Origin of the sequence: Hanstruepera flava (assembly GCF_023634025.1) — a bacterium.
Taxonomy (GTDB): Bacteria; Bacteroidota; Bacteroidia; order Flavobacteriales; family Flavobacteriaceae; genus Hanstruepera; species Hanstruepera flava.
In genome coordinates, this window is the sequence record NZ_JALJCW010000003.1 from 1 (window position 1) to 57,671 (window position 57,671).

General features: G+C 36.0%; 51 protein-coding genes (1 of these 51 running past the window's edge). 16 read left to right on the forward strand and 35 right to left on the reverse strand.

The window, feature by feature from the left end:
- Positions 1-106: 106 nt before the first annotated feature.
- The 5 genes from MTX13_RS10110 to MTX13_RS10130 all read left to right on the forward strand — a co-directional run bounded on the left by MTX13_RS10110 (position 107) and on the right by MTX13_RS10130 (position 3,477).
- Positions 107-664, forward strand: a complete 558-nt coding sequence (locus tag MTX13_RS10110) for a DUF1572 family protein (protein ID WP_250434558.1) — start codon at positions 107-109, stop codon at positions 662-664.
- Between the two features lie 57 nt (positions 665-721).
- A complete protein-coding gene (locus tag MTX13_RS10115) occupies positions 722-1,141 on the forward strand; it encodes a DUF3995 domain-containing protein (protein ID WP_250434560.1) in 420 nt (139 codons plus the stop codon).
- Between the two features lie 28 nt (positions 1,142-1,169).
- Positions 1,170-1,721, forward strand: coding sequence for a DinB family protein (locus MTX13_RS10120; protein WP_250434563.1), 552 nt, complete (start codon positions 1,170-1,172; stop codon positions 1,719-1,721).
- 31 nt (positions 1,722-1,752) lie between these two features.
- Positions 1,753-2,148: a hypothetical protein gene (locus tag MTX13_RS10125; RefSeq protein ID WP_250434564.1), complete on the forward strand. Its 396-nt coding sequence runs from the start codon at positions 1,753-1,755 to the stop codon at positions 2,146-2,148.
- A gap of 90 nt (positions 2,149-2,238) precedes the next feature.
- Positions 2,239-3,477, forward strand: a complete 1,239-nt coding sequence (locus tag MTX13_RS10130) for a fibronectin type III domain-containing protein (RefSeq protein WP_250434566.1) — start codon at positions 2,239-2,241, stop codon at positions 3,475-3,477.
- A 79-nt stretch (positions 3,478-3,556) separates the two neighbouring features.
- Here MTX13_RS10130 and MTX13_RS10135 read toward each other — a convergent pair whose 3' ends face one another.
- The 6 genes from MTX13_RS10135 to MTX13_RS10160 all read right to left on the reverse strand — a co-directional run bounded on the left by MTX13_RS10135 (position 3,557) and on the right by MTX13_RS10160 (position 7,044).
- Positions 3,557-3,970 (reverse strand): hypothetical protein, encoded by a 414-nt coding sequence (locus tag MTX13_RS10135; RefSeq protein WP_250434568.1) that lies wholly within the window; start codon positions 3,968-3,970, stop codon positions 3,557-3,559.
- Between the two features lie 140 nt (positions 3,971-4,110).
- On the reverse strand, positions 4,111-4,935 hold the full coding sequence (locus MTX13_RS10140; RefSeq protein ID WP_250434569.1) for an alpha/beta hydrolase: 825 nt from the start codon (positions 4,933-4,935) through the stop codon (positions 4,111-4,113).
- Positions 4,901-5,773: an alpha/beta hydrolase gene (locus MTX13_RS10145; protein ID WP_250434571.1), complete on the reverse strand. Its 873-nt coding sequence runs from the start codon at positions 5,771-5,773 to the stop codon at positions 4,901-4,903. The genes MTX13_RS10140 and MTX13_RS10145 overlap by 35 nt, the downstream gene beginning before the upstream one ends.
- Positions 5,774-5,903: 130 nt before the next feature.
- Entirely contained in the window at positions 5,904-6,386 is a 483-nt protein-coding gene (locus tag MTX13_RS10150; protein WP_250434572.1) for a hypothetical protein, read from the reverse strand.
- A gap of 32 nt (positions 6,387-6,418) precedes the next feature.
- Positions 6,419-6,865 (reverse strand): hypothetical protein, encoded by a 447-nt coding sequence (locus MTX13_RS10155; RefSeq protein ID WP_250434574.1) that lies wholly within the window; start codon positions 6,863-6,865, stop codon positions 6,419-6,421.
- A gap of 20 nt (positions 6,866-6,885) precedes the next feature.
- The gene (locus MTX13_RS10160) at positions 6,886-7,044 is read right to left on the reverse strand and encodes a hypothetical protein (protein WP_223033711.1); all 159 of its coding nucleotides are present in this window, start codon (positions 7,042-7,044) and stop codon (positions 6,886-6,888) included.
- A 155-nt stretch (positions 7,045-7,199) separates the two neighbouring features.
- On the opposite strand from MTX13_RS10160, the gene MTX13_RS10165 reads away from it, so the two are divergent.
- Both MTX13_RS10165 and MTX13_RS10170 read left to right on the forward strand, forming a co-directional pair.
- The gene (locus MTX13_RS10165; protein ID WP_250434576.1) at positions 7,200-8,693 is read left to right on the forward strand and encodes a hypothetical protein; all 1,494 of its coding nucleotides are present in this window, start codon (positions 7,200-7,202) and stop codon (positions 8,691-8,693) included.
- Positions 8,694-8,784: 91 nt separating this feature from the next.
- A complete protein-coding gene (locus MTX13_RS10170) occupies positions 8,785-9,246 on the forward strand; it encodes a hypothetical protein (protein WP_250434577.1) in 462 nt (153 codons plus the stop codon).
- A 67-nt stretch (positions 9,247-9,313) separates the two neighbouring features.
- On the opposite strand, the gene hemL is transcribed toward MTX13_RS10170, so the two are convergent.
- Genes hemL through MTX13_RS10185 form a run of 3 tightly spaced genes read right to left on the reverse strand, consistent with a single transcriptional unit; the run spans position 9,314 to position 12,327 of the window.
- Positions 9,314-10,600, reverse strand: a complete 1,287-nt coding sequence (hemL, locus tag MTX13_RS10175; protein ID WP_250434587.1) for a glutamate-1-semialdehyde 2,1-aminomutase — start codon at positions 10,598-10,600, stop codon at positions 9,314-9,316.
- An 18-nt stretch (positions 10,601-10,618) separates the two neighbouring features.
- Positions 10,619-11,434 carry a glucosaminidase domain-containing protein gene (locus MTX13_RS10180; protein ID WP_250434593.1) on the reverse strand — a complete coding sequence of 272 codons (816 nt, stop codon included), beginning with the start codon at positions 11,432-11,434 and terminating at the stop codon, positions 10,619-10,621.
- A gap of 2 nt (positions 11,435-11,436) precedes the next feature.
- Positions 11,437-12,327 (reverse strand): 1-aminocyclopropane-1-carboxylate deaminase/D-cysteine desulfhydrase, encoded by an 891-nt coding sequence (locus MTX13_RS10185; protein WP_250434595.1) that lies wholly within the window; start codon positions 12,325-12,327, stop codon positions 11,437-11,439.
- A 137-nt stretch (positions 12,328-12,464) separates the two neighbouring features.
- Between MTX13_RS10185 and MTX13_RS10190 the strand changes: the two genes are divergently transcribed.
- The 3 genes from MTX13_RS10190 to MTX13_RS14400 all read left to right on the forward strand — a co-directional run bounded on the left by MTX13_RS10190 (position 12,465) and on the right by MTX13_RS14400 (position 26,819).
- Positions 12,465-16,865, forward strand: coding sequence for a T9SS type A sorting domain-containing protein (locus tag MTX13_RS10190; RefSeq protein WP_250434597.1), 4,401 nt, complete (start codon positions 12,465-12,467; stop codon positions 16,863-16,865).
- A gap of 259 nt (positions 16,866-17,124) precedes the next feature.
- Complete coding sequence (locus MTX13_RS10195; protein ID WP_250434601.1) at positions 17,125-20,997, forward strand: T9SS type A sorting domain-containing protein; 3,873 nt, start codon at positions 17,125-17,127, stop codon at positions 20,995-20,997.
- 485 nt (positions 20,998-21,482) lie between these two features.
- The gene (locus MTX13_RS14400) at positions 21,483-26,819 is read left to right on the forward strand and encodes a fibronectin type III domain-containing protein (RefSeq protein ID WP_262920474.1); all 5,337 of its coding nucleotides are present in this window, start codon (positions 21,483-21,485) and stop codon (positions 26,817-26,819) included.
- On the opposite strand, the gene MTX13_RS10205 is transcribed toward MTX13_RS14400, so the two are convergent.
- A complete protein-coding gene (locus MTX13_RS10205) occupies positions 26,820-27,143 on the reverse strand; it encodes a hypothetical protein (RefSeq protein WP_250434609.1) in 324 nt (107 codons plus the stop codon).
- Between the two features lie 107 nt (positions 27,144-27,250).
- Here MTX13_RS10205 and MTX13_RS10210 point away from each other — a divergent pair, with 107 nt between their 5' ends.
- The 3 genes from MTX13_RS10210 to MTX13_RS10220 all read left to right on the forward strand — a co-directional run bounded on the left by MTX13_RS10210 (position 27,251) and on the right by MTX13_RS10220 (position 30,101).
- Positions 27,251-27,412 (forward strand): DUF5522 domain-containing protein, encoded by a 162-nt coding sequence (locus MTX13_RS10210; RefSeq protein ID WP_250434612.1) that lies wholly within the window; start codon positions 27,251-27,253, stop codon positions 27,410-27,412.
- A 135-nt stretch (positions 27,413-27,547) separates the two neighbouring features.
- Entirely contained in the window at positions 27,548-29,542 is a 1,995-nt protein-coding gene (locus MTX13_RS10215) for a urocanate hydratase (protein WP_250434615.1), read from the forward strand.
- Positions 29,543-29,558: 16 nt separating this feature from the next.
- Positions 29,559-30,101: a DUF4136 domain-containing protein gene (locus MTX13_RS10220; RefSeq protein WP_250434616.1), complete on the forward strand. Its 543-nt coding sequence runs from the start codon at positions 29,559-29,561 to the stop codon at positions 30,099-30,101.
- Positions 30,102-30,146: 45 nt separating this feature from the next.
- Here the strand turns inward: MTX13_RS10220 and MTX13_RS10225 are convergent, their stop codons facing one another.
- The 18 genes from MTX13_RS10225 to MTX13_RS10310 all read right to left on the reverse strand — a co-directional run bounded on the left by MTX13_RS10225 (position 30,147) and on the right by MTX13_RS10310 (position 48,085).
- Positions 30,147-30,497, reverse strand: coding sequence for a hypothetical protein (locus tag MTX13_RS10225; protein WP_250434618.1), 351 nt, complete (start codon positions 30,495-30,497; stop codon positions 30,147-30,149).
- Between the two features lie 121 nt (positions 30,498-30,618).
- Positions 30,619-31,722 carry a bestrophin family protein gene (locus MTX13_RS10230; protein WP_250434620.1) on the reverse strand — a complete coding sequence of 368 codons (1,104 nt, stop codon included), beginning with the start codon at positions 31,720-31,722 and terminating at the stop codon, positions 30,619-30,621.
- 32 nt (positions 31,723-31,754) lie between these two features.
- On the reverse strand, positions 31,755-33,857 hold the full coding sequence (locus MTX13_RS10235) for an alpha-ketoacid dehydrogenase subunit alpha/beta (RefSeq protein WP_250434621.1): 2,103 nt from the start codon (positions 33,855-33,857) through the stop codon (positions 31,755-31,757).
- A gap of 84 nt (positions 33,858-33,941) precedes the next feature.
- The gene (locus MTX13_RS10240) at positions 33,942-35,270 is read right to left on the reverse strand and encodes a dihydrolipoamide acetyltransferase family protein (protein WP_250434622.1); all 1,329 of its coding nucleotides are present in this window, start codon (positions 35,268-35,270) and stop codon (positions 33,942-33,944) included.
- A gap of 47 nt (positions 35,271-35,317) precedes the next feature.
- On the reverse strand, positions 35,318-35,917 hold the full coding sequence (locus tag MTX13_RS10245; RefSeq protein WP_250434623.1) for an acyltransferase: 600 nt from the start codon (positions 35,915-35,917) through the stop codon (positions 35,318-35,320).
- Positions 35,917-36,669: an enoyl-CoA hydratase/isomerase family protein gene (locus tag MTX13_RS10250; RefSeq protein ID WP_250434624.1), complete on the reverse strand. Its 753-nt coding sequence runs from the start codon at positions 36,667-36,669 to the stop codon at positions 35,917-35,919. Before MTX13_RS10250 ends, MTX13_RS10245 begins: the two co-directional genes overlap by 1 nt.
- A 60-nt stretch (positions 36,670-36,729) precedes the next feature.
- The gene (gene paaZ, locus MTX13_RS10255) at positions 36,730-39,267 is read right to left on the reverse strand and encodes a phenylacetic acid degradation bifunctional protein PaaZ (RefSeq protein WP_250434625.1); all 2,538 of its coding nucleotides are present in this window, start codon (positions 39,265-39,267) and stop codon (positions 36,730-36,732) included.
- Between the two features lie 29 nt (positions 39,268-39,296).
- The gene (locus MTX13_RS10260; protein ID WP_317238877.1) at positions 39,297-39,617 is read right to left on the reverse strand and encodes a GIY-YIG nuclease family protein; all 321 of its coding nucleotides are present in this window, start codon (positions 39,615-39,617) and stop codon (positions 39,297-39,299) included.
- 35 nt (positions 39,618-39,652) lie between these two features.
- Positions 39,653-40,858, reverse strand: a complete 1,206-nt coding sequence (gene pcaF / locus MTX13_RS10265; RefSeq protein ID WP_250434626.1) for a 3-oxoadipyl-CoA thiolase — start codon at positions 40,856-40,858, stop codon at positions 39,653-39,655.
- Positions 40,859-41,007: 149 nt separating this feature from the next.
- Positions 41,008-41,415 carry a PaaI family thioesterase gene (locus tag MTX13_RS10270; RefSeq protein WP_250434628.1) on the reverse strand — a complete coding sequence of 136 codons (408 nt, stop codon included), beginning with the start codon at positions 41,413-41,415 and terminating at the stop codon, positions 41,008-41,010.
- Between the two features lie 80 nt (positions 41,416-41,495).
- Positions 41,496-42,650 (reverse strand): 3-hydroxyacyl-CoA dehydrogenase NAD-binding domain-containing protein, encoded by a 1,155-nt coding sequence (locus MTX13_RS10275; protein ID WP_250434630.1) that lies wholly within the window; start codon positions 42,648-42,650, stop codon positions 41,496-41,498.
- A gap of 100 nt (positions 42,651-42,750) precedes the next feature.
- Positions 42,751-43,536, reverse strand: a complete 786-nt coding sequence (locus tag MTX13_RS10280; protein WP_250434631.1) for an enoyl-CoA hydratase-related protein — start codon at positions 43,534-43,536, stop codon at positions 42,751-42,753.
- Between the two features lie 94 nt (positions 43,537-43,630).
- Positions 43,631-44,131, reverse strand: coding sequence for a 1,2-phenylacetyl-CoA epoxidase subunit PaaD (gene paaD, locus MTX13_RS10285; RefSeq protein WP_250434633.1), 501 nt, complete (start codon positions 44,129-44,131; stop codon positions 43,631-43,633).
- Between the two features lie 51 nt (positions 44,132-44,182).
- The gene (paaC, locus tag MTX13_RS10290) at positions 44,183-44,935 is read right to left on the reverse strand and encodes a 1,2-phenylacetyl-CoA epoxidase subunit PaaC (RefSeq protein WP_250434635.1); all 753 of its coding nucleotides are present in this window, start codon (positions 44,933-44,935) and stop codon (positions 44,183-44,185) included.
- A gap of 68 nt (positions 44,936-45,003) precedes the next feature.
- A complete protein-coding gene (gene paaB / locus MTX13_RS10295) occupies positions 45,004-45,291 on the reverse strand; it encodes a 1,2-phenylacetyl-CoA epoxidase subunit PaaB (protein ID WP_223033682.1) in 288 nt (95 codons plus the stop codon).
- A gap of 65 nt (positions 45,292-45,356) precedes the next feature.
- Positions 45,357-46,313, reverse strand: a complete 957-nt coding sequence (paaA, locus tag MTX13_RS10300) for a 1,2-phenylacetyl-CoA epoxidase subunit PaaA (RefSeq protein ID WP_250434638.1) — start codon at positions 46,311-46,313, stop codon at positions 45,357-45,359.
- A gap of 62 nt (positions 46,314-46,375) precedes the next feature.
- Entirely contained in the window at positions 46,376-47,449 is a 1,074-nt protein-coding gene (locus tag MTX13_RS10305; protein WP_250434640.1) for a 2Fe-2S iron-sulfur cluster-binding protein, read from the reverse strand.
- A 66-nt stretch (positions 47,450-47,515) separates the two neighbouring features.
- Entirely contained in the window at positions 47,516-48,085 is a 570-nt protein-coding gene (locus MTX13_RS10310) for a TetR/AcrR family transcriptional regulator (protein WP_250434641.1), read from the reverse strand.
- A gap of 91 nt (positions 48,086-48,176) precedes the next feature.
- On the opposite strand from MTX13_RS10310, the gene MTX13_RS10315 reads away from it, so the two are divergent.
- Entirely contained in the window at positions 48,177-48,482 is a 306-nt protein-coding gene (locus MTX13_RS10315) for a rhodanese-like domain-containing protein (protein ID WP_250434642.1), read from the forward strand.
- On the opposite strand, the gene MTX13_RS10320 is transcribed toward MTX13_RS10315, so the two are convergent.
- From MTX13_RS10320 to alaS, 7 genes are all read right to left on the reverse strand, one after another.
- The gene (locus MTX13_RS10320) at positions 48,477-49,091 is read right to left on the reverse strand and encodes a DUF4230 domain-containing protein (RefSeq protein ID WP_250434646.1); all 615 of its coding nucleotides are present in this window, start codon (positions 49,089-49,091) and stop codon (positions 48,477-48,479) included. The two genes, MTX13_RS10315 and MTX13_RS10320, sit on opposite strands and share 6 nt — an antisense overlap.
- A 142-nt stretch (positions 49,092-49,233) precedes the next feature.
- A complete protein-coding gene (locus MTX13_RS10325) occupies positions 49,234-49,884 on the reverse strand; it encodes a response regulator (RefSeq protein WP_250434647.1) in 651 nt (216 codons plus the stop codon).
- Positions 49,885-49,914: 30 nt separating this feature from the next.
- The gene (locus MTX13_RS10330) at positions 49,915-51,684 is read right to left on the reverse strand and encodes a tetratricopeptide repeat-containing sensor histidine kinase (protein WP_250434648.1); all 1,770 of its coding nucleotides are present in this window, start codon (positions 51,682-51,684) and stop codon (positions 49,915-49,917) included.
- Positions 51,685-51,738: 54 nt separating this feature from the next.
- Positions 51,739-52,005 (reverse strand): hypothetical protein, encoded by a 267-nt coding sequence (locus MTX13_RS10335; RefSeq protein ID WP_250434649.1) that lies wholly within the window; start codon positions 52,003-52,005, stop codon positions 51,739-51,741.
- A 258-nt stretch (positions 52,006-52,263) separates the two neighbouring features.
- Positions 52,264-52,791, reverse strand: a complete 528-nt coding sequence (locus MTX13_RS10340) for a DUF6252 family protein (protein WP_250434651.1) — start codon at positions 52,789-52,791, stop codon at positions 52,264-52,266.
- An 80-nt stretch (positions 52,792-52,871) separates the two neighbouring features.
- On the reverse strand, positions 52,872-53,822 hold the full coding sequence (locus MTX13_RS10345; protein ID WP_250434655.1) for a GSCFA domain-containing protein: 951 nt from the start codon (positions 53,820-53,822) through the stop codon (positions 52,872-52,874).
- A 30-nt stretch (positions 53,823-53,852) separates the two neighbouring features.
- On the reverse strand, positions 53,853-56,468 hold the full coding sequence (gene alaS, locus MTX13_RS10350) for an alanine--tRNA ligase (RefSeq protein ID WP_250434656.1): 2,616 nt from the start codon (positions 56,466-56,468) through the stop codon (positions 53,853-53,855).
- Positions 56,469-56,678: 210 nt separating this feature from the next.
- On the opposite strand from alaS, the gene MTX13_RS10355 reads away from it, so the two are divergent.
- Together MTX13_RS10355 and MTX13_RS10360 are read left to right on the forward strand one after the other, a co-directional pair.
- Positions 56,679-57,650, forward strand: a complete 972-nt coding sequence (locus MTX13_RS10355; RefSeq protein ID WP_250434658.1) for a M23 family metallopeptidase — start codon at positions 56,679-56,681, stop codon at positions 57,648-57,650.
- Positions 57,650-57,671, forward strand: the start of a protein-coding gene (locus MTX13_RS10360) for a MerR family transcriptional regulator (RefSeq protein ID WP_223033670.1). The gene runs 308 nt beyond the window's last position; the window shows 22 of its 330 coding nt (coding positions 1-22); the start codon lies at positions 57,650-57,652; the stop codon falls past the right edge of the window. Before MTX13_RS10355 ends, MTX13_RS10360 begins: the two co-directional genes overlap by 1 nt.

The following is a 57,671-nucleotide window of genomic DNA, read 5'->3' on the forward strand; positions in this document are numbered from 1 at the left end:
CTACTTCTGAAAATCCTCGCGGATTTTCAGTTTGGTGTGTACTTGCTAAGTTAAGTGCTAACACACGCAACTACCCATAGCCGAGACCGTTAGCCCATTATAAAAAATGAAAGACGAGTATTTAAAAAGTATTACAAAACAATTTGAATATTATAAATCTGTTGGAGAGAAAACTTTTGACCAACTTAATGAAAAGGACTTTTTTTGGCAGTATAACGAAGCATCCAATTCCATTGCTATAATCGTGAATCATCTATGGGGAAATATGAAATCGCGATGGACAGATTTTTTGACTTCAGATGGCGAAAAGGAATGGCGCAATAGAGATATGGAGTTTGAACCGGTTATAAAAACCAAAGCAGAACTCGTTGAGAAATGGAATGACGGCTGGACATGCTTGTTTGATGCGCTAGATACCATTAATACAGAAAACTTCGCGACTAAAGTTTATATTAGAAATCAAGAACACTCCATAATTGAAGCAATAAACAGACAGCTAGCACACTACGCTTACCATATTGGACAAATTGTATATATAGGCAGAATGATTAAAGACCAAGAATGGAATAGCTTGACAATACCGAAGGGAAAATCAACTGAATTTAACAATAAGAAGTTTTTAAAAGGGAAACATAAAGGCCATTTTTCTGATGATTTAAAATAGCTAAACCGCTACTTTTAATAATGATTATTATAAAGATTTGTACTTATTTTTAATGTTATGATTCTATCTGTTTTATTAAGCGTTATATTAATTGGACTCGGGCTTATTCATTTTAATTGGGTAATTGGTGGCAAATTTGGGTTTTCAGAATCTTTACCCACAAAATTAAATGGAGAGAAATTGTTAAATCCGAAAAAGAAGGATAGTGCAGTAGTTGGTATTGGGTTAACAGCTTTTGGTTTTTTTTATCTCATTAAGTCTGGACTTATAAACATTAACCTCCCTTTATGGATAATGACTTATGGCAGTTGGATAATTCCAATTATATTCTTGCTACGCGCCATTGGCGATTTTAAATATGTTGGTTTTTTTAAGCAAATAAAAGAAACAGAATTCGGCAAATGGGACACTAAACTATTCTCGCCTTTGTGCTTGATAATAGCCCTATTTGGCACTATAATTCAACTCACACTATAAAAAATAAACCATTACAATATTAACGAACATGAATACAATTAAGCACCAAACAACCCTAATTTTTATAACGCTATTTACTTTATTTACAGCGCCACTTTTAGCACAAGAAAACGACTTTACTAAAGAGTATTTGGAGCGATTGGAAAACTCGAAAACGTATTTAATTCTTGTAGCCGAAACCATGCCAGAGGATAAGTATACCTTTAAAGCCACTCCAGAATCCATGAGCTTTGCAGAACACCTTATGCATATTGGCTGGGCTATGGACTGGCATAGCCAATCCCTTATGGGTGGACGCAAAGCCAGAGATTGGAATACTGATACCGAGCTTAAGGTTGACAACAAATCTAAAACCGAAATGATTGCCACAATTGCCAAAACATTTGATAACACCATAGCATTCATTTCTAATTTCGACACCAATAAACTTAAAGAACGATTGGATTATTTTGGACTGGACAGAACCAAAAGACAGATTTTATTATTACTAGCAGACCATATAACGCACCATAGAGCACAAATGCTTGTTTATATGCGACTAAATGGGCTAAAGCCACCAAGATATGTACTATACCAATAGTTTAAGTTGCCAACACCTTAAAAAATGAACCATGAAACCATTCCCTTTTAAATTAACACTTCTATTACTAGTCATTTGTTTTTCCTGTAGCGGAGATGATGATAATAATACACCAACCCAAGAAGAGGAGGCTCAAATTTTAAACGCTATGTTTTCTGAAATTGAAAGCATGGCTACTAGCTTGCGATGTGAAGACCCTTCTGATTGGTCGTTTACCAGTTTTGGAAGCAAGCCTTGTGGTGGTCCTATTGGTTATATTGCTTACCCTCTAAGCATAGATACACAACTTTTTTTAGATAAAGTTGAAGCACATAAACTGGAGCAAGAAGCCTTTAACCAAAGATGGGGATTAATAAGTGACTGTTCTGTACAACCACAGCCCATTGGTATTTCCTGTGAAAACGGAAATGCCATTCTTGAATTTTAGCAATACCTCTTGTTAATCAGTTTTTTACCCGTTTATTTATCTAATTTTTAAAAAAATTCTTATTTTCACGGCAGCTTAATCAAATCTCAAATGAAAAATCTATTTTTTATCGCTTTAGCTGCGCTATTTGTGTTTTCTTGTTCGAACGATGACGATGTTATTGTAGCGCAATGTGGCAAACCTCAAAACGTATTGGCAAATAACATTACCTTTAATAGTGCCACTATAGATTGGGATAACAACAATGCCTCGTCTTACACTATTGAATATGGCGTTTCTGGATTTACATTAGGAACTGGAACATCTGCTGATGTTAGTAATAATTCAGCTGATTTATCGGGTTTAGATGCCAACACAACTTACGATGTTTATGTAAGAACCAACTGCTCTGCAACCAATACCAGCATGTATACAGATGTTGAACGTTTTACAACTGCAGCACCGCTTGTAGTGCCACAATTTACGACCAACTTATCTGACATGTATATTTATCAAGGTAATATGAACGATTTAAATCCTAGTCCTTATGTATTTGAATACGATTTAAACACACCTCTTTTTACCGACTATGCCCATAAACAGCGTTTAATAGCCTTACCTCCAGGAACCACTATGGATTATGTAGATGATGGTTTTCCTGATTTTCCAGATAATACCGTTATTACCAAGTCGTTCTATTATTTAAATGACGAGCGTGATGCCTCTCAAGGTAAATATATTATTGAAACGCGAGTATTAATTAAAATTGAAGGAAATTGGCAATTGGGTAATTACAAATGGAACAACGACCAAACCGATGCGGTTTTAGACGATACCTCAAGCCACGTTTTAGTAGATTATATTGATGCCAATGGCACAACACAACAAGTAGATTATGTAATTCCTAGTGCGCAACAGTGTTTTGATTGCCATAGTAACGCCGGTGAAGAAACACCTATTGGTCCAAAATTACGCACCATGAATTTTAATAACCAACTACAAGATTTTATTAATGCTGGGCATTTAGGAAACCTAACAGATCCTTCCACTGTAGCTACCTTGCCAGACTGGTCTGATGATGTAAATTACACTTTGGAAGAACGCGCTCGTGCGTATTTTGATATTAATTGCGCACACTGTCATCAAGATGGTGGCTTTTGTGAATTCCAATCGCAATTACGTTTAACTTACGAAACACCTTTTGCAGAATCTTATATTCAAGAAAGAAGTTCTAGTATTGATAACCGCATGCGAAATTATAATGAAGGGTTTAGCATGCCACTTATAGGAACAACTATGGTACATAATGAAGGCTATGCTTTAATTTATGAATATTTAAACTCTCTTTAAACGATACTATTTTAAACACCAAAGCCAGTGATTTTTTTTAGTCACTGGCTTTTTAATTTTCAATAGTCATAATAACAAATTATTTACTGCATACCGTTTTAGTTTTAACGCATGCATAAGGGTTAAAATGTTTAGGCAAATAGTCTTTAACATTAAAATTAAAAGTTAAATCTTCATCCAATTCTATAAGCTCAATTTTACTCCAATCTAAATCATGCTTTCCTTTAAGCGGATTAAAATTTTCCGGTAAATAATCTTGAGTGTTAAAATTAAACGTCAACTCTTCTTCTAACTCCATTACCTTAATAGCATCAATGGCTATTGGTTTAACATCTGGATTGTGAAATAAAAGGCTTTCAAGGCGAGCCTCTTCTTCAGCTGTTACAGTCAATAAATTACCTGATGTTCTATCATCTGGTTCTTCAATTACGTTGTCCGACACAGTCATACTTGCTGCAAGTATCATACTGCTTACTAAAGTTACTAGTTTCATTTGGTAAAGATTTAATTGTTTATTGAAGTGACTCATTTTTTAGCATATAGTTACACTTCTTTTGAAATCTTTAACATTAAAAATCAATACTTTATATTTTATTTAAGAGTAATATGCCCAAACGTTAAGAATTTTAATATCTAATGCAAAAAACTTTTAATGGCTTGGTGGTATTCTGGGAAGTCAATTAAATTATGGTGACTGGCACCTTTGACTTTAATAAAAATAGTATTCTTAACATTTGAGGCCTTATAGAGTTTTTCTGCAGAAGACATGGGTACCACCCGATCTTCTGTACCATGGACAATTAAAACTGGGCACTTTAAACCACTTATAAAACTATAGGATGGAAAGGTGTACGATAGTAATGGTTTTACCGGAAAAATTGGAAAGCGCTTTTTGGCCACATCTGCCAAACTGTAATAAGGTGTTTCCAAAATTAGTCTTTTAGGATTATTTTTTGAAGCCATGTAAGTTGCAATACCTGTTCCTAAAGACCTACCATACAGAACGATATCAGATTCTCCATACTGTTTTTTTAAATAATTATAACAAAACTGTGCATCCTGATAAAGCGCCTCTTCGTTTAAAGTCCCTGTACTCTTTCCATACGTTCTATAATCCATAACAAAAACATCGTAGTTATAATCTGTAAAATATTGTGCGATATTTCCCCATCGACTTAAATTCCCCGCATTACCATGAAAATACAAAATAACTCCCTGTGGCTGTTCTACTTTAAAATGTATACCATTAATAACCGCATCGTTACCAGTATTTAAAAACACTTCTTCAAAATCATGATGGAACCGATACTGATAATCTTGGTTTAAAACTGTTGGCAAGAAAATCAATCGTTCTTGAAACAGATATAGGGCAAAACCCATTACAAGATACAATCCTAACAATAACAATAGGATTTTTTTAAGGCTAGTGCCTTGCTTTTTTCGAGGTATGGATGACATGAATACTGGTCGTTTCTAAATCTATTTCTTTGGGTTTGGAATTGAGAATATCGTCCAACATAAAATGGTAGGACTCAAAATTATTTAGGTTTTTGTGTCCGCCACCTATAACCGTATGAAGCTTGGTTAGGGTAGGGTTAATTTTTGACAACCTAACGCCTGTTTTGTATGGAATTAACTTATCGTTTGTGCCATGAATAATATGAATTGGGCATTGCACATATTTTAACCACTTGTAAGTTGGCAAAGGATATTTCATTAACAACGACAGTGGCATAAACGGTGCATATCGTGCTGTTACCTTGTTCAAGCTATAATAGGGCGCATCGAGAATAAGCATTCGGGGATGGTTCATGGACGCCAATTTGGTTGCAAAACCCGATCCTAATGAGCGACCATAAAGGATAATATACTTTTCTGGCACCAGCTCTTTTAATTTATTATAAATAACTTGCAAATCGCGTTTAATAGCTTTTTGGGATCGTCTTCCTGTACTCTTTCCAAAACCTCGGTAATCTACCATAAACACATTAAAGCCATGCCTAGTAAAGTCTACGGCAAACTTGCCCCAACCCTTTATACTTTTGGAATTTCCTTTTAGGTATAGAACAACGCCTCGCGGATTTTGCTTGGTTTTAAATAATACTCCGTTAAGTTGTGCACCATCTCGAGTCTCCATATTAAACTCCTCGGTATCCTGGTTTTCGTAGTAAAACTGAAAATCCTTGGGTAATTTTTCGGGCTTAAAAAGCATATAGTCCTGTAAAAAATACAAAGCCACACTTATAGCTATATAAGCTATAACTACTATTATTATAACAGACCACCAATATGCCATTTTAAAGGAAATATATCTTTACAAGATATAAAAAAAGGTTGAGTTCAAATGGATTATGATTTTTTGAAGGCTTTCCATTTAAAACCTCGTAATGTTACCATTACGAGGTTTTGGGTTAATTAACCAATCATCAAAACAAGAAAATCATGTATACGATGATACCTTCTGCAATACCCGTAACTATACTCATACCCAGAATATCTTTAATCTTGCTTTTTAAAAAGAAAATAGCACATAGAATAGCCATAATAGCGGCCAACAAAATTTCTAAAGCATCAATTTTTGAAAGCAAAAACGTTATTCCAGTAAAAGCGGCTGTAATGACCAATGTAATAATACTGAACTTAATGATCTCGTGTTTACTATAGTTACCTTCAACAAACCCTTTTCTTAAATCCCTTAAAATAGAGAGCACAAAAAGCAATGGAACCACAGATAAAAAGGGTGCAAAAATGATTTTAATTCCTTTTACTATAGACAGATCGTTATAGGCAAAAAAAGCGATAGCCGTAAAGGCTAATAACCCTGTTACGATAATGGATTGGAATGTAAACAGTAATTCACGTTTTCCTGAATTACTTCTAACTGTTGTATGACTAAACATTGATTTCATAATTATTAATTTTTGATGATTAAACTTTGTTTTTAAATTGACAAAAAGAAGACGTGTATGGCAAGGGCCAACAATACACCACTCAAAATTCCATTTGCCTTTAAATTGTTATATAAAATAAAATTGAGTACATAACCACTAATCGCGGTTGAATTGATAAGATGGGCGAAAATCAAATTATCCTCTAACTGATTTCCGGTAGTCCATTCTAAAAACTGCATAATAATAACACCAACTACTACAGTTATAATTAATAGAAATGTTGCTGGCTTTTGGTTTTCGGCTTTATAGGCATCTGTATTTTGGGGCATAAAATGCTCGATTACTATAAATCGCACAAAAAACAATAGGGGAATTGGAAATAAAATGGATGCCATAATTTTAATAACATCCTTAAACGTTTTTATCTCATCGTAACCTATAAAAACCAGATATACAAAAACAACAACAGAAACTGCCGTTGTAATTATAAAAGCCATATTTAACTTTTTAAGCAGCATTAATAACCAAGAATAAGGTTACTGTCCATTGTGTTATTGGCCAAATAGTCTATACTATTGCCATAGGCTTTTACTAAATGGCTATAAATGGTTTCGAGTTGAGTGATCAACACAAAACAAAATAGAATAAGCAATGTGGTTTTAATAACTCGTTTCATAATAGTTTGCTTTGATGATTATATCACAAAATTGCCAACGATTATAAAAAGATGAAAAACAAATAACCACAATTAATGACGATATATTTTTTCTATTTTATATATTTTATATTAATTTTAATGAATATTATAACATTTATAATGACGATATATTTATGAATATAAAAGCAATTATTTCCACATTATCTTTTGAAGAAAGACAGCAATTTGTATTGTATCTAGAAAAAAAGAACAAGCGTAGCGATGCCAAAAACATACAGTTGTTTAAGCTTTTATGCCGTAAAGAATTGTCCTCAAAAGACATCTGCCTAAAACTTTACAAAACCGACAAATGCAATGCTTATCACGCCCTCCGAAAGCGTCTTTTTCAATCTCTAATAGACTTTATTGCAAACAAGAATTTAGAAGAGGAAAATACTGTTGAGATGCAGATTATTAAATACATTTTGGCTTCGCGAACGTTCTTACTTCACAATAAACCCAAAACAGCTTACAAAGTTCTGAATAAAGCCGAGGCATTAGCTAAAGAGCAACACCTCTACAACATACTAAATGAAATATATCACACCAAAATACAATACGCTTATACTAACCCATCAATTAATTTAGAAACACTAATAAAGACTTTTAAGGAAAATCAGAAAAACCAGTACATAGAAGAAGAGCTCAACATGGTTTACGCCAGGATTAGGCAAACCTTAAACAAAATAACTTACAAAGGCGAAATACTGGACTTTCAAACCCTATTAAACAACACCTTAAAAGAGCATAATATTAAATTAAGCGACTCCCTCTCTTTTAAATCGCTTTACCAACTCATGAGTATTGTTAGCATTTCGGCATTTGTAACCAATGACTATTTTAAAATTGAGTCTTTTCTAATAAAAACCTACAACAGCATTACCAGTCAAAAAATACAAAGCAAACAATTATTTTACCATATTGAAGTGCTATACATGATAGCAAACACCTTATTTAGAAACAAAAAATTTGAACTGTCAATACACTATCTAGACCAGATGCTCACCCAAATGCTTTCGAACAAAAAGAAACACTACAGTACCTTTAAATTAAAATACAATCTGCTTTTAGCCTTAAATTACAACTACTCCAATCAACAAGACAAAGCTATACAGCAATTAATCCCTTTCACCAAAGTAAAGCATGTAGACATTGAATCACTGCTGGATATTCACTTAAGCCTCATTATGTTTTATATCCAAAAAAATGAATTCAAAAAAGCACATACGGTCTTTTCAAAATTTTATCACACCAATAACTATTATACAGAAAAAGCAGGAATAGAATGGGTACTAAAAAAGAACCTTGCCGAAATAATCTTACATATTGAGCTCCAAAATATAGATTTGGTGGATTCACGAATATTAAGCTTTAAACGCCAGCACTATCCTTATTTAAAACAAATTAACCAACATCGCGCCATCACCTTTTTAAACCTGGTTGAGTATTATTACAAAAACCCCGAAAAGGTAACCTCTAAAAACTTTCACAATACTGTTGAAGCATCCTTTAAATGGATTGCAGCAGAACGCGAGGATATTTTTGTTATGAGCTTTTTTGCTTGGCTAAAAAGTAAAATGGAAAATAGCGACTTGTACAAAACTACCATTGAGCTAATTAATCAATAGCAAATGTTAATCTCTAGTTAAAATTAAATTGAGCGTTAAACCTTTTAAAATCAACCGAGTCCAAGCAACAAACAAAATACATAAATACATTATGAAAAAACTAGTTTTAATTGCACTAGCCCTAATCACCCTTCAAGCTACTGCACAAGAAAGAAAAGATCGCCAGAAAATGGACAAAAAGGAACGTGCAGAACGCATGAGTCAATATACGCCAGAGGAAATTGCTGAAATTCAAACCAAGCAAATGACTTTACAGTTAGATTTATCGGAAGCCCAGCAAAAACAAATAATGGTCATAAATGTTGAAAATGCCAAATCCAGAAAAGCTATGATGGAAAAACGTCAGAAAGCTATGGAGGATAAAGAAAAAATGGAGCTCACCAAAGAGGATAAGTTAAAAATTAAGAATGACATGCTCGATCGGCAAATTGCCATGAAAAAGCAAATGAAAGACATTTTAAATAAGGAGCAATACGAAAAGTGGGAAGCTATGGCAAAAGAAAAAATGAAAAAAGGGCGTCATCAAAAAAAGCAGATGATGCATAAAAAATAATTTTTGAGTTAGTTAAGTTGGTTAGTTTAAAACGGGCAGTCATCTATATTATGCTGCCCGTTTTATTTTATAAACTTTTACTCACCGTATTACAGGCCTCGATGGTTTTATCTAAATCCTCATAAGTTAGGGCATCGGTAATAAACCAGGTTTCAAAAGCACTTGGCGCAATGTAAACGCCTTCATTGAGCATACCATGAAAGAACTTTTTAAAGGTGTCATTATTGCCTTTAGCTGCGGTTTCAAAATCTATTACCTTTTCATTTGAAAAATGAACCGATATCATTGAGCCCACCCTGTTAATGGTATGCGTAACCTTATTTTCATTCAAAACTTTCGACAACCCTTTATGAAGGTATTCCGTTTTAGAATTTAGTCTATCATAAATTTCTGTATCATTCTTCAGCTCTTGAAGCATAGCCAAACCTGCAGCCATGGCCAATGGATTCCCACTTAATGTACCTGCTTGATAAACAGGTCCAATTGGTGCTAGGTAATTCATAATGTCGCTACGTGCTGCAAATGCACCAACCGGCAAACCACCACCAATGACTTTACCAAAACACACTATATCGGCATTAATTCCATAAAGTTCTTGAGCACCCCCTTTTGCCAGTCGAAATCCCGTCATGACCTCATCAAAAATCAAAAGCATATTATGAGCATCACATAAGGCTCTTAACTGCTTTAGGAAATCTTGTTTTGGTGGAATACAGCCCATATTTCCAGCTACAGGCTCTAATATAATACAGGCTATATCACCTGAATTGGCCTTTATGATGGTTTCAACATTTTCAATATCATTATATGTTGCCAATAAGGTATCCTTTGCGGTTCCTTGTGTTACACCTGGACTATTGGGCGACCCAAACGTTACGGCACCACTTCCAGCTTGAATTAAAAAACTATCGCTATGGCCATGATAGCAACCAGCAAACTTTATAATTTTTTCCTTTCCTGTAAATCCTCGCGCCAAACGCACAGCACTCATACAAGCTTCGGTTCCCGAATTAACAAAGCGTATTTTATCTATATTAGGCACCATTGAAACAGCCAGTTCTGCTATTTGAGTTTCTATTTCGGTTGGTGTTCCAAAAGACGTACCCAGTTTAGCTTTCCTTACCACCGCATCGACAACTGGCTTATGGGCATGGCCTAAAATCATGGGACCCCATGAATTAATATAATCGATATAGGTATTACCATCAACATCGTATAGATAACCCCCTTCAGCTTTTTCTATAAAAATTGGTGTGCCACCAACTGCGTTGAAGGCTCGTACAGGCGAATTAACACCTCCAGGTATAACCGTTTGAGCTTGTGCAAAAAGCGCACTGCTTCTTTGATATAACATATTTACTTTTTGATTTTTTTAATTGGATTTAACGACTAAAACCTCACCAATCTTCAAATTATTTGAAGACAAGCTGTTTAGTCTTTTAAGTTCATCTACTGTTGTATTGTAGCGTTTAGACAAGGAATATAAGGTATCGCCTTTTACAACTTTATGTGTCATTTCATTTGAAACTACAACTACCATATTGTTTTTGCTTCCCGTTACAGCCTCATCATATTTATAAAGCTCATAGCGTTCAATCAAACTGATAAGTTTATCCGGATATTTTCTATCTGTGGCATAACCAGCCGCCTTGAGTTCTTTAGCCCAGCGCTTGTAATCTGTAATATCCAAATTAAAGAGTTTATAGTAACGTTTTCTTTCGGTTAAAAACAAGGAATGGTCCCTAAATGAATATTTGGCATCCTTATACTTCCTAAAACACTCTTGCGAAGCATCATCATCGTGATAAATTTTTGCTCCTATCCAACCATGGCACTTAATCCCAAAATGGTTATTAGCTTCAACAGCCAAACGCCCTTTACCAGAAGCCGATTCTAAAATACCTTGAGCCAATGTAATACTGGCAGGAATTTTATAGAGACGCATTTCTTCTTGGGCAATGGCATAATAGGCCTCAATATAATCAACAGTTATATTACCACTGGATTTTTTGGGTTCCGGTTGAGGGGTTTTAACATCAACTTTTGGCGTATTAACTTTAGGTTCTGTATGCCTTACAACGCGTTCTGTTTTCGTTTTATTTCTACTAGATTTTGAAGCGGCTCGTTTCTTTGAGCCACAACCACATACTAAACTTGACAACAAAATAAATACTACAATCTTTTTCATCTTCAATTAATTAAGGGCATTTGCTTTTTCTTCAACAGCTTATTCATGCCATCTATGCCTTGTAGCCCGCCTGTATGGATAGCTAAAATTTTGGCATCTTTAGAAAAATAACCTTTTTTCATTAAATCAAAAACACCAAATAACATTTTCCCCGTGTAAATAGGATCGAGCGGCATATTATTTTGGCTTTTAAAAGCATTAATAAAACTGATTAGTTCTGTATTTATTTTAGCATAACCGTCAAAATGGTAATCTGTGATAAGCTCCCAATTTGATTTATTCGCAAATTTACGAATATCTTTTTGTAAAAAATCACCTTTTAGTGCTGGAAACCCCAAAATTTTCTGATGTACTCCAGACGCATTAATTAGTCCGGATATAGTACCACCAGTCCCTACAGGGCAGCAAATAAAATCGAAGGCTTTATCCTCTTCTGTTAATATTTCCTCACACCCCTTTACGGCGAGCTCATTGGTGCCCCCTTCTGGGATTAGATAAAAATCACCAAAATCCTGTTTTAGTTGATTAATAAAATCTGACGTAGTTTTATTTCTATAGTCCGTTCTAGACACAAACTTAAACCGCATACCCATTTTAGACGCAAACTGTAATGTTGGGTTATTTTGGATACTGTTTTGCAATTCCTCTCCTCGAATTACACCAATAGTTTTAAACCCCTTAACGTATCCTGCCTTAGCCACTGCAGCTATATGGTTTGAATAAGCACCTCCGAAAGTTAATACCGTAGAAAACCCACGATTTTCAGCATCCATTACATTATATTTCAACTTTCGGTACTTATTACCTGAAACAAAGGCATCAATCTTATATTCTGGTTTTATAAATAAACTCGAGGTGAGTTGAATATTGAGTTGGTCTATATTTTTAATCATTTTAACGAATTTAAAAACAGATACTTACATTTCATACAAATTTGTAATATTTTAAGCCGTTCATATTCGATTTGGGGGCACATTTTCACAAAGATACTTTTATATAAAACTTTGCTTCCATTTTTTAAATGAAAAAAATGGCACATACCAATCTTAAAACTCATGACCTAGCTTCAAGTTCTTTCTTAAGAACTTTAAAAGCTATCTGCCTCTTCATTGGTTTTGTTTTTTTTAGTGCAACTGTTAGCAGTCAAACCATTTTATTGGACCCCAACGGTGATGGCGGATTTGAGAACAGTAATGATTTCAATGATATGGGCTGGGAAGTCACTAACAGCAGTAGGCCCACTGATAATCAATGGGTAAGCGCTTCAGGTGCCAATCCTGGATTTTCAGGTCGCGGAGCAGCTTATGTATCAAACAATGCTGGTTTTTCAATTCCACCACACAAGTATTCGGGGAGCCCAGCAAGAGCCACACATATATATAGAGATATTACTGTTCCTGTTAATGAGACGGATATTTCTGTTGATTTTATTTGGATTGCCCAAGGTCAAGTAAGAAGTGATGTTATGCGTATTTGGGTATTACCAACATCTTACACCCCAACTTATGGGGTTGCCATTTTAGAATCTGTAGACAACATTCAAATTGGCGATGATTTTTACAATAGTAGCACTTGGAATGCCACCCCAACCTTAACAATTCCCGAAAGCTATGCTGGTACATCTTTTAGATTTGTTGTGGAGTGGATTAATGATGATAGTGGTTGGGTTGACCCACCAGCGGGCATTGACGACATATCTATTATCTCCCAAATGCCCCCACCTCCTGCTAATGACGAACCCTGTAATGCCATTGAACTTTTCCCAAATGCAAGCTGCAACTATCAAACCTTCACTAATAGTGATGCCACTGACACGGTAACGGTTCCCTATCCTGGGTGCGCAAATTACAGAGATGCTGATGTATGGTTTAGATTTACAGTTCCTGCGTCAGGAGGGTTCACTATTGACTCTGAAGATATTGACATCACCAATAGCGGTATGGCTATTTATTCCGGGGCTTGCGGGTCACTTAATCTAATAGAATGCGATGATAATGACAGTAGCAATGGATTAATGTCCTCAATAATTAGAACCGATTTAACCCCAGGTGACACTATATTTATTCGGTTTTGGTCATATGACAATATAAATAATGGACTATTTAATATTTGCATAAGCCCGCCTCCTCCACGCCCCAGTAATGATGAGTGTGCTGACGCCATAGGATTAACTGTCAACCCTACCTTAACCTGCAATACAGTGACTCAAGGTTCAACTGCAAATGCCACAGCTTCACCACAACCAGATGATGTAGTAGGCACTCCAGACAATGATGTTTGGTTTTCATTTGTAGCAACAAATACTACCCATCAAATATCTTTATTAGATATTATTCCAGTTTCAGGCACAAATGTGAATTTAGCAGTAGGCGTGTATCATAGCAGTTCTGGAAATTGCACTACTTTAACCAGAATTGCAAGTAGAAACCCTAATGTTTTTAGTATTAATGGTCTAGTTATTGGGGAGACCTACTACTTACGAGTCTATGGCTATGAGTCTGGTTCAAACTCCGCGCAAGTTGTTTTTAATATTTGTGTTGGTACACCAGTTGACCCTCCAGCAAATAATGACTGTGCTAATGCTATAAGATTACCTGTTTTACCCGTATGTGATTACGAGACCTATACAAATGCAGGAGCTACGGCTTCTTCCGGCATTCCTAATCCGGGCTGTGGTAATTATGCTGGTGGTGATGTTTGGTTCTATATTATTGTTGATAATACAGGAGAGATAACTATAGACACACAAGATTTAGATATGACTGATGGTGCTATGGCTTTATATAGAGGTTCGGACTGCAATAATTTAACTCTTTTGGATTGTGATGATAATAGTAGCGCTAACGGCTCTATGCCCTCGATAACCAGTATTGGATTAACACCAGGAGAACGCATTTACATTCGTTTATGGGAGCGAGGCAATAACAATAATGGCACATTTGGTATTTGCGCCACTTCACCAACCCTTGAACTGACTGTAAACGCATCAATACCTTGTCCTGGAGAAAACAGTGAGGACTTATTTGCCACCTTCTCCTGTACTGGAACAACCAGTTTAGGGAATACACTATCTGGAACACTTGTAAATACTGATCCGAGAGCCTTACAGCCACTTATTTTTATCTCTAGTGATGACCCTTGCGCCTTTGACCCAGTAAATACATCCAATTATTCTGTAATAGATTTTACTGTTACCACTACTGGAGCGTATATATTCAACATGGCCACTCCATCACCTTATTTTGATGCTATGGGCTATATAGTTGTCAATGACGGAAACTTTGTACCAGGGTCCTGTGCTACTGGCACATGGATAGCAGGCGACGATGATGATGGTCCAGCTTTAAATCCGCAAATTCGAGCTGATTTAATAGCAGGTGTTCCATACCGACTTATTACAACAAAATTTGCCTTTTCGGACACGGGACATGTTGGGCCCTATCAATGGGACGTTATTGGACCTCCAGCGGATGTTGAATGGTATGCTAATGAAACTGGTGGCTCTCCAATAGGTACTGGGTTTTCATTTGATCCTGTAGGCGTAAGTGGTTCTGGCATGGTTGACACCAATACACCAGGCATCTACACCTTTTGGGTGAACTGTCCTGGCAGTACCTTACCAAGAATAAAAGCCGAGTTTATAATTGGCAAGATTTGGAAAGGTGAAGTTGATTCTGATTGGAACAATTCAGACAACTGGAAACCATCTGGAAAGCCAAGTCCTAATGACTGTGTTTATATTGAACCTTCTGCCAACCAGGCTGTATTAACTTATCCTGGCGCACCAATACCACCTACTCCAGCGTATGCTAAAACTTTAAGTATTGGCAATAACGCCTTATTGGAATTAACTTCAGGTACATCCCTGACAGTTACAGATGACATTCAAGTAGCCAATTCAGGTACCTTTTTAATTCGAGACAATGTGAATTTAATTCAGATTACCGATGTAACAAGCAATAACAATAGCGGTAATATAACCGTTCAACGCCGTGTTCCAGGCACGGTCTCAAACTTAGATTATATTTACTGGTCTTCTCCAGTAGAAAACTTTAATGTTACCAATATTTCACCTGGTTCAAACCCCAACCTTATCTATAAATGGATTCCGACAATTAACGGAAATGGTATTGGAAATTATGGTAATTGGCAACAAACCAATGAAATTATGGAAGTGGGTAAAGGTTATATTGTTAGAGGTTTATCTGGAACCACACCAACACCTCCTACATTAGGCTTTACAACAGAGTTTAATGGAAGGCCAAGTAATGGTCAAATAAACATACCCATTCAACGTGGCACATACTCTGGAGCTGATTATCCAGGCTATGGATCAAATATGGCAACCGAACATGATGATAATTGGAATTTAATTGGCAACCCTTACCCATCATCTATTTCTGCACAACGGTTTATTTTAGTTAATGCTGCTGCACTTTTTGACGATACAAACCCAGCTATTACGGGCACTATTTACTTATGGCGTCATTTAACAGCACCAAGTGATGCTTACAACGATCCGTTTTATTATGATTTTGGTTATAACTATAATGCCAATGATTATATAAAATACAATTTAACAGGATCGTCTCCAGCTGGTTTTTCTGGATACATAGCTTCTGGACAGTCCTTTTTTGTTCTTATGGATCATAATACATCTGGAACAACGGGTACTCTAAAATTTGATAACCTCATGCGAAATGAGACCTATAGAAACGACCAATTTTACAGAACAGATTCAGAGCTGGAACGCCACCGCATTTGGTTAGACTTAATTTCAGAAAACAACTACGCCTCCTCTATTTTAGTTGGTTATGTTGAAGGCGCTACAAATCAAACAGATAGACTTTATGATGGCATAGAGTTAAATGAAACCAATATGCGTTTTTACTCCTTAATCCATAATACTAAAATGTCTATTCAAGGTAGAGCCTTACCGTTTTTAGATACGGACACTGTACCTTTGGGGATAGAAATTACCCAAAGTGGAACTTACACTATTGCCATCAATACACTGGATGGACTTTTTGAGGCTAGCGAGCAGTCCATTTATTTGGAAGATACCTTTAACGGTATTATACATGATTTAAGACTATTGCCCTATGTGTTTACTTCTGAAGCTGGCGAATTTAACAACCGTTTTATTTTACGCTATACGGATGTGTCTTTAAGTATAGAGGAAGAATCTTTGAACAATCAGCTAACGATTACCGCTCCTAATGGAAAATACATTATAGTAGAATCTCAAAATGATCCTATAGATAGCATCGAACTTTACGATGTATTGGGACGGGTAATAATTAAACATCATAATGTTAATCAGCTAAATTACAGTCTACAAAACCTTTCGACTTGTGATGGTGTGCATCTTATTAAAGTTACACTACAAAGCGGTAAGCAAAAAACACAAAAGCTCATTTTAAAACCTTAAATGCAGTTAGGTCTTTTGCGCAACAACCTTTGTTAAATAGATTTAGAAACATTAAATTATAATTGTAATCGTCATTAATTCAGCAAAAAACATGCAGTTTATCGATTTTTTTATAAAATATTTAACAGTTTTATAAAATATATCTATATTGGCAGATACTACCCAACTATCTTCTTGTAAACAACATCCTACTTCCTAACGTTTCGGTGTCCCCTTTTCTAAAATTAACCTCAATTATTAACTATTAATTAATTAATTTATGAAAAAAATCGACACATTTTTAAGAGGGATAATGTTTATATGTTGTCTTTCCTCAATGACAATGTTTGCCCAGACCTATAATGGTACTGGCGGAGTGGTTGCCGATGATGGTAATTGCAACGCTTCAAATGAATTTATTCTTAACGTTCCCGCTGTAGATGCTGGAAATGTTTTAGCAACTGTAACAGTAGACATTACGCACACTTGGAATGATGATTTAGACATCTCCCTTATTGCACCTGATGGAACCACATCAATAATTCTGTCAAGTGATAATGGAGGTTCTGGTGATAATTATGTCAATGTAATTTTTGATGATAATGCAGCAACTCCAATATCAAGTTTAGATTTTGTAACTGGCACTATTTCTGGAACTTATAGCCCAGAAGAACCATTATCCGATCTTAGTGCTTTTGGAGTTGGAAATTGGACACTAGTTGTCTGTGACGATTTTGATGACTCTAGCGCTCCTAATGGTTCATTAAACTCATGGTCTCTTACCTTTGCAGAAGTTGAAGAACCTGAGCCTGTTGATGGCGAATCGTGTGAAAATCCTATAACTATCGCTTGTGGGACATCAGACCCAGGCAGTACAAGTGGTTTTGCACCAAATGCACCAATGAGTTCTTGTGGGACCACTATTAATACCGCTCCAGGTGTATATTACAAATTAGAAGGCTATGGTAATGGCGATTTAGTTACTGCTAGTCTTTGTGGATCATCTTACGACACCAAAATTGCTGTCTTTTCCGGAGATTGTAGTGGCTTAACTTGTGTAACTGGTAATGATGATGAATGCGGAGTTCAATCTGAAGTAACATTTGGAGTAAGCGCTGGTACTGACTATTATATTTATGTAACAGGATATCAAAGCAATAGTGGCTCTTATACCCTGAACGTGACCTGCGAGGAACCTCTTCCTGGTCAAACCTGTGAAACCGCAGAATTTATGGAATGTGGTGATACGGTTAATGATTCTACTGCTGATTATAATAGTTCTTCATTAAGCTCTTGTGATACAACATTAGATTCAGCACCAGGTAGATTTTACTTTTTTGAAGGTGATGGCAACTTTGTGACAGCAAGCCTTTGTGGTTCATCTTATGACACCAAAATAGGTGTTTTTGAAGGGGCATGTGGTTCTTTAGTTTGTGTTGCAGGTAATGATGATGCATGTAGCACACAATCTGAAGTTACTTTCCCAACAGCTAATGGAACTCTTTATTATGTATATGTAACAGGGTTTGGTAGTGCCAATGGTGCTTTTACTTTGAATTTAACCTGTATTCCACCACCGGAAAACGATGTGTGTACTGGAGCCATAGCTCTAGAATGTGGTGAAATAGCTACAGGAAATACAACTTTTGCAACAAGTGAAGCTTTAGCAGATTGTGATGGTTTAGCAATTGATACCGCGCCAGGCTTATGGCATTCTGTTGTTGGAACTGGAGGCGATATTGAAATAGACCTTTCAGGTTCAGATTATGATACAAAATTAGCGATTTTCTCTGGAGATTGCGGTACATTAACCTGTGTAGCTTCTGACGATGATGGCGGTGATGGTGTAGATTCTAAATTAACCTTTGCCTCCAATGCCGGAGAAACCTATTATGTGTATGTAACTGGCTTTGGCACAAATAGTGGTATTTATACCCTTTCTGTAGATTGCATATGCGATGTCTATATTGAAGAAGGTGAGTGTGTTAAAGTATTTTCAGGTTATGGCCCAACATCAAGTGTAGAATTGAATGCGGTTGGTTTATACGGTTCTGGAATATACGACTACGAATGGAGTGACGGCCAAACAGGCGCAACTGTTACTGTTACACCAACAGAACAGACTACCTATACCGTTACATTAACAGATTCTGAAGGTTGTACCTCTACGGCATCTACTACCGTTTTATTTGAGAATGTAGTTTGTAATGATAATCCAAACAATGTAAAAGTAAACGTATGCCATAACGGTGATCAAATTTGTGTGTCGCCTAATGCCGTTCAGGCACATTTAAATCATGGTGATACTTTAGGTGCTTGTGATGTTGTGGTAGATTGTGATACTGCACCAGTTTGTGATTCACGCTTAAAAAGACCAGGCCCAGATGCTACAGATGTAGCTACCGCACTTGAGATTTCTTGGGGTGCTGCAACTGGTTTAGTAGATGGCTACATTTTAAGTGTTGGTACAACACCAGGAGGTATAGATATTATAGACAGTGAAGATGTAGGAAACTCCTTGACTTATGATTTATCTGGGTTAAACTTTTTAACCACATATTATGTAACCATAGTACCTTATAATGGCAACGGTCAAGCAACAGGTTGTGAGTCTTCTGTATTTACAACAGGAGAAGGGCCTTGGTGTAGTGCTGAAACGATAGCTTGTGATGGTACCGCAATAGGCAACACCATAACTGATGGCGTAATTAGTGATTATTTAGATACTTGCTTTACCACTTTCTTAGGTGCAGAAATTAGTAGTTTCCCTGGAGTTTTCTATCAATTTGAAGGAACCGGTGATAACATTACAGCTTCACTTTGTGGCACAAATACAGATAGCGATTTAACTGATACGATAATAGGTGTTTACACAGGAGATTGTCTGGGATTAACTTGTCTAACAGGAAACGACGATTCGTGCTCTTTATTGTCTGAAGTTGAATTTGCTTCAGAAGTAGGGACAACATATTATATTTACGTTGCTGAATTTTCAACTTATTCAGATGGAGGAGAATTTGAATTAAGCTTAACATGTACCCCTCCACCACCACCTTTAGATGCTTGTGTTAATGCAGAATTTATTGAGTGCGCTTCAGGCACAGTTAATGGTGATACAACTGGATTAGCTGCCAATGATATAGATTCTTGTGGTGGATCTGCCAATTCAGGTGCAGGTAAATTCTATGTATTGGAAGGTACCGGTGATATTATTACTGTTGACACTAATGGCACTAGTTACGACACACAATTAGCTGTATTTACCGGAGATTGTGGTAATGGCGGTGCGAACCTGGTTTGTATTGATGGCGATGACGATGGTGGAGATGGTTTACAATCTGAAGTTACTTTTCCAACTTTAGAAAATAACCTGTACTATATTTATGTTACTGGATTTGGAACCGGTAATTTTGGTCCTTTTACTTTAAATATAGAATGCGAAGAGGCTCCAGAACCTCTTGCTAATGAAACATGTAGCACTGCAATTACTTTAGACTGTGGTGTTGCTGTAGATGCTACTACTATTGGGGCAACAGGAACAGATACAGAAACTGGTATTGGAAGTTGCGATTCTGGTTTTGACTCTGCTCCAAGTGCTTATGGAGCCTGGTTTACATTTGTTGGTGATGGAACACTTACTACTGTTACCGCAGATGCTTTAGGTAGTTTCGATCATGAAATGGTTATTTCTACTGGAAGTTGTGGTAGTTTAACAAATGTAGATTGTTCAGACAGTGGTTTTGGCGGCGGTATTGAAGCCATTACTTTCCAGTCAACTTCTGGCCAAGCATATTATGTTTACGTTGCTCATTGGTCAGCTACAAGTTCCACAACAGGAGACTTCACTATTGAAGTATCTTCTTGTCAAAGTAGGGAAGCACCAACTACTGTATCAACACCAACATGGAATCTATATCCAAACCCATCCACAACTGGTGAGGTACAAGTAGATTTAAGTAATTACTTAAACCAAGATGTTAGCATCCAAATGACAGATTTCCACGGTAAAATATTATCTACCAACAATCTGTCTAATGTGCAAAACCCTAGATACCGTTTAAGTACCCAAGGTATGTCTCATGGCATTTACTTTGTTCGTGTAGCTACGGAATCTGGAGTAAGTACTAAAAAGCTTATTATAGCGAATAGATAAATTATTGATTTGATTAGTCAAAATAGTTTAAAGCTATTTTGATTGAGATAAAAGCTGAACAATGCATGCATTGTTCAGCTTTTTATTTTAGTATTAATTACTATTTTTTGTGATTTTAAATAATTTATGCAAATCAGCCAAACAAGTCATTCAATTGATTGTCAAGTTTTAAAGACCAGCATTTTAACCGCTATAAAAGACATCTTATCGATTTATAGTTTCCAAAACTCATATTCTAAATAAACAATGTTATTTTTATGTTAATAATTTTGTAAAAGTCAAGCTCAATATTCTTTTATAATTTGAATTGAAATCATTATTTTTCAACCAGTTATAAAAATTTATTCTGAACAGCATTTACCCCCAAAATCTGCAAAGCTTTATCCTATGTTATTACAATGCACCAAAGTGTGCATTTTGGTATTGATTAATAGCAATATTTAAACGACACCTATTTGTCGTTTTAATTAATAACATAACTAATAATGATACATAATTACCTGTTTTTTAAAAATCTTAAAAATCTAATCTCCCTAAAGATTTTTAGTTTAAGTTTCCTTTTTATTTTAATTTCTTATAGTGGGTTCGGGCAAACCTACACAGACAATACTCCAACGGGTGGCATAGAAACTTGGACCGTTCCTGCTGGGGTAACCTCTATTACTGTCGAATGCTGGGGTGCTGGTGGTGCTGGTGGTGGTGAAAGTAGAAATAATTTAGCTTTTGATGGTTCCGGTGGTGGTTCTGGCGGAACATATGCCAGCTCTATAATTACTGTAACACCTGGCCAGATTATTAACTATAGAGTTGGTGTTGGCGGTGTTGGAGACACAAATGATGGTCAAAACGGAGGAAATACCTGGTGCGTTAGCAATACTACTGTACTTGCAAATGGAGGTATAGGAGGCACTAGAGCAGATAGTGGTGGTGCCGGAGGAACAGCTGTTACAACTGGTAGTTTCGGTACTACTATAATAGTAGGTGCAGATGGTGTTGATGGTACAGCTACAGCGGGGGGAAATGGTGGAAATGGAGCCAATGGCGGTGGCACAGGAGGGGCTGGCGGTAATAATGGAGATGGTTCGAACGGACTTACACCTGGTGGTGGTGGTGGTGGTGCTGACACTAATACTAATACAGACGAAAGCGGTGGAAATGGTGGAGATGGTCAGGTTAGAATAACCTATACTACTTGTGTCAATCCTGCTTCAGTCAATGCAACAACTTCCATTACTACAACCACAGCTACCATAAATTGGTCTGCAGCATCTCCTGCTCCAGCAGGAGGTTATGATTATATTGTATCTACCGACAACTCTACGGCTACCCCAGGAGACGACACAACAGGTAATACAGCCGCAACTACAGCAAATATTACTGGTTTAACACCAAATACTACGTATTATGTATTTGTTAAAAGTAACTGTAGTTCTACATGGGTAGGTCCTGAAACATTTATGACCTCCAATGTTTCCATAACTAATGATGAATGTACTGGGGCCATTGGTTTAACAGTAAATACCGATTTAAACTGTGGCGTTGTAACTGCTGGCACTAATGTTGGCGCCACAGCTTCGCCGCAAGCCGATGATGTTACTGGAGTCCCAAATGATGATGTTTGGTTTAGTTTTGTGGCTACAAGTACAGAGCACCAGGTTTCTTTAGAAAATGTTGTTGTTATTTCAGGTTTAGGAGGCATGGGCGTTGCGGTTTACGATGGTGGTACAGCTCCAGTGAATTGTAATGCTTTAGTTTTAGAAGATAGCCAAAATGCGGCTTCACCATTATTGGTAAGCGGATTAACCATAGGAAACACCTATTTAGTTAGAGTATATGGATTAGTAAGTGGTTCTACACAGTCCTCTACTTTTGATGTTTGTGTGGGTACCACACCACCGTGTTCAGCTCCTAATACACCGGCTGGACCTATTACTTTTGGTACGGTCACAGATGACACCATTAATGCCACATTTACAGGGTCTACACCTGCACCAGACGGTGGTTATTTAATTTTAATGAATACTACAGGAGTAGCTCCTACTGATCCAACAGATGGCACATCGTATACTATTGGTGACACATCACTAGGTGCTACTGTTATTGATAATGATAATGATACTAGTTTTTCAGCGACGGGGTTAACGCAAACAACAACCTACTATTTCTTTATTTTTGCATTTAATGAAAATAATTGTAATGGTGGACCAGCATATAGTAGTACATCTTTGGATGGAAATGAAACAACAGTTGTTCCAACATATTGTATACCATCCTCATCAAGTAGTTCTAATTATATTGATGATTTTTCTACAACAAATGGACAAACAAATATAACTAACAATAATACTGGTTATTCAGCAGGGGGATATGGAGATTACACCTCTTTGGTAGCTTCTCAACTTCCAGGAGGCAACATTACCTTTAACGCTGATTTCATATATGGATTTGGTGGTATGGGAGTAGGAATTTGGGTAGATTGGAATAATGATTTAGATTTTGATGATGCTGGTGAACAAATTTATAATTCTGCTGGTTATATTACCAATTTGAATTATACTTACACTATTCCTGGAATTCCAGCTGGAACCTATAGACTTAGAATAGTTGCTGATTATTGGGCTACTTCTCCAGACCCATGTTCATTTAGTGCAACTGGGCCTTCTGGTGAGGCTGAAGATTATTCACTAACAATAGTGCCTTTAACCTGTACAGACGATCCTATAACTGTAACCGCTAATTCTACAACGCCTACAACAGCGACAATTAGCTGGACACATCCCGCTCCACAACCAGCTAATGGTTACGAATATATTATTTCTACTGACAACACTACCGGTACACCAGGTGATGATACAACTGGAACTACAGCTTTAAACAGTATCAACTTAACTGGTTTAACAGCAGGTACAACCTATTATGTCTTTGTGAGGGGTGATTGTGGTGGTGGTGACCAAGGTATTTGGGTTTCCACTACGTTTACAACAGCTTGTTCCGATACTGTAAATACATCAACTATTTGCGGTATTATAGTTGACGAATCGGGTAATGATCCATTTAACGCAGACCCTTTTGTTACAGACCCTACGGCTCAATTAGATTGTGACAACGGTGATGTTACCTTACAAGCCTTTTCCAATTTAAGAGAGACTACCAGTTATTTAGTTGAAAAAATAACATACCCAAGTCCTGCTCCTGATTATGACTTTCCTACTTTAGGTAACGGTGATAACCAAGTTATTAGTACAGATGATGTTTGGGCAAGCTCAAGAACCGATTTAGATTTTACATTTTGTTTTTACGGAAATACCTACACCCAAACTTTAGTGGGTTCTAACGGGTTAATAACTTTTGACTCAAGTATTAACCCTGGTGATTTTTGTAATTGGAATATTGATTTTGATATTCCCGACACCAACGATTTGTATGAACAGACTATTTATGGTGTCATGCATGATATTGACCCTTTTGGGCTTCCTGCAGGTGCCATAAAAAGTAGAACAATAGGAACCGCACCATGTAGACAATTTCAAGTCTCATGGCATGATATTCCTATGTTTAGTGATGCAACTCGTTTGTATACAGGAATGATTGTATTACATGAAACCTCCAATATTATAGAGGTGTTTATTGAAGAAAAACGTATTGAAAACGGCAATGTAAGTCCTTGGAATGATGGTAACGCTGTTGTTGGTATTCAAGGTGACATTACACCTTTAGCACCAAATAATGAATATGCAGTTGCTCCATGTAGAAATGTATTAGACGACAATTGGGAAGTTACAAACGAAGCATGGCGATTCACGCCTAATGGTGCCGTAATTTCTCCAACAAGTGTTACGTGGTATTCTGCCAGTAATGGTGGAACTGGCGGGACTTCTGTTGGTTCTGGTTCTACATTAAATGTATCTCAAGCTGATACATACACTGCTGTTTCACAATATAATCTTTGTAATGGTTCTGTTACCCTTGAAGATGATATCGTGGTAACTGATTCCAGAAAAGTATGGAATGGTTCTGTTGATGATGAATGGAATAGAGCAGCAAACTGGACACCTAATGGTATTCCTACAGCCATTGATTGTATTGTGGTTCCGGATGTAACAACAACCTCAAACAATTCGCCTACATTATCCAGTGGTTCACCTCCTATTCCTCCTGCACCCGGTTTAGGTAGGTCTTTACGTATAGAATCTAATGGTCTTGTTGAAGTACAGCAATATTCAGATTTAGTGATTAGAGACGAAATTTATATTGAGAATGTTAGTGTACCAAATGGCAAACTGATTTTGCGAAGTGGTTCTAATTTAATTCAAATAACCAATACGGGAATAACCAATACAGGTAACATACAAATGCAACGAAGTGTTAGTGGTTTAACACCTCAAGACTATGTCTATTGGTCTTCACCTGTAGATGGATTTGATGTCAATGATGTATCACCTGGCTCGTCTTACATATACAAATGGATTCCAACAATTGGTGGAAATGGAGCTGGAAATTACGGAAACTGGCAAGCTACTGGCGAGACCATGCAAGACGGTGTGGGTTATATTATTCGCGGTGTTTCGGGAACGAGCCCTGAAGGCGTTGCTGCCGCTAATACTGTGGAATTTATGGGAACACCTAAAAATGGAGCGATTACGGTTCCTATTTCTAGAGGCAGTTATAATGGTGGACCCTATGCTGGAGCTGGAGGCACACAAGCAACAGCTTTAGATGATAATTGGAATTTAATTGGAAACCCATACCCTTCGGCCATTTTAGCCAGTGAATTTATTTCTCAAAATGCTGCTTTGGATGGATCAACACCTGACCCTAATACACCTGCTATTGTTGGAACTGTATATCTATGGAGACATCAATCAGCTCCAAGTGCCATAGGAGATCCATTCTATGGTGATTTTGTTTACAATTATAATCCTAACGATTATATAGCTCATAACGGAACAGGGTCCAACCCATCTGGGTTTAGTGGCAACATTGGTTCTGGTCAAGCTTTCTTTGTACTCATGGACCATAATGCATCAACACCTTCCAATGTGGTATTCAATAATGACATGCGTTTAAATGGTGGTACCCCTAATGACAATAATGATTTTTACCGCTCAGGCCATTCAAACTCTAATAGAACGGAAATAGAGCGCCATAGAATTTGGTTGGATTTAATTACACCGAACAATACAGCCAACTCTATATTGGTTGGTTATGTGGAAAATGCCACTAATGATTTCGATAGGATTTTTGATGGGTATGAGTTAAGTGAAACTACAACCCGTTTTTATTCTATTCTCAACGATACCGATTTAGCCATACAAGGTAGGGCTCTACCATTTGACGTTACCGATATGGTTCCGCTAGGTATAGAGATCCCAACAGCAGGTAACTATTCCATTGCCATCAATTCATTGGATGGTTTATTTGAAAATGAAGAACAGAACATTTATTTAGAAGATACCTATAATAACTTTATTCACGATTTGAGGTTATCTCCGTATAGCTTTACTGCTGAAACCGGAGTGTTCAACGATCGTTTTATCTTAAGATATACCAATAACTCGTTGGGTGTTGATGAGTTTAGCTCTGAAACGGCAATCACGATTACTGCTCCTGGTAATCATTACATAAAGGTTAAGGCAAGCAATAGCCCTATACAATCCATTATTGTTTATGATGTTTTAGGCAGACAACTGTATAACAACAATGCTGTTAACCAACTCGAGTTTAGAATTGATAACTTAAGCCAAAGTGATGGGGTATTGTTTGTAAAAGCTAAATTAGAAAATGGCATGCAAAATATTCAAAAGGTTATTTTGAAACATTAACTATAAGTATTTAATAAAATTCCAAAAAGGCCTTGATTGTATATAGTCAAGGTCTTTTTCTTTACCATAAGCTTCGCGTTCGAAAGCAATATTTCTATATGCTTGACGCCTATTTTTATATATCGCTAATCGCACTAAAAATTCAAATCCATACCAAACATAAAACAAAACAATACATAATTCCAATTGTTGTCGTAAATGAATGCGTTCATGGTTAATAAAAATCACATCATGTTTTAATTCCTTGTTCTTAACTAGCACAAAGGGATAAATAGTAATTCCCGAAAACCCTTTAGGCACCAAATGTTTTACCACTACAATCATAAATGGAGTTTATCAAAAATCAGTCCAATTAGTATTGTCATTATCTCCATATTCAAAATCAACAATCCGCATACCAAATGGCAAAGCATTTATATTATCTTTGTAACATGAAAAAGATAATCCCCATTGAAGAAGGTGATTTTTATTGGACGCCTGAAGGGTATCGTTGCTTCACTGAGCAATACCATTTGAAACGTGGCTATTGTTGTGAAAGTGGTTGCAGGCATTGCCCATATGGATTTAACACAAAAACGCATTCTCAAAAATAAACACGCCATTGGATTTACTTTTAATGACATACCGTATAAAAGTGGCCAACACTCACCATCGTGTTGACATTCGTTATCCATAGTATAAATCTAAAAACATTACCCTTTTTAGATTAAACATAAAACTATAATAACATGACATTTCGAGAACATATTTTACAAGGCATACCAGAAATACTACCTAAACCTAAAGCGTTTGAATCTGATATAAATCATGCACCAAAGCGCAAGGACATACTTACAGAAGAAGAAAAAAAGTTAGCTCTAAAAAACGCGTTACGCTACTTTGACAAAAAACATCATGCTGAATTACTTCCCGAGTTTAAAAGTGAATTAGAAAACTACGGAAGAATTTACATGTACCGTTTGCGTCCGGATTATAAAATGTACGCCAGACCACTAGAAGATTATCCGGCAAAATCTAAACAAGCTGCAGCCATTATGCTCATGATACAAAATAATTTAGATTATGCTGTTGCCCAACATCCTCATGAATTAATTACCTATGGTGGGAATGGTGCCGTATTTTCTAATTGGGCACAGTATTTATTGACTATGCAGTATTTAGCCAATATGACTGATGAACAAACGTTGGTGATGTATTCAGGTCATCCCATGGGATTGTTCCCATCACATAAGGATGCACCAAGAGTAGTTGTTACAAATGGCATGATGATTTCTAATTATTCGCAGTCTGATGACTGGGAAAAATTTAATGCCCTAGGTGTTACACAATATGGGCAAATGACAGCTGGGAGCTATATGTATATTGGCCCACAAGGTATTGTTCATGGAACCACAATTACAGTATTAAACGGTTTTAGAAAAATAAAGAAAACACCTAAAGGTAACTTGTTTGTTACTTCAGGATTGGGTGGTATGTCTGGTGCGCAACCTAAAGCTGGTAACATTGCTGGGTGTATTACAGTCTGCGCAGAAGTCAATCCTAAAATCACGCAAGTGAGACTAGACCAAAAATGGATAGATGAAAAGATTACTGATTTAGATGAATTGGTTAATCGCGTAAAAATAGCCAAAAGCAATAAAGAAACCGTTTCCATTGCCTATTTAGGTAATGTGGTTGATGTTTGGGAAACATTTGACAAGGAAAATATACATATTGATTTAGGAAGTGATCAAACATCACTTCATAACCCTTGGTCTGGTGGTTATTACCCAGTTGGACTGTCTTTTGAAGACGCCAACGAGATGATGGCCAACCAACCAGAATTATTTAAAACGAAAGTTCAAGAAAGCTTAAGGCGACAAGCTGCCGCCATTAACAAACATACAGCCAAAGGCACTTATTTCTTTGATTATGGTAATGCCTTTTTATTAGAAGCGTCCAGAGCAGGTGCTGATGTCATGGCCAAAAATCCTACAATAGGTCGCGAATTTAAATACCCTAGTTATGTTCAGGATATTATGGGACCTATGTGTTTTGATTATGGGTTTGGTCCGTTTCGTTGGGTTTGTACTTCTGGAAAACCTGAAGATTTAGCCAAAACCGATGCTATTGCGTGTGCCGTATTAGAGGGTATTATGCAAGACTCACCCAAAGAAATTCAGCAGCAAATGGCTGATAATATACAGTGGATAAAAGGTGCTCAAGAAAACAAATTGGTGGTAGGCTCTCAAGCCAGAATATTATACGCTGATGCTGAAGGACGTATGAAGATTGCAAAAGCCTTTAACGATGCTATTGCCAAGGGCGAAATAGGCTATGTCGTTCTAGGTCGTGATCATCATGATGTTTCTGGAACCGATTCTCCTTATCGTGAAACCAGTAATATTTATGATGGTTCACGATATACAGCCGATATGGCCATACAAAATGTTATTGGCGATAGTTTTAGAGGCGCTACTTGGGTTAGTATTCACAATGGTGGTGGCGTTGGCTGGGGAGAAGTTATAAACGGTGGATTCGGCATGGTTCTTGATGGTAGTAATGATGCGGAAAGACGTTTAAAATCAATGCTTTTCTGGGATGTAAATAATGGAATTGCTCGTAGAAGTTGGGCCAGAAATGATGAAGCTATATTTGCTATAAAACGTGCTATGGAGGCAGAACCCAATTTAAAAGTTACGCTTCCTAATTGTGTAGATGAAGAATTACTAGACTCGTTATAACTTAAACCCTATTGTTATGAAAAAACTATTTGTTAAACTACTATTTGTCTTAAGCTTATCTTTATTGTTTACCTCTTGTGCTTCGGTTCGAGTTATAGCCGATTACGATAAGCAAGTTAATTTTAATGAATTCAAAACCTTTGCGTTTTATAAGCCTGGTATTGATAAAGCAGAAATTAGCGATTTAGATAAACGAAGAATTTTAAAAGCTATTGAAAGTGAATTAGTTGCTAAAGGTTACACCAAATCAGAAAACCCCGATTTACTCGTAAGCATAATTGCTTCTGCTAGGGAGAAAATTGATGTCTATAACAATTATTATGGAGGCGCTGGCTGGGGCTGGGGCTGGAACCCCTATTTTTACGGGAACTATAATACCGTATCAACGTCTACTGAAGGTGTTTTATATATTGATTTAATAGACGCTAAAAAGAAAGAACTGGTCTGGCAAGGGCAAGGTGTTGGCTATCTTAACTTCAATAATGTTGATAAAAAAGAAGCCAGAATAAAAGAATTTGTTTCACAAATATTAGAAAAATACCCACCAGAACTACAATAAAAAAAAGCGACTATAACTAGTCGCTTTTTTTAGTTTTTATAAATACTACTTTTTTTCTTTTTCTAATGATTCTTGATAAATCTTATACTGTTCAGGAGTTAAAATAGCTTTTAATCTTTTATTGGTGTTCTCTAAAACAGCAAGTTTAGCCTCCTGTGCTGTAGCTATACTTTTGGTGTTTTCCTCTATTCCAGATAAGCTAGTTTGTTGCTCAACCAAAACTTTAAAAACCTCACCCTGTTGGTCACCAGTTAGGGTCACCAATTTATGGATATCATAAGTTTGTTGTTTAGCAATAGCTTCTGGTCTCTGTCTTTGTGCATCTTGAGCTACTGAAGATTGTAATCCCATAAAAAACAATGCAACAATGCTAAATAGTGTAATGTATTTTTTCATAATAACAATTAATTAGTTGTCTTTAATAATATAAGGGTTCAATATACAAAATATATCAAATATATTAAACAATTAATATTATTAGACCTTATGTTTTCTGAAAATAAATCCGATAATCATTCTACATCACAATATCGTTCTTCCATTCGTAAGGATTAGGAATATTCGTATCATCTATTAATTGCCTTATGTCTATTTCAATACTTCTTGAAAGGTCTGTTATGGGTACATCATTAGGGCTACCTTCGAACGGATTTTCCGAAACCTCTCCAATGGCTTCCATTGTATGAAACACCCACGAAATTAGTGCACTAAACAGCACAGAAAACCATACAAAGTGTCGCGCTATCGTTTCTTGTATTTGATATCGTATAGTATGCTTCAACTCCGTTTTGTCTAGCAGAACTAATATTTTATCTCCAAAAGACTCAAACTCCTCCATAATCCCAAATGGGATTAGAATTATAAATGCCCAAACAAAAATGTAATTTAATGTTGCAAACTGTCTAGGATATGGGAAATTCTTAATGCGTTCGCATTTTCCCTGAAGCGTGTATAATTCCACCAAAGCATTAGACATTTCCATATGCCTAAAATTATCAATCAAACCATCTTCTTTTAATTGCTTTAATCGTTTTGATTGAATACCCAATAATTGTGAGGCTTGATTAGACTTTGCAAAAACACTTTTGAATTCCTCTTCAGATATATAATCTCTTATAACATCTTCAATTGGAATCTCATCTTCAAAAACTGGGTATTTGGAATTTCTAATATCCATTGCAGAATGTCTAGCCCTTAAATGCAATTCCCAAGGTTTATCTTTTCGTAATTGGTACCTTAGGGCAGTTAACCAAGCTACATGCCGATGTACCAGCTCACGCTTAATTAGAAACAATTCTTCATCAGATTTTGATAAATTGGAGTGGTCGTTAGTAATAAAATCCTTTACCATAATGGTCCAAGATCGTGAAGTGTTTACAATACCTCCCCAAATTTTCCGAGCTTCCCAAAGCCTGTCGTATGCGGCATTATTCTTAAAACCTGTAATAAAAGCCACAGCTGTACCTAATACTCCTAGTGGAAGCCATGGTACATGCAACCATTTTAAGCCTACTACCTCAAAGAGAAAGACAGGTATAATTCCTAGAATAAGAAATAAAAATATGTACCGCTTGGACCAAACAAATACGGCTTTAAGAGGAAATATTCTTTTTATAAACATACTAGAAAATTAGCACAGTAAGATACAAAATGTCAATAATCTAACAAGTCTATTATTTTTGTTTTCACTTTCTCCGTTGAAGGAATCATGGTTTGTTCTAGCGTTGCATTTAATGGAATAGCCGGCATGTTTTCACTACCAATGGTCATTACTGGTGCATCTAAATATTTAAAACACTCTTCCTGTATTTTTCCTGATAAGGCTCTTGCAAAACTATTATTACTAGGCTCCTCTGTTACGACTAAACATTTCCCAGTTTTCTTGACCGATTTCATTATGGTATCCTCATCCAATGGATACAATGTTCTCAAATCAATAATCTCAATTTGATCCCGCATATTTAATTCTCCCGAAGCATTATACGCCCAGTGCACACCCATACCGTATGTAACAATGGTACAGGTTTCTATATCCTCTTGTTTCCAGATTTCCTGTAACAACCAAGCTTTACCAAAAGGCAACACATAATCTTCTGCTGGTTCTATAGAAGTAGCCCCTTGTGTTCCGGGCACCTTCGACCAATAGAGTCCTTTGTGTTCAAAAATCACAACAGGATTAGGATCGTGATATGCAGCCTTCATTAGTCCTTTTAAATCGGCACCATTACTTGGATAGGCAATTTTAATACCTCTAATATTTGTTACAACACTTTCAACTGAAGAGGAATGATAAGGACCTCCACTACCATAAGCACCAATAGGCACACGTAAAATCATACTTACTGGCCATTTACCATTGCTTAAAAAACAGCTGCGACTTACTTCAGTAAATAATTGATTCAACCCAGGCCAAATGTAATCAGCAAACTGAACCTCAACAATAGGTTTTAATCCAACTGCACTCATTCCAACAGTAGAACCTACGATAAAGGCTTCCTGGATGGGTGTGTTGAACACACGATCGTCACCAAACTTTTGTGCCAATGTTGCCGCTTCCCTAAAGACACCTCCTAGTCTCCCTCCTACATCTTGACCATAGAGCAAACATTCGGGATGATTACGCATTAATTCTTCAACAGCAAATAAAGCACAGTCAACCATCACAACCTTATCAGCTTCTTTTGGTGAACGTTCACCTGTTTCTTCTAGAATAGGTGTTGGTGCAAAATCGTGGGTAAATAAATCTTCTGGTTTAGGATCTTCGGCTTTTAAGGCTTTTTGAAAATCATTTTCAACTAACGCTTTTACATCAGTTTCAATCCTATCTATATCTTTTTGGGTGAAACCATTGTCTAACAATTGCTGCTTTAAAACAGGATATGGATCACGTGATTTAGCCTCTTCTAAATCATCACGATACCATTCCATTCGCACACCAGACGTATGGTGGTTTAATAAAGGTACTTTAGCATGTACCAAAAATGGTCGACGCTCTTCACGAATTGTTTTTATAACTTTTTCTAATGCTTCATAACTTTCCATAAAGTTAGCGCCATCAATAGATACGGCTTCCAATCCATGAAACCCTTGAGCATATTCTGCTGCATTTTGCGCTCTGGTTTCAGCTTCATTTGCCGAAATATCCCAACCATTATCCTGTACTAAATATAAAATGGGCATTTGCTTTAATGCGGCCATTTGAAAAGCCTCAGAAATTTCCCCTTCAGTTACTGAAGCGTCGCCTAATGAACAAACTGTTATTGGCTTGAGATCTCTCGACTCCGCTCGAGATGACATTAGAGATTCTTCGCTATCATTCTGAATGACATTAGGATTAATTAATCCTTGTTTTTCTAAATATTGCATACCCATGGCAACACCTGTTGCGGGAATGGCTTGCATACCTGTAGCCGAAGATTGATGTGGAATTTTAGGTTTATCAATATCTTTTAAACTGGGGTGTGAGTAATAGGTTCGACCACCAGAAAACGGATCGTCTTTTTTAGCTAATACTTGGAGCATTAAATCATATGGACGCATACCAAAAGCCAGAAGCATGGCATCATCTCGATAATAAGGAAAAGCGTAATCCTGTGGCAGTAATTGCATCCCTAATGCTGTTTGAATAGCCTCATGACCACGAGACGTAGCATGCACATATTTAGATACAACCTTAAAATTATCTTCATATAATTCCGCCATGGTCTTGGCAGTAACCAAATTTGTAAATCCTTGTTTTAATATGTCTTTTTTCATTTTTATTTTATTTGTCATTCAGTGCAAAGCGAAGAACCTCTTGATGAGATTGCCACGTCCTACGTCCTCGCAATGACATATCTACTATATTTTTCTATTCACATCAAATTGTTCAAAATAATCAGCTACTCGTCGCACGAAACTCCCTCCAAGGAAGCCATCAACCACACGATGATCAAAAGACAAGGATAGATACATCATACTACGAATAGCAATTTCATCGCCTTTTTCGGTTTCAATGACTTCTGGGCGTTTTTTTATAATGCCCAAAGCCAAAATGGCTACTTCTGGTTGATTAATAATAGGTGTACCCATAACACTTCCAAACGTTCCCACGTTGGAAATAGTAAATGTGCTACCCTGAATATCGTCTGCTTTCAGATTATTGTTTCGTGCTTTTTCAGCCAAATCATTGACATTAGTAGCTAATTCCTTGAGATTTTTGGAATCCGCATTCCTAACCACAGGCACAATAAGATTTCCGCTTGGCAAGGCAGTTGCCATACCAATATTGATACTATCTTTAACAATGATATTTTTACCATCCACAGAAGCATTGATATTTGGAAAATCTGTAATGGCTTTGGCAACAGCCTCAACAAATAACGGTGTAAATGTTAATCGCTCCCCATACTTTTCTTGAAATGCTTTTTTATGTTTGTTTCGCCAGTTGACCATGTTCGTCAAATCGGCTTCCACATAAGCCGTAACATGTGGAGACGTATGCTTGGAGTAAACCATGTGATCTGCAATCATTTGACGCATTCTGTCCATCTCGACAATTTTACCTTTGCCTTTATCAAAATTTAACCGCGGAATACGATATGCCGTAGGGTCTTGAAGCATTGGTTGGGCAAATTGATACGGACGACCATCTTCTATATAATTGAATACGTCACTTTTTCGTAAACGTCCTTCCTTTCCAGTTGCTGGAATTCGAGCTAATTCCTCGAAGCTTATATGGTGTTGCCTCGCGATTGAAATAACTAATGGTGAAAAGAATGTATTGGAATTCGAAGTCGAAAATGAAGTTGAAGCTGAATAGGATTCTTCGCTTACGCTCTGAATGACAGGTCGTTTCTTTTTGGTCTGTTGCTTCTTTTGAGACGTCTCGACTTCGCTAGACGTGACAGTAGATTTATTTGATGGCTTTTTTGAAGTTGACACTTTGCCATCAGTTTTAATAATGGCTATGGTCTCTCCTATTTTAATTATATCGTTAGCTTTGAATAGGATTTCTTCCACAACTCCAGATACTGTTGATGGTACTTCTGAATCCACTTTATCAGTAGCAACCTCCAAAAGCATTTCATCCTGTTCAATGGTATCACCAACATTCTTAAACCATGTTATTATGGCTGCTTCGGTTATACTTTCACCCAATTTGGGCATTTTAAATTCGAATTTTGACATTCTTTAAATTGTTCAAAATGGATTCCGCATCAAGTGCGGAATGACATTTATTTTCTATTAAATGTTTCTCTCAATGTCTTATAGACATCTTCTTGTATCTTTCTTTCTTTTGGAACTTCCCGCAATGGTTCTACTTCCCTTAATGTATCATGGCACTCTTTTGGAAGTTGTTGATATAACTGCGTCCCTTTTGTTTTCCATAAAATCATATCATCACTAACTTCCTTAACAACTTTGGCTGGATTTCCTACTGCTAAACTTCTTGAGGGTATTTTGGTTTCAGCCTTTACAAATGCCATGGCACCTACAATACTTTCGTCACCTATTTCAGCATCGTCCATAATAACGGAATTCATACCAATCAAGCAATTCTTTCCCAGATTGGCGCCATGAATAATGGCTCCATGACCAACATGAGCACTCTCTTTTAATGTGATAGATTTTCCCGGAAACATATGCACCGTGCAATTCTCCTGTACGTTTACACCATCTTCTAAAATTATCTGTCCCCAATCTCCACGAATGGCAGCTCCCGGTCCAACATAACAGTTTTTACCAATAATCACATTCCCGGTAACTGCTGCTAGCGGATGCACAAAACTGCTTTTGTGAACAACGGGTATGTAGCCTTGGAATTCGTAAATCACTACTTAAATCGTTTTAAAGTATCTTTTGTAAATTCACTTAACACCAAACGACCACTTATGGCAGCACGTTCCGCTAATAAGTTGTCCCAATCTTCAGTGCCTTTCCAAAAAATGGTTTTCATCTCTTGCATGGCTTCAGGATTGTAAGTACATAAATGTTCTGCAGTGGCCTTAACGACATCGTCCAAGGCTTCGGTACTTTCAAAAACTTGTGTAAATAAGCCTTTATCTTTTGCCCATTCGGCAGGGTAAAAGGTATTCGCATCAATCGCTATTTGAGACATAGCGCTTAATCCCATTTTACGTTCAATAGCAGGACCAACAACAAATGGTCCAATACCAATATTCAATTCACTTAATTTAATGGCTGCAAACTTCGTTGCCATACAATAATCGGTTGAAGCAGCCAATCCTACTCCGCCTCCAACGGTTTTGCCTTGAATACGTCCAATAATAAATTTGGGACATTTTCGCATCGCATTAATCACATTAGCGAAACCAGAGAAAAACACTTTACCTGTGGCATCGTCATTAATGTTAATTAATTCTTTAAAACTGGCTCCAGCACAAAATGTTCTGTCTCCTCCACTTTTTAATACGATGACTTTTATAGCATCATTGGTTCCTGCCTCGGTAATGGTTTGGGCTAATTCTGCCAAAACATCACCAGGTAAGGAATTATGTGCAGGATGAAAAAATTCTATGTATCCTACTTCGTTCTCTATTTCTAACTTAACGTAAGGGTCGCTCATATTGTTTTTTATCTTTTTGTGAGACCTCTCGACTGTGCTCGAGGTGACATTAGTTTTAAATTATATTAATCCAAATTGTTCAAAATGGTGATTAAGGTGCTTACGCTCCAATAAATACCACTCATATCGATTCATGTTGCCAAAAACTGCATTCTTTAAAACAGCATCTGGGTTTTCTTTAAAAAATTCAAGATAATCATTGCGTGCTTCAAGCATTTTGGCTTTAGCTTCATCCAAACTACTATGTACGGTTTCTTCTATTTTAGATTCTTCTGCCAACGGAAACATAAACTCTTGCGGCATTTTTTCATAATTATACAAAGTAGCATGCACTTTTTCCAAAATCTTTTCAGGTGTCTTTATTTCAAAATCCTGTATTTCACCTGACGCAATTCTATATGTGTATTCCAAATGCTCAACCATGTGTTGAGGCGACATGGTTCCCCATTTTGGCTTGGCATTTTCTTTAAGTTTAGAAAGACATTCTTGTATTTTCTTTTCAGTCATTTCAACAAATGTCTCTTGTTTTTTCTGAACCATTGTTAAGATGGTTGCCACTGCAACTAACGGACTATCTTTGTCTGTTTTTTGGCTTTCTGGTCGGTTTTCAAAATTAGCATCGAATACCTCAACATGCCATTTTACTATACCACTTGGATGCTCTGTTGATGCCACATCACGATCCACTTTTTCTTTACAAGTCAATCGTACATAGATAGTATCGTTGTGATATAAGGGTCTTAAAAATCGGATGGAATCCAAACCATAATTTGCTGCCACAGGGCCTTTATTCGGATATACAAACAATCCCGCTGCAGCCGATATAATGAAATAACCATGAGCAGTACGTTTTTCAAAAATACTTCCATCTAGAGATGTAATATCCGTATGTGCATAGAAATGATCCCAAGTTAAATTGGCAAAATTTTGAATATCAGAATCTGTTAGTGTACGTTTATGGGTTTTGAGCGACATACCTGGTTGGATGTCTTCCCAATGGTACTTAAACGGATGCTCTTCGGCTTCTTTATATTTAGCGTTTTGCTGATAAATGCCTGTAATTTCTGTTAGTGTGGTTGGTGTACCTTGAATGGCTGTACGTTGCAAATAGTGTTTTATACCACGCATTCCACCCATTTCTTCACCTCCTCCAGCACGTCCAGGACCACCATGTACCAATGTTGGCAAGGGTGAGCCATGGCCTGTACTTTCTCTTGCCATTTCGCGATTAATGACTAAAATACGACCGTGATGACTCGCTGCATTAACAACATATTCTGATGCTATTTTATCATCGAATGTGGCAATGGATGACACTAAAGATCCTTTGCCCATTTGTGCCAACTGAACAGCCTCATCTATTGTTTTATAAGGCATAATAGTACTCACAGGTCCAAAGGCTTCACGCTCATGAACAATTGTATTTTGTAATGGATTATAAGTTCTAAATACCACAGGACTAATAAAAGCACCTTTATTGGCGTCTGCACCTATAGTTTCTAATTTATCTAAATTGCCATATACTATTTCGGCTTCTTTTGCAATATCCGAAATCGAATTTCTAACAGCTTCTACCTGTTGTTTACTAACCAAAGACCCCATGCGAACCTCTTTTAATCGCGGGTCACCAATAGTTACTTTATCCAATTCTTTCCCTAAAGCAATCTGAACATCTTCAACCAAATTTTCTGGAACTATAATTCTTCGAATGGCTGTACACTTCTGACCAGCTTTTACAGTCATTTCTTTTCTAACCTCCTTAACAAAAAGATCAAATTCAGGCGTTCCAGGAACAGCATCTTCACCCAAAATGGATGCATTTAGCGAATCGGCTTCCATAGTAAATGGTACAGATTCTTGTATTAATCTAGGATGTGCCTTTAATAATCTTCCTGTTGAAGCTGAACCTGTAAAGGTCACAACATCTTGAGATTCTACTGTATCTAGAATAGATGTTACAGTACCATTAATAATTTGTAGAGCACCTTCAGGTAAAATGCCCGAATTTATGATTTCACGTGCAACAGCTTCAGCTAAATAAGACGATGAAGGAGCAGGTAAAACAACAGCTGGTACTCCAGCCATCCAATTGACTGCACACTTTTCTAACATACCCCAAACAGGGAAATTAAACGCATTAATATGTACAGCAACCCCTTTTTTAGGTACCATGATATGATGTGCCATAAAACGTCCGCCACGAGACAAATCTATTGGATCGCCTTCAACATGAAAGGGTTGATTGGGAAACAATTTCCTTAAGGATGCATTAGCAAACAAATTACCAAAACCACCTTCTATATCAATCCAACTATCAATTTTAGTAGCGCCCGTTCGATAACTTAACTCGTAAAAGGCATCTTTCTTTTTAACCAAATAAAACGCCAATTTTTTCAGCATATTTCCACGCTCCTGAAAGGTCATTTTACGAAGCACTTCACCTCCTTTGGTTCGTCCATAATTAAGAACTTCTGGAATATCCAATCCTTCTACAGCCCAATTGGTAAAATGTTCACCCGTTATAGCATCGTAAATAGGAGTACCTTCTTCTTTACCTGTAGTCCATTGCCCTTGGACATAATGTTGTATTTTGTTCATACTCATTGCCTGCAAAAGCAGGTATCTTATTAATTATTTGATCTAAATCTTTTTTCATCCAAATTCCAATTTAAACTTAAATCAGACCAATTTGGATTCATATTTTCTATTAAGAAAATCTTCCAATCTCGTTTCCACTTTTTAAACCTTCGTTCTCTTATTGTGGCTTCCTCACCATTTTCAAACTCTTCAAAATAAACTAGCTTATCGCAATTATATCTTGCAGTAAATGACTTTGGATAAACTTTCAACTTATGTTCTTTTACACGTTCATCGATATTATCGGCCATGCCTATATAAATTACTCCATTAGGCTTATTTGTCATGATATAGACGTACCAATGTTTCACTTCTACTTATTTTGTGATTCCTGCCTACGCAGGAATTATACTCTCTCAATTATTGCAGCATAACCTTGCCCAACACCTACACACATAGTCACCAAAGCATAACGTTTATTTTGCTCTTGTAATTCTAAAGCAGCTGAATACGCAATTCTAGTTCCTGTGACACCCAGTGGATGACCAATAGCAATGGAACCTCCATTAGGATTTAATCTAGGGTCATCATCGGCTAATCCCCAAGCTCTAGTACATGCCAAAGCTTGTGCTGCAAAAGCTTCGTTGAGTTCAATGATATCTATATCGTCCATCGTCAGACCTGCTTTTTTCAATGCTTTATTTGAAGCTTCAACTGGACCTATGCCCATAATTCTGGGTTCTACTCCAACCACAGCTGAACTAACAATTCTTGCCAATGGTTTTAAGTTATATTTTTTGACCGCTTCGTCTGATGCAATAATAGTAGCTGCAGCACCATCATTTAATCCAGATGAATTTCCAGCAGTCACACTACCACCTTCTTTTTTAAAAGCTGGACGTAATTTTGCTAAAATCTCTTTTGTGGTTGTTGGTTTAACAAATTCATCTTTTGAAAACACGATGGGGTCTTTTTTACGTTGAAGAATCTCCACTGGAATAATTTCCTTTGCTAAACGTCCATTTTTCTGCGCTTCAGTTGCTTTCATTTGACTCCAATATGCAAATGCGTCCTGATCCTCACGAGAAATATTATGTATCTCTACCAAGTTTTCAGCCGTGTTTCCCATGCCATCTGTCCCATACATTTTTTCCATCATTGGATTTATAAAACGCCAGCCAAAACTACTGTCGTACATTTTAGCATCTGTACCAAAGGCACTTGATGGTTTTGCAATGACATATGGGCCTCTAGTCATATTTTCCACACCTCCTGATATAAAAAGATCGCCATCTCCGGCTTTAATAGCTCTATTAGCATGAATAATGGCCGATAAACCCGAGCTACATAAACGATTAACAGTTTCACCAGGAACGGTATATGGTAATCCCGCTAGCAGTGAACACATGCGTGCTACGTTACGGTTATCCTCACCTGCTTGATTAGCACAGCCCAAAATAACGTCATCGTAAGCTTCTTTTGGAATATTAGGATTACGTTTTACTATTTCTTTAATAACCAACGCACCTAAATCATCTGTTCGGACAGCCGATAGTGTTCCTTTGTAATTCCCTATTGGAGTTCGTACTCCATCTATGATATATGCTTCCATATTTTTTAAAATCGAAGACGAAATCGAAGACGAAATCGAACTTCTTTATTTTTTATTGTTTGAAATCGAAGTTAAATTTAGCCTCGAAATACTTTTTCATTTTATTATAAATTCCGCATCACGAACTGAATGACAAACTATTTAAAATTTTATTCTTTCCAATCTTTTTGAGTTCGATATACCACACCCTTAAAAAGGGCTACCAATTCATCATCACGTTTTACTTCTATAATATTAAATCCTAATTTAGTATTCACCTTTTCAATGACCGATTCTGCAATCAAATAATCACCTTCTTCTAAAGCTTCAATGTGATTAATACTTGTTTCGATGGATACCGCAAATTTACCATGCGTATTAGCTGCAAACCCAAAAGCCGTGTCGGCCAACGAATAACTTATGCCGCCATGCGCATAGTTCATACTATTTAGCATATCTTTTCTAATAGTCATGGCTACCTTGCATCGCCCAATCTCACATTCTAATATCTCAATACCTAGCCATTGACTAAACGCATCCTGACTTAACATTTTATATGGAATTAATTCTCCCTTCATATCCATTTTGTCATTGCGAGGACGAAGGACGTGGCAATCTCATCAAGAGATTCTTCACTTCGCTCTGAATGACATTTTAATTAAAAAAATATTTTATTCTCTCTATTCATTTTTCGTAACAACGGACTACAACGATAACGGTCTTCGTGATACTCGTTATACAAGTCATCCATTTTATTTACACACCATTCAATTCCTTTTTCATCTGCCCAAGCCAAAAGTCCTTTTGGATAATTAACACCTTTAGTCATGGCATTATCGATATCTTCTGCTGATGCAATATTTAAAAACAAGGCATCTGCGGCTTCATTGATTAGCATCACTAAAACTCTTTCAAAAATTAATTGTGCCAATTTATTGTCTTGCTTTGGTTCAGGTTTTATGGCAGCTTCTGAATAGTCGTAATAGCCTTTTCCAGATTTTCGTCCTAAATAACCCGCTTCTGCAAATCGTTTTTGGGTAAAGCTTGGCTTATACCTAGGATCGAAATAGAACGCTGTAAAAACCGATTCTGTAACAGTATAATTAACATCGTTTCCAATAAAATCCATTAATTCGAATGGTCCCATTCTGAAACCGCCAAGTGTTTTTAAACTATGGTCTATTGTTGCAAAATCGGCTATACCTTCTTCGTAAATTCGCAAAGCTTCACCGTAAAATGGTCTTGCTACTCTATTCACAATAAATCCAGGTGTGTCCTTGGCAACAGCTACTGTTTTCTTCCAACTTTTTATAGTTTCAACCGACTTGTCTAAAACTGCTTTTGACGTTTGCACAGCAGGAATCACCTCAACCAGCTTCATTAAAGGTGCAGGATTGAAAAAGTGAATTCCGATGCAACGTTCTGGTTTTTGCAATGATGATGCTATTGAAGCTATTGATAAACTCGATGTGTTTGATGCTATAATACAATCGTCTGCAACATAACCCTCCAATTCTGAAAAGACTTTCTTCTTAATTTCAAGATTTTCAATAATCGCTTCAATGGTCAAGTTGGAATCTCCTAAATCATTTAAGCTATCCACATAGGTAATATGTCCTTGTATTCTTGATTTTTCATCAGAATCGATACGTCCTTTCTCCACTAAACGACTCAATATTTTTTCTAAACTATCTTTGGCCTTTGCTAAAGCCGCTTGATTGGTATCGTATAATTTGACCTGGCAACCTGCAGTGGCAGCTACTTGTGCAATACCACTTCCCATTGTTCCAGAACCGATTATTCCTACGTTCATAATTATGTATATCTTTTTTGAGACCTCTCGACTTGCTTTGCAAGATACCTGCAAGCAAAATATATTTTGCTTTTGGTAGTGCTCGAGGTGACAGTCCTATCTATTTACCTTTAAAAGTTGGTTTACGTTTATCTACAAAAGCTGCAACGCCTTCTTCGTAATCTTCGGTTTGGGCAGCTTCGATTTGTAATTTTGATTCTAATGCTAATTGCTGTTCTAAACTATTATTTAATGATTGGTTGAAAGCCTCTTTTATTTTCCCTAATGCCAATGATGGCATATTAGCAAGTTTCAAGGCTAGTTTATTTACTTCTTCTTCAAAATTTTCTAATGGTAATACTTTGTAAATCATTCCCATTTTTTCAGCTTCATCTGCAGATACCTTGTCACCTAACATCGCTAGTGCTGATGCTTTTTGAAACCCAATTAATCGTGGTAAAAAGAAGGTTCCTGCGCTATCAGGAATTAATCCAATTAGGCTAAACGCTTGTATAAAACTCACTTTTTCGTGCGCTACCACAATATCACAAGCCAGTGCAATGTTAGCTCCTGCTCCTGCCGCCACACCATTTATTGCTCCAATAATAGGCTTTTTAATATTTCTAATGCGAGTGATAATTGGATTATAATGCTCTTCTAGAATTTTCTTGAATCCTGGGTTTAATTCCGGACTTGTCACTTCTTTTAAGTCTTGACCTGCGCAAAATGCTTTTCCGTTTCCGGTTAACACAATGGCTCTAACATCAATATTTGTTTCACAATCGTCTAAAATAGATTGTAGGCTTAAAGCCATTTCACGATTAAAACTATTGAATACTTCTGGTCTATTGAGCGTTATGTACGCCACTTTATTTTCAATTTTTAAAAGAATTGAATTGTTGCTCATACCTATTTATTCCCATGAAAGCAGGAATCTTTTTAATTAAACTTATAATATCTTGTAGAGACCCTTCGACTACGCTCAGGGTGACAACAAGTTGTCATTTCAAACATTTAAAATAATCGAATGGTTCTTGGCAATCGTCACACTGAAATTGCGCTTTACATGCTGTTGAACCAAACTGACTTACTAATTTCGTATTTGTGGAACCACATTGTGGACATTTCACCAATCGTTTACCATTGAGCAACACATCTTTATCGGCTTCAGCCTCTAAAGGTGCTGCTATACCATATTGTTCTAATGCTTCTCTTCCTTTTGGTGTTATCCAATCGGTTGTCCAAGCTGGATGCAGAATCAATTCAATCTTTGATTCATAACCTGCATTCTTTAAAGCTGCTTTAATATCGTCGCCTATAACATCCATTGCAGGACAGCCACTATATGTTGGTGTAATCTCAACATATACAATACCCTGTTTAATGACAGCAGAACGAACAACTCCCATATCCATAATAGACAATACAGGAATTTCAGGATCTGAAACTTTCTCCAGAATTGGAGTTAAGACTTCGTCTATATGTTGTTCTGTTGTTGTCATCTTATTTTAATGAGATGCTGAAACTAGTTCAGCATGACAAATCATTGATTTTTACCATTCCATATTAGGGTATGCACGCTGCATGTATTGTAATTCCGCTAAAAGATAGCCTAAATGTTCCGTATGGATACCTTGCTTTCCACCCTTTTGAAAATATTTTAAATCTGGAACTTGAAGTGTAGCTTCAGCTAAAACCTCTGCCACTTTATTATAATATTCTTCTTTTAATTTAGTTACATCAACTCCTATGCCTTCAGAAACCATTTCTTTATCCGCTTCTGTTTGATGAAATAACTCGTCTGTATATGTCCATAATTGATCTATTGCCTCTTGCATTCTGGTATGGCTTTCTTCTGTTCCATCACCTAAACGTTTTACCCAATCTGTTGAAAATCTCAAATGGTAACTTACTTCCTTAATAGACTTATTGGCTATTGCTGCCAAAGTTAGATCCTTACTTTTTTGCAGTTCCATTAAAAATAAATGATGATACACATCAAACAGGAACTGGCGTCCAATGACATAAGCAAAGTCTCTATTGGGTTGTTCTACTAATAGTACATTTAAATAATCACGCTCCTTACGTAGCATAGCTATATCGTCTTCAGTCCTATCATCTCCTGCTATTTTTGCTGCGTATTGATAATAGCTACGTACTTGCCCAAATAAATCTAAAGACAAGTTTGTGCATGCAATATCTGTTTCCAAACTCGGTCCATGACCACATAATTCACCCATTCGTTGACCGAGGATGAGGCTGTTGTCTGCAATACCTAAAATATATTTGTATAAATTGTTTTTCATAGTTTCATTTAGTGGAATTCCTGCCTTCATCTCGACAAGCTCAATGTGACATGCAGGAATGACAATTATTACATGTGTTTTATCTCATCTGGTAAATTATAAAATGTTGGATGACGATACACTTTATCTTGTGCAGGCTCAAATAGTTCGCCATTATGTTCCGGATTTGATGCTGTAATATGTTTAGATTCCACAACCCATATACTTACACCTTCGTTACGCCTTGTATAAACATCTCGTGCATTTTCTAGAGCCATTTCAGCATCAGCTGCATGTAGGCTTCCAAAATGACGATGTTCCAATCCGTTTTTACTTCTTACAAACACTTCCCAAAGTGGCCAATTTTTTGTTGACATAGTTTATGTTTTTGATACATCTAGTTTTTGAAACAAAAGCAATATTGTTCTAACAGATGATTTTATTAAGATACTTGTTTCGTTTTTCTCTCTTGTTGTTTTTCAGCATAAGCCATTGCCGCATCGCGAACCCACGCACCACCTTCCCAGGCATTTACTCTTGCAGCCATACGCTCTTTATTGCAAGGACCATGTCCCTTAACTACTTGCCAAAATTCATCCCAGTCTATTTCTCCAAAGTCATAACTTTGGCGTTCTTCATTCCATTTTAAATCTGGGTCAGGAACTGTAAGCCCTATAAGTTCAGCTTGTGGCACGGTTTGATCGATAAACTGCTGGCGTAAATCATCATTTGTTTTTCGCTTCAATTTCCATTTCATTGACTGCGCCGTATGTGGTGAGTCTTCATCTTTAGGTCCAAACATCATAAGTGCTGGCCACCAAAAACGATTCAAGGCATCTTGAGCCATATCGCGTTGTTCTTGAGTACCTTGCGAAAGCTTCAACATAATTTCATAACCTTGTCGTTGGTGAAAACTTTCTTCTTTACAAATTCGTACCATAGCTCTGGCATAAGGTCCATAAGACGTTCCACACAATGCTACTTGATTAATAATTGCTGCACCATCAACCAACCATCCTATAGCTCCCATGTCTGCCCATGTTAATGCTGGATAATTGAATATGGATGAATATTTAGCCTTACCTGTGTGTAACTGCTCAAACATTTCATCTCTTGAAATACCCAAGGTTTCTGCTGCACTGTATAGATACAAACCATGACCGCCTTCATCCTGAACTTTTGCCAGAAGTGCCACTTTACGTCTTAAAGAAGGTGCTCTAGTTATCCAATTCCCCTCTGGAAGCATACCTATAATTTCTGAATGCGCATGTTGTGACATTTGCCTAATATGCGTCTGACGATACTTTTCTGGCATCCAATCTTTGGGTTCAATCTTTTCATCACGTGCAATTCGTGCTTCAAATTGGTTTTCTAAACTTTTAATTTGTTCTTCACTCATAATTTTCGAATTAGTGAATAGTTTTATCAGATTCCTCGACTATGCTCGGAATAACATTATTATTATACATCAAAATCTACAACAACTTTATCTGTTGTAGGTACGGCTTGACAACTCAAGACATAATCTTGAGCAACTTCTTTTTCTTCAAGCGCATAATTAATTTTCATTTCTACTTCACCTTGCTTTACTTGACATTTACAAGTACTACAAACACCTCCTTTACATGCAAAAGGCAAATCGGCTCCAGCGCCAAGAGCTGCATCTAGAATATTATCATACTCTTTGGTCATGGTAAAGAAAAACTCTTTACCTCCATCTATAATAGTTACTTCTGTTCCTTCTAGATTTTGCTGTGCCAATCGTTCTGCACGTTTGATATCTTCTTCAGAAAGTCCAGAGACAAATAATTCAAAATGCACTAGTTCTTTTGGCAAACCTGCTTTTATTAAATAGTCACTTACATAATTGACCATTTGTTCTGGACCACACAAAAACACTTCACTAGTATCAGGGATATCGATAAAGGTTTTGGTGAGTACTTGCATTTTATCGTCATCAAAACGACCATTAAACAAATCGATATCGCGACGTTCTTTGGTCAAGAAATAGTAGATTTCCAATCTCCCGAAATAAGTGTTTCGTAATTGTTCCAGTTCTTCTTTAAAGATAATGGATTTTGCTGTTTTATTTACATAAAACAACTTACAAGTTGCGTTGGGTTCTGTTGCCAAGTGTGTTTTTATCATAGATAAAATTGGCGTAATACCACTACCAGCAGCAAAAAACAGATAATTTTTACGTTTTTCTGTATCGCATTCCACACCAAACGTACCACTTGGCGGCATAACTTCTAATGTGTCGCCTGCTTGCAAACTTTCATTTATAAATGTTGAAAACTTTCCACCTGGTATTAATTTTACCGCAACTTTCCATTTGTTTTCCAAAGGACTAGAGCAAAGCGAATACGAACGCCTTACGTCTTCTCCATTAATATCGGCTTTTAAGGTTAGGTGCTGCCCTTGACGGAACGCGAAATTTGTTTTTAGTTCTTGAGGTATTTTAAATTCAACAACTGAACAATCAGATGTTTCTTTATATATATTTTGAATCTTTAGCTTATAGAATTGAGCCATATTGCGTTATAATATTTAACTAACACTTGTTAGTTTGATTGACAAAATTACGAAATATAATTCAAACTATTTGTTAATTCCATTAATTAAGATGCTGCTTAAATGAGATGTTAGTTCTTCAGAATTTAAATCTTCTTTTTTGGGGATCCACAAATACAAAGACCTTAATGTTGACAGGATTGAAAATAGCATAACCTCTACATCTGAATTTATGATTTCGTTTTTTTGTATTCCTTCTTTTAATATATTTCTAAACTCATTCTCGTAGTTGGAACGCAGTTCCAAATAATAAGGCAGTTGTTCTTCAAGATGCATCCAATCGTTGTTTAAAGATGCCATGCCATAGGTATTCTTGCTTGTAATACTAACATGAAGTGCCACAATTTCATTAAGTTTTTCTATACTCGACTTGTCGGATGATTTAATTACATTAATACCGCTAGTAAACTCTTCAGCAAGGGATATAATAATCTCCTTTAGGATTTCTTGTTTAGAGTTTATGTGATTATACAAACTTGCTGCCTTAATTCCCATGGCCTTTGCAAGATCTCGCATAGTTACGGCACTATAGCCCTTTTCCTTAAAAAGTCTTGCTGCTGTTTTAATTATTTCTTCTTTTCTGGTTTCTTGTTTCATAAGATTGTATGAATATAGTCATAAAAATAAAGGTGTAACTCTTGTTACATTCAATTTCAAAAAAAATAAAGTAATTTGTAAAAAAATAATTATGGGAATATTAGATTTTCTAACTGGAAACAAAACTGACAAAATAAAAGACTTTCAATCGCGAGGTGCCATTATTTTAGATGTAAGAACGGCATCAGAATATAATCAAGGTGCTATTCCTGGTTCTAAAAACATTCCTCTTCAAGTATTGAATGGAAAAATAAAGGATATAAAAAAGCAGAACAAACCTGTTATTACTTGTTGCGCAAGTGGTATGCGTTCTGGAAGTGCCGCTACATTGTTAAAGGCAAACGGTATAGATGCCATAAATGGTGGCGGTTGGTTTAGCTTAAGCAAAAAGCTATAACTTTAAACCGTTAAGCTCATCCATTGAACTGATATTCTTTTCATTGTACTGTAAAGTCCAACCCAACGAATTAGTGAGAATATAAAATTTAGACAATTCGCTAATCAATCTATTTTGAGCATTATTTTTTAAATCTGACGCCTCTAATTTTTTAGTTAGCGATTGTTTTACGAGGTTCTTAATAGTATTATAGTCATCTGCCTCAAAAGGGTTAAAAAAATCTGCTTGAATATCATAATATTCCAAGTCTGGAGAAATTTTAATTTCCTCTTTTGGTATATTTAAGATCGTTAAAGTTTTTGACCCTTCATCAATTTCAAATTCAATTTTACTCAAATCATAAGCCACATAAACATCTGCATTAACCACAACCAAAGCTTGCTTATCTGAAGTAAAATAATCGCCAAAAAGTTCTTTGGAATGCTTGTAATTAAAAACTTCACTAAAATGACCTTCAGTAACAATTAGTTTACCAACATTCTTGATTTGCTCTTGAATTAAGGCTGAACTTTCCTTTAATACTGCTTCGTTTTTTTTCTTGTCTCCGCAATATTTGAATGAAAACAGTATAACTAATGTAATTATTATACCAAATAAAATTTTTCGCATATTACTAAATTACATAAAAAAACAAAGCACTGGCAACTTCGACGATGAAGTCTTACCAATGCTTAAGTTCCTCTTTGATTAATAGCACTACAAATATCGTCCTACATATGAATTTGGGTGTTAATTTGATATTATTTAAATGTTAAATAAGTTTATTTTTTTTGGCTTTTTGAACCGCTTCCAGTTTATTGTGCACTTGAAGTTTTTTGTAGATGTTTTCTATATGTTTTCTTACCGTTCCTGTAGAGAGAATTAAGTTTTCAGCAATTAAATTATAGCTTAAGCCTTTACTCAACTGTTCCAAGACTTCAATCTCACGTTGTGTTAATTTAATATCATCCTTATCTGATTCATTTTCTATATCCAGGGGATTTCTCAATAATTTTAAGGTTTTTAAAGCAATAGATGGATTCATTGCTGCGCCACCATTAAGCGTATCTACAATTCCATCATGTAAATCTTTAGCATTAATTTCTTTAAGTAAATACCCATCTGCTCCAGCCTTTATGGCATTGAAAATATTTTCGTCATTATCAAAAACCGTAAGCATGATAATTTTTATTTGCGGGTATTTTTGTTTAACAATTTCGGTTGCTTCAATGCCATTTAAAACAGGCATTTCTATATCCATTAGAATTAAATCAATTTTTTGATTTGCATCGAGTTTTTCCAACAGATCAGCACCATTAATTGCAGAGAATTTAAATTTTAAGTTTTGAAAAAAAGACAGCTTTTCCTTAACTGTATTTATTAAAAACGAATTATCGTCTACTATTGCTATCTTTATTTTCATGTTGTTTTCTTTTTTAAACAGTGAATTAGATTAAGCATTTGGGATATTGATAACTTTTACTGTTGTTCCTTTACCTAATTCTGATTCAATTTTAAATTTTGCATTAATTTCTTCAGCACGCTTTTTCATATTATTCAACCCGTTTCCATATTCAATAGCATTTAAGTCAAATCCTTTGCCATCATCTTGAATAGAAATTTGGAAACCTTTATTGCCATCAATTTCAAGAAACACCTGTATTGTATTGGCCGAAGCATATTTTAATGCATTATTTAAAGCTTCTTGAATTATTCGATACACATTCATACCTTTAACTGAAGACAATTTTAATGACTTCTGCAATTCAGGATTAGCAGTAAAGTTAAATTTTATCGTTTCAGAAGCAGCACTTGCTTTATCAATAAAATTTGAAATACGGGAATGTAAATCATCAAACGAAATTTCGTTTTTATTCATAGCCCATATGGTATCACGTAATTCATAAATGGTAGCTGTTGTAAACTCACTAATGGCGTTTAATTTTTCACCTAGTTTATCAGGGAGGCTAAACCCGTATTTTAAATTATCCAATGAAGAAATAATAAAAGTTAATTGAGCCCCAATATTATCGTGTAATTCCCTTGAGATTTCCAAGCGTTGCTCCTGAAGTTTATTTTGGGCTTCTATTTTTATTAAAGCCTCTTTTAATTCACTCTCTTTTTTTAGCTGTGAATTCTTAAGTTTTTGCTGATTGTATACCAAATATCCTAAGAGGGCCAAAACAAGAGCCAAAACACAGAGTCCGATAATTTGAGTGTTCTTTTGGCTAATATCGAGCTCTTTTTCTGCCAAATCTGCGCGTTGTGATAGGATTTCTTTTTCTTTACTTTCTGTTTGAAACTGTATTTCAAGCTCCGAAATTTTATTATTGGTTTCAATATTTAATACACTATCTTTTAGCTGATTAAATATCAAATTATATTTTAGAGCGGCTTTATAATCACCCAAAAAATCATTGCTCTTGTACAAATATTCAGCAGCGTACTTTTTTAAAGGAAAATAGTGGTTTTCTAAAGCTAATTTGTAACCCTTTTTATAATAATCTACTGCATTTTCATAGTCTTTTTTTGAAAAATATAAATCCCCATAATATAGATAAGCGTCTGTAATTCCATAAGTATCATGGCGTTTTTTTCTAATTACCAATGAGCTATCAAGATATTTCAAGGCCCTATCATATTTTTTTTGGTTTAAATACACATTTGCCAAATGAGCATATCCAAATGGAATACCGACGCTATCGTTTAATTGTTTTTTTAATTTTAGTGATTTTTCATGGTAATATAAGGCACTATCCCAGTCTTTCTTCATACCTAACATAACACCGTAATTATCATAAACAGGATCAATTGGAATATTACCTTGGTGCTTTTCAAGTGTACGCATACCCTTGCGATAATACATTATTGCCTTTTCATAATCACGTCGTTTTAATTGCCAACCCAATCTGGTATACATATCACCAGATTTACCAAAAAGATGTAACCGTTCGTAAATCCTTATAGCATCTAAATACAACTTAATACTTTCTTTGTTATCAGTAACATATGCTTTAGATGCATAACTATCAGCTAGTAGTAGTGAATCTCCAATATCCAACGAAAAACGAATAGCTTGGTCTGCCAAGGTTTTATAAGTTTTTACATCGCTTTCAATTTTATCAAAGCGAACCGTATTTATAATTTGTATTTGCTTCTTTTTAGAGTAGTGTTCAATAGCTAGAGAAAGGCTATCTAAATATTTAGTATTCTGCGATGACACAGATTTAAAACTTAAAAAAGCGAAAAAAAGCACCAATAACCTCATAAAGTTTCTTTATTCGTTTAAAGCCAATTTTTGTATTTCGAGAATATCTTTAATAATCTTAAAAATATTTCTTTTCAGCATACAATTTAAGTCTTCTACTAATTTAAGCTTTTGCTTGATAGACTTTTGTTTTTGAATTTCATCTTGAAGTGAACTTTGTAAAACTAAACAGATTTCTTGTCCTTTGCTATTTTCAGCAATAGTGGACACAAATGTTTTAAATGCATACACACTTACAACTAGAACCAAAATGAATATACAAATAGAAAAGATCATAATTTAAGTAGCAAGCAAAAAAAAAACACCAACAGCAAATTCCTTTGTTAAGGCATTTACATAATTGATGTTTCTTTATATATTGATTAATAGCATAATAAATTTACAATTAAAAGTACTATCAGAATTAATTATTCGATAAACTGCTTTTAAAAAAGATTAAGCGTAATAACAATTGTCACCACGCTCAATCAGCAACCTCAACAACAAGATTAAATTGTTAAGATTTTATAAAACCCTGTAAACCAAGCGTTGTTATTATTGTACTTGCAATGTTAAGTTAAAAGAACCTTCGGTTATAGACTTTGTGCTATTGTCATTACTGTTTTTTCCTGTAAAAAAGAAAGTTCCTTTAATATTAGAATCGGTTTCTTCAGAAATACTAATTTCACCTGCTACTCCTGAATTTTCATATGGAGCCGACCATGTTTGTGTATTAGCTGGATTGCTAACATTAGGCTCAATGTAAGACGCAATTCTAAATACGTTTGCATCTGTAAATTCGTACGTCCCTACACCATCATAGGCATTGATTGTGAATTGAAATGCCTGCGATTGCGTATTACCTTGAATCACCAATGTAGATTGTCCGCCAGCAGTCACTTTATTTGCAATTGATGTCATCTCAAGTGATGTGAATGAACTACCATCAATTTTAGCAGTAATGGTTCCTGAACCAGCGGTAGTATCTGCAGGATTTCCTCCATCATCATCACTTGAACATGATGAAAAAGAAAAGGCTCCCAAAACCATGGCAAATAACATAATTTGTTTTAAAGTTCTCATTGTTGAAAAAATTTGTTGTTAATAATACCTCAAATCTGCAACAATTTGTAAATGAAATCAATACGATAAATTACGTATTTTTAAAAAGAAATGTGTGGATGTAAATTTTGAACAGCTGTCTTTTTTGCTTCTAACTGTTTTAGAAACTCTTGATGAGCTTCAGAATTAGGATTAAAGGGTCTATGGTTTAATCCTGATTGAATTATTTCTATTTCTTTCATAAGAGTCGCTGCCTCTTTAGAAACCCAAGCCGTTTTAAATTTGTTCCAAATATAGTCAACAGCAAGACTGCTAGGATGAATCATATCTTTACCATAGAAACGATAATCTCGAAGTTCATCCATCATTATTTCATACGAGGGAAAATAATGAAGCTTATGCCTTGGATTAACAACTTGATGTACTGCAGCTATAAGATGGGCCTTACTTTGCGTGTTTTCAACAAACCCGTCCTTTAAATGTCTAACAGGTGATACGGTAAAAATAATATCGGCTTTGGTATTTATACTCCTAATTAAATTAATAATGGCATCAAATGATTCTGAAAGAACATCAACTGACAACAACTCTTTTAAAAACGCTCTCTGTAATCTTTTATGGCAGTTAGCAACTATCGTATCGCTTTCTATATGCCTGTAGACCCAAGCTGTACCTAATGTGATAACAATATGCGAAGCCTCCTTAAGCTGGTTTATGGTTAACTCAATCTGCTCATTCAATGCTTTTAAAAGCTCATCATTAGAACTCGTACTTAATTTGGAATGTGCATCAAAGCAGTGCCATTGTTCATTATGATAGAAAATATCGCTTTCAGAATATACTTTCCCGTTAATAGCATTTAAAACAAGTTTCTCAATAGCTAGAGGATGAAACAAAATCCCAAAAGGGTTACGGAAAGCCTGATATTTATAATAGTCTAACTTTTCGCCTATGTTTTCAACAAAACAAGAGCCCAGTAAAACAACTTTTGATTTATAGCCAATAGGATTGTACTCTTCTGCTTGTAAAGATATTTTTGTCTGAAGATTCATAACACACCTACTTTTACAAAAGGTACAGGTTTATTGAATATAGGTTTTCACTTGTTGTAAAGCTTGCTCTATACCACTTGGATTTTTACCTCCTGCTGTCGCAAAAAATGGTTGACCTCCACCGCCACCTTGGATAAACTTACCTAACTCTCTCACGATTTGTCCTGCATTCAAATCTCTTTCAGCAACCAATGTTTTAGAAATGTAACACGACAATATCGCTTTACCTTCATTTTCTGCACCAAACAATAAAAACAGATTATCAAACTGACCACCTAACTCAAAACAAACATCTTTAATTCCAGCAGCATCTAAATCTAATTTTTTAGCTAAAAACTGTATTCCATTTACTTCGGTCAATTCGTTTTTAAGCTCACCCTTGATGTTTTTGGCCTTGTCCTTTAAAAGGTTTTCTATTTGCTTTTTTAAATCTGCGTTTTCTTCTTGCAAAGATTTTAAAGCTTTTACTGGTTCTTTGGCATTATTAAGTAGGCCTTTTATTTCAAGAAACGCATTGTTGTTTTCTGTAAAATAACTTTCAACAGCTTTATTGGTAATAGCTTCAATTCTTCTAATTCCAGCAGCAATAGCACTTTCTGAAACAATTTTAAAATGCCAAATATCAGCGGTATTAGCAACATGGGTTCCACCACATAACTCTATGGATTGTCCAAAACGAATAGTACGAACCGTATCGCCATACTTTTCGCCAAACAAAGCCATAGCTCCTTCTTCAATAGCTTGTTCCATAGGCACATTTCTACCTTCTTCAAGCGGTAGTTTTCCAGAAATTCTGGCATTTACAAAGTCTTCAACATCTTGTAGTTCTTCTTCTGTCAACTTGGAAAAATGTGAGAAATCAAATCGCAAGTATCGAGGTCCAACCAAGGATCCTTTTTGTTCAACATGCGTACCTAAAACAGACCGTAAAGCTTGATGCAACAAGTGTGTTGCTGTATGGTTACAAGCTGTTAATTGCCTAAGTTCTTCACTAACAACAGCTTTAAATGACTCGTTTAAATGATTTGGTAAACTTTTGGTAAGATGAATAATAACATTATTCTCTTTTTTTGTGTCTAAAACATAAATAACATCACCATGAACATCTTCTAGGAAACCCCTATCACCTACTTGCCCACCGCCTTCTGGGTAAAAAGGTGTTAAATTAAATACCAACTGATATAATTCGCCATCCTTTTTTGAAACCACTTTTCTGTATCGTGAAATTTTAACTTGTGCCTCTAACCTATCATAACCCACAAACTCCTCTTCGGCATCTTCATTTAAAATCGTCCAATCGTCTGTTGACATCTCGCTAGCTGCTCGCGATCTGTTTTTTTGTTTTTGAAGTTCTTCTTCAAAAGCTTTTTCATCAAGTTGCAAGTCTTTTTCAGCCAAAATTAAGGCTGTTAAATCTACTGGAAAGCCATAAGTATCATATAATTCAAAAACTTTCTCTCCTGAAATCATGTCAGATTGTCTCTCATCAACAATTCTATTTAATAACACCAACCCTTGATCCAATGTTCTCAAAAAAGACGTTTCCTCCTCTTTAATAACATTTTCAATAAGAATTTTTTGACTGTTCAATTCAGGAAAGGCATCGCCCATTTTATTGCTTAAAACGTCAACGAGCCTATAAATAAAAGGTTCTTTTTTATCTAAAAACGTAAAACCGTATCGTACTGCCCTACGTAAAATTCTACGGATTACGTAGCCAGCACCTGTATTACTTGGTAATTGACCATCTGCTATTGAAAATGCAACGGCACGAACGTGATCTGAAATAACACGTATAGCCACATCTGTTTTTTCACTTTTGCCGTAGGTTTTATCTGTAATGGTTTCTATCTCACGAATTATGGGTGTGAACACATCGGTATCGTAGTTGGACTGAACGCCTTGCAATACCATGCACAAGCGCTCAAAACCCATTCCAGTATCTATATGTTTGTTTGGTAAACTTTCAAGTGATCCATTAGCCTTTCGGTTATACTGCATAAACACCAAATTCCATATTTCAACTACTTGTGGGTGATCCATGTTCACTAATTCTTTTCCAGGAACTTTAGCTTTCTCTTCTTCAGAACGAATATCAGCATGAATCTCACTACAAGGCCCACAAGGCCCTTGATCGCCCATTTCCCAAAAGTTATCTTTTTTATTACCCATTAAAATGCGGTCTTCGGGAACAAATTCCTTCCACAGTTCGTAAGCCTCATTATCCATGGGCAACTTATCATCATCATTACTGCCTTCAAAAACAGTTACATATAATATGTTCTCATTAATGCCATAAACCTTGGTCAGTAATTCCCAAGCCCAGGCAATGGCTTCTTTTTTAAAATAATCGCCAAAACTCCAATTCCCCAACATTTCAAACAAGGTGTGGTGATACGTATCATAACCCACTTCCTCTAAATCATTATGCTTTCCTGAAACCCGTAGACATTTTTGGGAATCGGCAATACGGTTATTTTTAGGTTGAGAGTTTCCTAGAAAGTACTCCTTAAATGGTGCCATTCCTGAATTCACAAACATAAGCGTAGGATCATCCTTCAAAACCATTGGAGCAGACGGCACAATGCTATGCTTTTTTTCTTTAAAAAAGTTTAAAAATTCAGAGCGTATATCTTGAGATTTCATGTATATGTATTAATCACTTTATGTTAAAACCACTTTAATTACAAAACAATTTCTATCTTTACTCTCCACTTTGTTTTTTTAAGTTTATATGATATTAAAAACGTTTTATCATTAAACTAGCCGACAATATTAATGTGGTAACGACAGTTAAATTTTATTAATTAAGTATTTAAGGTAAATTATAACTGCAAAAATAGCATAATTTAAGAAATGAGTAAGGTAAAATATTATTACGATTCCGAAACGTTATCCTACCGGAAAATTGAACGAAAAAAGAGGCGTACTTTTACATATATATCAATTTTTATTTTGGCTTCTGCACTTTTTGGCTTTCTGTTTGTTTTTATTGCCAGTCAGTATATTGAATCGCCTAGAGAGAAGGCTTTAAAAAGAGAATTGGCAAATATGCAATTGCAATTTGAATTGCTAAATAAAAAAATGAATGAAGCGGAAACGGTTCTTGAAAATATAGCTCAACGCGATAATACGCTTTACCGTATGTACTTTGAGACCAACCCTATTCCTGATGAACAGAGGAAAGCTGGTTTTGGAGGTGTAAACCGTTATAAAAGTTTGGAAGGATTTGACAACTCCAAATTAATCATTGAGAGTCACAAAAAAATAGATATCCTTCAAAAACAGATTGTAGTACAATCAAAATCTCTAGACGAAATCGCTAAATTGGCTGAAGAAAAGGAAAAGTTATTAGCGGCTATCCCAGCCATTCAACCGGTTAGAAATGAAGATTTAACACGTATGGCTTCGGGTTATGGCTACCGTTCTGATCCGTTTACCAAAGTACGAAAGATGCATTGGGGAATGGATTTCACTGCTCCAAGAGGTACACCTATATACGCTTCAGGCGATGGCATTGTTACAAGAGCCGACAGTAACTCTTCAGGATACGGAAGACACATTAGAATTGATCACGGCTATGGTTATGTGAGTTTGTATGCCCACCTCTACAAATATAATGTCAGAAAAAATCAGCGTGTCAAACGTGGCGATTTAATTGGGTTTGTAGGAAACTCTGGCCGCTCTGAAGCCCCTCATTTACACTATGAAATTTTTAAGGATGGTAACCGTATTAACCCTATTAACTTCTATTACGGTAATTTATCTGCTGAAGAATTTAACGATCTACTTGAAAAAGCTTCAATTGAAAACCAATCTTTAGACTAATGCATATTGAATTACCAGAGA

Coding starts and splice junctions, on each gene's coding strand:
- MTX13_RS10110 (WP_250434558.1), top strand. CDS start 107: ATGAAAGACGAGTATTTAAAAAGTATTACAAAACAATTTGAATATTAT.
- MTX13_RS10115 (WP_250434560.1), top strand. CDS start 722: ATGATTCTATCTGTTTTATTAAGCGTTATATTAATTGGACTCGGGCTT.
- MTX13_RS10120 (WP_250434563.1), top strand. CDS start 1,170: ATGAATACAATTAAGCACCAAACAACCCTAATTTTTATAACGCTATTT.
- MTX13_RS10125 (WP_250434564.1), top strand. CDS start 1,753: ATGAAACCATTCCCTTTTAAATTAACACTTCTATTACTAGTCATTTGT.
- MTX13_RS10130 (WP_250434566.1), top strand. CDS start 2,239: ATGAAAAATCTATTTTTTATCGCTTTAGCTGCGCTATTTGTGTTTTCT.
- MTX13_RS10135 (WP_250434568.1), bottom strand. CDS start 3,970: ATGAAACTAGTAACTTTAGTAAGCAGTATGATACTTGCAGCAAGTATG.
- MTX13_RS10140 (WP_250434569.1), bottom strand. CDS start 4,935: ATGTCATCCATACCTCGAAAAAAGCAAGGCACTAGCCTTAAAAAAATC.
- MTX13_RS10145 (WP_250434571.1), bottom strand. CDS start 5,773: ATGGCATATTGGTGGTCTGTTATAATAATAGTAGTTATAGCTTATATA.
- MTX13_RS10150 (WP_250434572.1), bottom strand. CDS start 6,386: ATGAAATCAATGTTTAGTCATACAACAGTTAGAAGTAATTCAGGAAAA.
- MTX13_RS10155 (WP_250434574.1), bottom strand. CDS start 6,865: ATGGCTTTTATAATTACAACGGCAGTTTCTGTTGTTGTTTTTGTATAT.
- MTX13_RS10160 (WP_223033711.1), bottom strand. CDS start 7,044: ATGAAACGAGTTATTAAAACCACATTGCTTATTCTATTTTGTTTTGTG.
- MTX13_RS10165 (WP_250434576.1), top strand. CDS start 7,200: ATGAATATAAAAGCAATTATTTCCACATTATCTTTTGAAGAAAGACAG.
- MTX13_RS10170 (WP_250434577.1), top strand. CDS start 8,785: ATGAAAAAACTAGTTTTAATTGCACTAGCCCTAATCACCCTTCAAGCT.
- hemL (WP_250434587.1), bottom strand. CDS start 10,600: ATGTTATATCAAAGAAGCAGTGCGCTTTTTGCACAAGCTCAAACGGTT.
- MTX13_RS10180 (WP_250434593.1), bottom strand. CDS start 11,434: ATGAAAAAGATTGTAGTATTTATTTTGTTGTCAAGTTTAGTATGTGGT.
- MTX13_RS10185 (WP_250434595.1), bottom strand. CDS start 12,327: ATGATTAAAAATATAGACCAACTCAATATTCAACTCACCTCGAGTTTA.
- MTX13_RS10190 (WP_250434597.1), top strand. CDS start 12,465: ATGGCACATACCAATCTTAAAACTCATGACCTAGCTTCAAGTTCTTTC.
- MTX13_RS10195 (WP_250434601.1), top strand. CDS start 17,125: ATGAAAAAAATCGACACATTTTTAAGAGGGATAATGTTTATATGTTGT.
- MTX13_RS14400 (WP_262920474.1), top strand. CDS start 21,483: ATGATACATAATTACCTGTTTTTTAAAAATCTTAAAAATCTAATCTCC.
- MTX13_RS10205 (WP_250434609.1), bottom strand. CDS start 27,143: ATGATTGTAGTGGTAAAACATTTGGTGCCTAAAGGGTTTTCGGGAATT.
- MTX13_RS10210 (WP_250434612.1), top strand. CDS start 27,251: ATGAAAAAGATAATCCCCATTGAAGAAGGTGATTTTTATTGGACGCCT.
- MTX13_RS10215 (WP_250434615.1), top strand. CDS start 27,548: ATGACATTTCGAGAACATATTTTACAAGGCATACCAGAAATACTACCT.
- MTX13_RS10220 (WP_250434616.1), top strand. CDS start 29,559: ATGAAAAAACTATTTGTTAAACTACTATTTGTCTTAAGCTTATCTTTA.
- MTX13_RS10225 (WP_250434618.1), bottom strand. CDS start 30,497: ATGAAAAAATACATTACACTATTTAGCATTGTTGCATTGTTTTTTATG.
- MTX13_RS10230 (WP_250434620.1), bottom strand. CDS start 31,722: ATGTTTATAAAAAGAATATTTCCTCTTAAAGCCGTATTTGTTTGGTCC.
- MTX13_RS10235 (WP_250434621.1), bottom strand. CDS start 33,857: ATGAAAAAAGACATATTAAAACAAGGATTTACAAATTTGGTTACTGCC.
- MTX13_RS10240 (WP_250434622.1), bottom strand. CDS start 35,270: ATGTCAAAATTCGAATTTAAAATGCCCAAATTGGGTGAAAGTATAACC.
- MTX13_RS10250 (WP_250434624.1), bottom strand. CDS start 36,669: ATGAGCGACCCTTACGTTAAGTTAGAAATAGAGAACGAAGTAGGATAC.
- paaZ (WP_250434625.1), bottom strand. CDS start 39,267: ATGAACAAAATACAACATTATGTCCAAGGGCAATGGACTACAGGTAAA.
- pcaF (WP_250434626.1), bottom strand. CDS start 40,858: ATGGAAGCATATATCATAGATGGAGTACGAACTCCAATAGGGAATTAC.
- MTX13_RS10270 (WP_250434628.1), bottom strand. CDS start 41,415: ATGAAGGGAGAATTAATTCCATATAAAATGTTAAGTCAGGATGCGTTT.
- MTX13_RS10275 (WP_250434630.1), bottom strand. CDS start 42,650: ATGAACGTAGGAATAATCGGTTCTGGAACAATGGGAAGTGGTATTGCA.
- MTX13_RS10280 (WP_250434631.1), bottom strand. CDS start 43,536: ATGAGCAACAATTCAATTCTTTTAAAAATTGAAAATAAAGTGGCGTAC.
- paaD (WP_250434633.1), bottom strand. CDS start 44,131: ATGACAACAACAGAACAACATATAGACGAAGTCTTAACTCCAATTCTG.
- paaC (WP_250434635.1), bottom strand. CDS start 44,935: ATGAAAAACAATTTATACAAATATATTTTAGGTATTGCAGACAACAGC.
- paaB (WP_223033682.1), bottom strand. CDS start 45,291: ATGTCAACAAAAAATTGGCCACTTTGGGAAGTGTTTGTAAGAAGTAAA.
- paaA (WP_250434638.1), bottom strand. CDS start 46,313: ATGAGTGAAGAACAAATTAAAAGTTTAGAAAACCAATTTGAAGCACGA.
- MTX13_RS10305 (WP_250434640.1), bottom strand. CDS start 47,449: ATGGCTCAATTCTATAAGCTAAAGATTCAAAATATATATAAAGAAACA.
- MTX13_RS10310 (WP_250434641.1), bottom strand. CDS start 48,085: ATGAAACAAGAAACCAGAAAAGAAGAAATAATTAAAACAGCAGCAAGA.
- MTX13_RS10315 (WP_250434642.1), top strand. CDS start 48,177: ATGGGAATATTAGATTTTCTAACTGGAAACAAAACTGACAAAATAAAA.
- MTX13_RS10320 (WP_250434646.1), bottom strand. CDS start 49,091: ATGCGAAAAATTTTATTTGGTATAATAATTACATTAGTTATACTGTTT.
- MTX13_RS10325 (WP_250434647.1), bottom strand. CDS start 49,884: ATGAAAATAAAGATAGCAATAGTAGACGATAATTCGTTTTTAATAAAT.
- MTX13_RS10335 (WP_250434649.1), bottom strand. CDS start 52,005: ATGATCTTTTCTATTTGTATATTCATTTTGGTTCTAGTTGTAAGTGTG.
- MTX13_RS10340 (WP_250434651.1), bottom strand. CDS start 52,791: ATGAGAACTTTAAAACAAATTATGTTATTTGCCATGGTTTTGGGAGCC.
- MTX13_RS10345 (WP_250434655.1), bottom strand. CDS start 53,822: ATGAATCTTCAGACAAAAATATCTTTACAAGCAGAAGAGTACAATCCT.
- alaS (WP_250434656.1), bottom strand. CDS start 56,468: ATGAAATCTCAAGATATACGCTCTGAATTTTTAAACTTTTTTAAAGAA.
- MTX13_RS10355 (WP_250434658.1), top strand. CDS start 56,679: ATGAGTAAGGTAAAATATTATTACGATTCCGAAACGTTATCCTACCGG.